Origin of the sequence: Desulfobacula sp. (genome assembly GCF_014237455.1) — a bacterium.
Classification (GTDB): Bacteria; Desulfobacterota; Desulfobacteria; order Desulfobacterales; family Desulfobacteraceae; genus Desulfobacula.
Genome location: NZ_JABZFL010000048.1, coordinates 1 through 51,218, shown reverse-complemented (window position 1 = coordinate 51,218; position 51,218 = coordinate 1). Strand labels below are relative to the sequence as shown.

Here is a 51,218-nt window from a genome sequence, read left to right as displayed (position 1 = left end):
TTATTGTGGTTATTGAGCTCAATAACCACAATAAGGAAAGCCTGACCCCGTACACTGACCCCGTACACATTGTAAAAGAAGCAAAATAAATGGTATAAGTTCATTCTTATGCCATTTATTTTGCTCAAACCCTTTGAATTTAGAGATATAATGCAACGATTCTTAAAATATTACTGGTTATCACTGATTTTTATCTCCTTTCTTTTTACCCTGTTCATTTCAGGCACGAGAAATTGTGCAGCCCATGAAATAAGTTCTGCCTACAGGCTGGGACCCGAAGATGTGGTCGTGATATCCATCCTTGCCGGTGGTGAAGAACAGGTGACAAAGGATATGGTGGTCGGAGCCAATGGCCATGTCAATGTTCCTTTTATTGGAAAAATCAAGGCAGCCGGTCTGACAATGGAAGCGCTGGAAAAAGCCATTATCAGGCCCCTGGAAAAAGATTACTTTGTAGCCCCCCAGGTTCATCTCCATATAAAGGAGTATCAAAGTCTCCAGTTCTTTATTTCAGGTGCTGTGAAAAACCCGGGTAAGTATGCACTGAATTTTATCCCTACCATCATGGATCTGATTGCTAAAGCCGGTGGCGTGATGCCGGAAAGGGGAAACCTTGCCTATATTCTCAGGGGAGTTGCAGACCGGAAAATAACTGACTCTGATATCAAGGAAAGCATTTCCAAAAAAGAACCCATGAAAGTGGACCTGCTGAAACTGCTGGATGAAGGCAATATGTCGGGAAACATTAAACTTAAATCCGGTGATACCGTCTATATCCCTCTGGGTACCAAGTTGAATCAGACCACTACCAAAGTTTATGTTCAGGGCAAAGTCAAAAGTCCGGGCGTGCTTGATTATCAACCCGGCATGACTGCCCTTTCCGCCTGCATCATGGCGGGCGGGTTTGCCAAGTTTTCCGCTGCGAACCGGGCCATCATCATCCGGCAGACGCAGAATGGAACGAAAACAATAAAGCTGAATCTTGACAAAGTCATATCAGGCGATCTGCCTGACCTGCCCCTTAAACCCGGCGACCGTATCCATATCCCTGAATCATGGCTATAGAACAAGGAGAAAGAATGCAAGATTCCCCCATGGAAGATCCGTTTCAGGAAAAAGAGATTCATCTGTCCGAGTACTTCATGGTCCTTTCAAAAAGAAAGACCCTGATCATCCTCGTGTTTATCCTGACCGTTGCTGCAACAATGTTTTACTCATATACAACTGATCCCATATTTCAGTCATCTGCCAAACTTATCATTGACAAGGAAAAGACATCTTCGCCCATCACGGGTGAAAGAACCGACTTTGAGAGCTATCATTCCCAGACCATGACCTTTAATACCAGTATCAAGATGATCAGATCAAAGCCTGTAATCCAGCAGGTCATCACTGCCTTGAAACTGGATGCGGAAAATAATGATCAGGATCTGGAGGTCAGTTTTATAAAAGAACTCATTTCCCAGTTTAAAGCCAATATCAAGCTGCTGTTGAAAATGGATGAAAATGAAGAATTATCCCCGGATGAGCTTGAGAACCGGAAAATGCAGTCACTCATTGCAATGGTCAAAGAAAAAATTGAGGTTGAACAGGTCAGGGATACCCGCCTTCTTGATTTGTCTGTAAAAGACAAAGATCCAGTACTTGCAGCCGATATGGTTAACATGCTGGCAAAAAAATATATGGAGTTTAATCTGGGCAATAAAATGGAGTCTTCCAAACAGACCCTTGAATGGCTCAACAATGAGCTGTATGACTTAAGGAAAAAACTGGAAGATGACGAGAGAAAATTCTTTGAATACAAACAGGTCAACAAGGTGTTTTCCATCACGGGAAAACAGAAGCTTGCCGAGCATAAAATCCAGGAATTCAACAATAAATATCTTGAGACTAGGAACAAGCGGCTTGAACTGGATGCCAAAATCAATGAGATTGATAAAAATATCAAGGGAATTAAAGGCGTGGCCAATGTCCGGTCCCTGATCAACAACAAGATGATTGAAACTATTTATTCTAAAATTGTTGACATTGAAATGGAGCTGACACGGCTTTCAAAAATTTATAAATCAAAACATCCCAAGATTGCCCTTGCAAAAAGTGAACTTGCAAAAAGTGAAAAACAGCTTGCACAGGAAATTTTAAAAGAAACCAAAAATTTAAAATCAGAGCGCAAGGTCCTGTATGCAAAAGAAAAAATCCTTGAACAAAACATTACGGGATTTGAAAAAGATGCCCTGGACGCGTCCACCAAAGAGCTTAAATATACCATCCTCCAGAGAAACGTTAATACCAGTCAGAACCTTTATGATCTGATGGTCTCAAGGGTAAAGGAATCCAATATCCTCCAGACCAGCAACACCTCAAATATAAGGCTGGTGGAACAAGCCCAGGTGTCTGCATCCCCTGTATCCCCCAATAAAAAAAGAAACCTTTTGCTGAGCATTGTCCTGGGACTTTTTTTCGGTGCCGGCCTTGCCTTTTTCTTTGAATATCTTGACCAGACAGTTAGAACCGAAGAAGATATCCATACCCATTTTAATCTTCCCGTTCTATCTGTCATTCCTAAAGCCGACAGATCCACAACCTATGGAGCAGACTATTGATTTTTCGTAAAAATAAAAAAAGAGATTCGGAAAAGGACAAGGAAAATCTGTTAATGAATTTTCCTTCCAGTTCAAGATTTGCAGAATCCTACAGGACACTGAGAACCAATCTGTTTTTCTCTGGAATGGAAAAGGAAATAAAATCCGTGGTCATCACAAGCGCGGTTGAAAAAGAAGGCAAAACAATAACCGCAGTGAACCTTGCCCATACCATTGCCCAGACGGACAGGAAAACCCTGGTCATGGACTGTGATCTTCGCCGTCCCCGTGTGGCCACCTTGTTTTCCGAAACCCGGAAAACGGGTGTCACAGGGCTGGTGACAGAGGTGTTTGGCACGCGTCTTACCAACGGCAGCCTGGACAAATTTTCTATCAGCGACCTTATCCTGCTGACCCGGCTCCAGCAGAGATCCTGCCGCCTGGACATTGAAAATAATACCACTCAAGTGGCTCTCTATTTTGAAAAAGGCCTGATGACAGATATTTACTGGAAAAACCGGCCAGAGTCCAAAAAACTGGTCAATACCCTGATTAAAAACAACCTGTTAACAAAAGAAGAGGCCCATCTTGCCATCGGGCACCAGAAAAAATCTGTACAGAGCCAGGGAACGATCCTTTACACCATGGGCTTTGTCTCTAAAAAAGATATCTCAAAAGCACTTTCCGTTCATACCATTGAAGCTGTCAGGGCGGTGTCTTCCATGAATGACGGTGAGTTTAATTTTTCTTCGTTTTCCCACACAGAAAACAAATCAGCTGGACGGAAGATTAATTTTGAAAAGCTCTACGCCGGGTTTACCTCCTTTGATGACAATTATAAGTACATGAAAAACGCCATTGACTCCGCCGTAATAAAAACAGAAATCCAGAATCTGTATATACTGCCGGCCGGCAAGATACCCCCGAATCCTTCGGAACTGATCGGCTCAAAACGGATGGAATTTCTTGTGCAGTACCTTAAAAAGAACTTTGATTTCATCATCATCGACACCCCGCCTGTCATGCCGGCAACAGATGCCGTCCTCATGGCCCCCAGGACAGACGGCACCGTAATGGTCATGAAATGCGGTCATGCAGAACGAAAAATCATCAAAGATGTGCTGAATCAGTATAAAACAGCCGGCCTGCCCATTATCGGCGCTGTCCTGAACCATGTGGACATGAAAAAAGAAGGATACTACAGGTACTATCATAAATATTATTCTTCCTACTATGGAAAATAAATTTTTAAAACCCCTTAAAATCCTTCTGCTTTGCATTTTATCAACCCTTCTCATTATTTGCTGTTCTCTGTTATGGCCAAGATTTTTGTATCAGAAAGGCATTACCCAGCTTAAGTTAAAAAACTATACCCAGGCCGCAGCGTTTTTAAAAAAAGCCGAACAGGTCATGCCCGAATCAATCAGTGCCTGGTTTGCCAGAGCAGATTTATTCAGGATTTATACAAATTATGGAAAGACATTGTACAACCTCGGGGTTAAAGACTGGAAAGAACAGGGATTATCCATTACAAGCTTTGATATACTGATCAGGGCAAAATTCTATCTTGAGAAAGCCGCAATAATAGAACCTCAACATTATATAAACGCCTACTGGCTGACCCGGACCGAACAGGGACTTGAAAAATCATACGTATGGCTCCATCCTGGGAAAAAGAACCCGTACAATGCAGGCCCTTATTACCAGAAAGCACTCCCCTTAAGACCTTCGGGTATAACCATACGGTATGCATACTTAAAATATCTGCACTACAAAGGCTTTAAAACCAAAATCCCCGAACTTGTCCGGGATATGATGGAAATTCACCCCCCGTCATACTGGCAGCTGAAAAAAGAATCCTTTTACAGCGATGACCTGATACCCCATATCGGTCAGGGTCTTAATTTTGCCCTTGAAAAACAGATTCTCCCGAAGGATGCGTTAAAAGCCTTTTCTGATATTTATGCTGCAAAAAATAATTTTGAAAAAGCCATTTCATATTACCAGGATCTGCTGAACCTCAAACCTTCTTTAAATTCATCCGGCAATTATATCCATATGGGAGGTCTTTATTTAAAAGCCGGACAATATCAAGACGGCTTTAATTTTTTCCAAAAAGGTTTTTTGATATCCAAAAGTTCTCATTCAGCTATCACCCGGATTTACAAATTATTTAAACAAGAAAAACTTTTCATGGAATTTCTCAGGTTTTCCACTTACCTGCAGGAGAATAACCCGGGAAATCCAAATTTTAATATATCCCTTGACATGTCTGTCGCAAAATGCTGGTTAGACATGGGATACCCCCAGCTTGCAAAGGCAAGGCTGATCAAGATAAACGCAGCCAGACCCCATGCCCCGGCCTATTATCATCTGGCACAGATAGCGGCTAAAGAAAAAAACTGGGACCACATGGAAACCGCTATCCAGAAAGCAACCCGCCTGGATCAGGACAACCACAGTTATTACACACTTTTCTCCCGGGCCCTGGTTAACCAGAAAAAATACCTTCATGCCGAAGAAGTCGCCACAAAAGCTATCCAGCATGCCCCCAAAAACAACCCCTGGGTTTTCAATAACCGGGCCAGGATCAGGTGGCGTCTTAAAAAATATGCCCTTGCTGCCGAAGACTGGAAAAAGGCCTTTGCCATAAAACCTGACCGCAGTGACTTCCCCTATAGAATTGCCCTGGCCCATGAGCAGCAGGGCCAGTTCAAAAAAGCCCTGACTTTCATAAAAAAGGCCATTGCCCTGGACCCTGACAACCAGGCATACAAAAATCTCCAAAAAAGACTCGATCAAATATCACGGGGTCTGACCCCCAAAATAAAATAAAATAAATGCCTTTTTACATAATATGCATCCTGATAATCTTTACCCCCCTTGCAAGGGGATCTGTACATCCATGGGCAACAACCATCATCCAGATAGGAATCTTGCTGGCAGGCATCTTCCTGATCATTGAAAACTTTTCAGCAGAAAAAACAAGCCTGCCCAAAACACCAATGACCCGGCCCCTGGCAGCCATCATCATCCTGTGCACAGTATCCTTTATATCCTCCGCCCATAAACCCTTTGCCTTTGAAGGGCTTTTCATGCTTTTGACATACATAACCGCCTACTTCATAACCCTGGCCAGTGTCAGAACCAGAAAACAGCAGCGCATCCTGGTATATGTCATTATTTCAACCGCCGTCCTGATCTCCATTATCGCCATACTCAAACGATTCGGCCTGACCCCCGTTGCCTTCTGGATATACCCTGATGTGGGCGGCATCAGCCACACTTCCAATTCAGCCGCAGGTGTATATGTAAACCGCAATCACATGGCAGGCTTCCTTGAAATGGCAATCCCCCTGTTAATGATACTTTTCATCACCCGGCAGCGACCCCTTGAAACAAAACTCGGCCTTATTTTTCTTGTTATATTCCTTCTTACGACCCAGGCCTTCACCCTGTCCAGGGGCGGATGGATATCCACCATAAATGCCATACTGTTCCTGTCAGCAGTATTATTAGCCCGGAAAAATTATGCCCATACAAAGGCCATTCTGACAATCGGAACGGGCATAATAATTATTTCTCTTTTCATCCTTGCAAGCCTGCCCGTTGTTGAAAGAATAACCACCCTGACCCAGCAGGACCCCACAGACAATATTTCCGGCAGGATGCGGTGCTGGAAAGGCGTCATAAATCAGATAAAAGACAACCCGCTCACTGGAACAGGCCCTGATACCTTTACCACGGCATACTCTGTCTGGCAGATCCCGGGGCATGCCGTCCTGAGACGATATGCACACAATGATTATCTCCATTTTATTGCAGAAACCGGAATCCTGTTCATCCCCGTACTCATATACACCCTGTTCTGTTTTTTCAGATCCGGCTTTCAAAAAATAAAAAGCCGCAGCCGCCAGACAAGAGGTTTTGCCCTTGGAGCCATGGCAGCCGTTTTTGCAATACTTATCCACAGTTTCAGCGATTTCAACCTTAACATCCCGGCAAACGCCTTTGTTTTCACTGTCATCGCAGGAATCATAGGCCGGGACAGGGGCGCACTGAGCCCCCATAATCCCCACGTGCCCCAAAAATGAAACACAAAGAAATCACAGACATTATTCTTAAAAGTTTTTATGAGGTTTATAATGAGCTTGGCGAAGGATTTCTGGAATCTGTCTATGAAAGCGCCTTATCTATGGTCCTGACCGGATATGGCCTGTTATTGAATTTCGGCAAAAACCGTAAATCCGCGGCCAATAACCACAATAAGGAAAGCCTGACCCCTCTCTTCCTTAAATCCTGGCCATGCCCTTGACAGACAATGATACTCCTGGTATTCATATGTTATCATACAAAGGAGGCATACAAAATATGCATACTCAAAAGGTTGCTATCACTATCCCAAAAGAATTAGTAACGATGATCGATGACCTCAGTAAGAAAAAGGGCCTGTCCAGGAGCAGATTTATCTCTATTATACTCAGGGAAAAGCTCATGGCGGAACGAGACCGGCTTATCAAGGATGCCTACGACAATACTTTTTCAGATGAATCAATAAGAAGAGAACAACAGAGCTGCACCAGATGGTTTGAAGGATCAGAATCTGACGAGGGCCAGGAATGGTAATCAGGAAGGGCTCTGTTTATTGGGTGGACTTTTCACCCGCAAAAGGCTCCGAACCGATGGGCAGACGTCCTGGACTCGTGGTTCAAAATGACCTGTTGAACGACAGTAAATTGAACACGGTTATTGTGGTGGCAATCACCTCAACTTTGAAATTTGGTGAACTGCCGGGCAATGTGACCATGCGGAAGGGAGAAGCAAACCTTTCCAAACGATCAGTGGTTAATATGACACAGATAAAAACAGTGGATAAACCAAGCCTTAAAGAAATGATCGGCAGCCTTACAAAAGACAGGCTTGCTGAAGTTTACAAAGGGATGAAACTTGTTATGGATATTTCTTGATCTCCAATTCCAAATAAAAATTAACATTGTGACAGCTCCTGATTTTTTTAATCCGTGCAAATCCGCGGCAAAAAAACCCAATAACCACAATAAGGAAAGCCTGACCCCCAATCCCTATTGACAAATCAAATAATGAGTATTATTGTCAGTATAATTACGCACACAAAAGAGGTATGATTATGCAAATAAAAAATTATTTATCTTCTACGCAGCTTGCAAAAAAGACTGCTGCAACACTCAATACTCTGGAAACCGGAGAAAATGACAAACTGATTATTTTAAAAAACAATTCTCCAAAGGCAATACTTATGTCATTTAACGCATATGAAGCAATGGAAGAAGAGATTGAAGACCTTCGCCTGACATCTCTTGCTCTTTCCAGGATTCAAAATTTTGATCCCGGAGAAACCATTTCCCATAGAGAAATGATGGATAAATATGCAAAATGACCTGGGAAATTATTTATCATAAAGATGTTGATGATGATATGCAAAGCATAGGGCCTGCAGCCGCAAGAAGAATCATGCTGATAATTAATGAGAAGCTCACCAGAGCGCCTGAAAAGTTTGGCGCACCATTATCTCATAACCTTAAAAACTTTCGAAAACTCAGAATTGGTGATTACAGGGTGGTTTATCAGGTTTTCAATAAACGAATCCTTGTCTTTATTCTTGCTGTAAGTCCAAGAAGAGATAAACAGATATATCAAGCTGCTTTAAAACGAATTTGACATTCTTGACCATGGCAATAAAAATCCGTATAAATCCGCGCAAATACAAGGCTAAAATATAAGGCAAAAAAATGAACAACATATTCCCATCCCCATCATCAGTTTCCACCAATGATCGACACCTGCTGAATGGCCACTCCGGTGGTCTGCTATGGTTTACAGGCCTGTCAGGAAGCGGCAAATCGACTCTGGCCCATGCAGTTGAAGAAAAGCTGCACAGCCTTTGTGTGCGCAGCTATGTGCTTGACGGAGACAATATAAGAACCGGCCTGAACAAGGACCTGGGTTTAACTCCTGAAGACAGACAAGAGAATATCCGCCGTATTGCCGAAGTAGCAAAAATTATGGTGGATGCCGGCCTGCTTGTCTTTGCCGCTTTTATTGCCCCGTATAAACAAAGCCGGGAATATGCACGTGAATTAATGACCAACTGGCCTTATTATGAAATCTATGTCAAATGCAGTATTGATGAATGTGCAAAACGTGACCCAAAAGGCCTTTATAAAAAAGCTGCCAAAGGTAAAATCACCAATATGACGGGCATCTCAGCCCCATATGAAGAACCGGAAAATTCTTCTCTTGTTATTGAGACAGATAAACTTGATTTACAGCAAAGTGTGGATGAGGTGATTAGATTTTTACTGAAACATGAGTTGATCAATGCAGACGTTCAGTCTTAAAAGACCCCCGATCTTTATCTTGACAAAAAGAAGATTCTGCACTACATTTGTCAACACAGGTAAAGAAAATTTTCAAAGGAAGGCAGATGAAACCGGCAATCAATATAAGACTCGAAAAAGAGATGTTGAATTCTCTGGACACCTATGCCAGGGAACTGGAAAAGACAAGGACAAGTCTGATTGAACAAGCAATAGACCTTTATTTTGATAAACTGGATGAAATGGTGGCTGACAAAAGAATTGATGCCTTGAAAAAAGGTGAGACCGAAGTTATCCCCCTTGAGTTAGTCTTTGCCAGAGCAGGCATTGATGTATAAAATTGGATTTGAACCTGAAGCAGAAAAAGAATTTTTGGCCTTGCAGGATAAAGATAGAGCCCTGGTTGCAAAAAAAATAATCACGCTGCAAAAAGGACAGTTTCACAAGGACAAACCGCTAAAAGGCAGGCACAAAGGTAAATTTCGCAAAAGAGCAGGAAACTTTCGGATTATCTATCTTAAAGAAGGAAAGTTGTTATTAATCACCATTATCCGGATTGCTCACAGAAAAAAAGTATATTCTTAGAACCGCCTGAAAAAAACCAATAACCACAATAAGGAAAGCCTGACCCCAAAAATCTGACCCCAATTTTTACCCCAATTTTTATTTGACAAACACTGTATAAAAATTTATAATATACCTGAATTTGGCCATATATAACAAAAGAGGTATAAAATGCAAAATGCTACCTTACATATTAAAGTAAAGCCGGAAATCGCCAAAGGCCTGAAACTATTATCAAAGAAAAGAGAAACTTCTGTTGGAGAGCTTATAAGACAAGCTGTTTTTTCATGTTATCAGCTTGAGCTTCTTGGTCTCAATCAAATACAAAAGCAGGCGATTGCAGCATTCCAAGGTGGTTATATCAGCCTTGGAAAGCTGGCGGAAGAAATGGGAATGAATGTATTGGATATACGGATCTGGCTTGAAGAACACAATATTTTACAAAACAATTCCTTTCAGGAAAGTGACATAAAAAATGCCTGAAAAAGGCTGGTATTTTGATACTGTTTCCCTCAGTAATTTTTTATTATCCGAGTCGGATACTCTTTTAAAAATAAGATATCAAAAATGCGCTTTTATTACATGGCAGGTATATGATGAAATATGCACTGGATCTGTTAAATACCCGGCATTGTGCAATATCGAAACATTACTCAGTAATAAAACGTTCATGCTCATTCCTTTACCCGGTCAGGCCAGACAATTTTATTCCAATCTGATTATTCATCTGGGTAAAGGTGAAGCGTCATGCATTGCTGCAGCAGAAGTATTGAAGGGAATCGTTGTAACGGATGATCGTTCAGCAAGACAGCAATGCCAACATTACAATGTACAGTTTACAGGAACCATCGGTATATTAAAGGCTGGTGTGATAGATGGAACAATACCTTTAAATCAGGCTGATATGGTTCTTGACAGAATGATTAAACAAGGATTCTATTCGCCGGTCAGAAGTATATCTGAAATCATATAAGCCAACTTCTTAAAGAGATGTTTTTGACCCCCAAAACCCGGCGCTAAGAGGAAAAAATACCCCAAATTGCAACAATTTTCCCATAATAACAACCACTACCAGGGTCAGACCCGATATTGGATATTGAAATCACATACAAATGCTGCCTGCCCCAGCCAAACTTATCGGTCAGACCCCACTATCCAAAAAGGATTTGCAGAAATTTAAGTTTATGGGTACACTGTTGGTGTCAAGATGATTTTATATGTTAACACTGCTATAGATAGAATCAAACAGGGAGCAATAACGTATGAAAGCAGCCGAATATACAACTAATATATCAGAAAACGGGGTGATTATGAAAAGAAAACATTTTCCCATAATTATTGAACAGGACGTTGATGGTGAGTTTATTGTAACTTGTCCGGTTTTTAAAGGATGTCATAGTTATGGCTCTACCATTGATGAAGCCATTGGCAATATTACTGAAGCCATTGGTTCCTGTATGGAAGATACGATTGTTGATGATTATAATCAATTTGTCGGTGTTAGAGATATAGAAATTGCAGTATGACATCATATCCAGCCATAACCTTTAAAAATTTTATCCAAAAGGTTCAAAAATTAGGTTTTCAGCGAATAAGACAGCAAGGCTCCCATATTCGGTTTGTTCATCCAGACGGTAGAAAGACAACAATTCCTAAAGCAATAAGGGATTCTCTTAAAATAAACTTTGGCGACAAAATTGAAATCATTGTTACAGAAAAAAAAAGAGAAGCCATAATCAGGCCGGTCTCTAAAAAAGTAGATGACCTTTTTCGCAAATTACATAAACCAGGAAGAAAAGTTGTATCTATAGAAACTATGGACGATGCAATCAGAAATCGAATGAAAAATAAATTCAAATGAAAGCTATAGATACAAATATTTTAATTCGATTTTTAAAAACGTTGAATCAGAGAAAAAAACGCTATTTGTGCCACTGCTTGTAATTTTAGAATCCATAAGTGAGCTTTTATTGATGCCCATCTTTAAATTTGGTCAGCATTCAGCAGTGCAGCAGTTGGTTCATTCCGCACAAGGGAATAAATATGATCTTTCTGACCTGTTGATTGCACAGTCGGCAAAAATAAATGGTTGCGAGTCTGTTCTTACGGTTGATAAGAAAGCATCAAAATTCAAATTATTCGAACTTATAAATTAGACGTCAAGCGAATTCTGGAAACAACCTTTAAAAACCCAATTTTTTCCTTAAAAAAGAATAAATAATCATTGACATTTTCCTTAAACTAAGGAAAATAACCATATGAAACAAATTTTAAAAACAATTATAAAAGATTTTCATTTAAAATCGCTGCCCCCGTTTAAACCCCGGCATTTGGTCGTTCCCCTTGATCTGGACAAGATTATCACCATCATTGGTCCGCGCAGGGCCGGAAAAACATGGTATCTTTTTCAACTCATGGCAAGCCTGGAAAAGCTTGATATAAAAAGAGAACAGATATTATATCTTAATTTTGAAGATGAACGTCTTGACCTGGATACTGGTTATGATCAGATCCTTGATGCCTATCTTGAACTTTACCCGGATCAAAAATTGGATGAACTCTATATCTTTTTTGATGAAATACAGGAAATACCGGACTGGGAAAAATATGTCCGTCGCCTGTATGATACTATTAGTAGAAAAATTTTCCTTACGGGCTCAAATGCAAAAATGCTGTCTAAGGAGATTGCCTCCTCTCTGAGGGGTCGAAGCCTTTCTTTTGAAATCATGCCGTTATCGTTTTCAGAATTTTTATCCTTTAAGAGCATTGATTCCAAAGATACCTATTCCACAAAAAATCGGGCAAAAATTCAAAACAGCTTTGAAGAATATCTTACCTGGGGAGGGTATCCAGAGCTGGTTGACATGGAAACCCGTTATAAAGCAAATATTTTGCAGGAATATTTTAATGTCATGCTTTATCGGGATTTAATGGATAGATATGAGATTCGGGATGCATCAATCCTTAAATACCTTATTAAACGTCTCATCAGCTCATTTACAAAAGAATTTTCCATCAACAAACTCTATAATGATTTGAAATCCAGGGGGATCAGGATCGGTAAAGACACAATTTATCGGCTTATGGATAGAATTTTTTCTGTTTACATGGTTACATATGTAGAAAAGTATGATCCTGCAGTGGTAAAAAGAGAGATGAGCAACAAAAAAATTTATCTCTATGATAATGGAATTGCCTCTGCCATCCGGTATGCTTTTTCAGAAGACCGGGGCAAGTTCCTTGAAAATCTAGTTTTTACCGGAATTCGCAGCACAACAGAAGCTGTTTTCTTTTTAAAGAATGGTTATGAATGTGATTTTGTAGTTTTTCCGGAAACTGATAAACCTGTTCTTATCCAGGTTACCCAGACTTTACACCAGGATAATCTTTCCCGGGAGATAAATGGATTGGAAAAAGCCGGAAAAAGAATTAAAAATAGCCGAAGTATATTGATCGCCGGGGATGTAACTGTCTCCTCTGATAGCCTGCCAAAATGGGTTGAGGTTAAAACAGCATATGAATGGTTGTTGGAATACCCGGTGGGGCATTAGTAGAGTCCCCCAGCAAAACCCTTAAAACGCAGTTTTTGACCCCAAAAAGCAGGCTCTAACGAAGCCTGACCCCGTCCTTAAAAAAAAGTTGTCCTTATTAACTTTACAGCTTATAATAAAGATCAATTTAAGTATTAAGCTTTTGAGGAGGCACATCATGGAAGCAATTGAGTTTAAAGCGAAAATCAAAAACGGGTTTATTCGAATTCCTGAAAAATTTAAGCAAAGAACCGGCAGCAATGTAAAGGTCATTATAATAAGTGAACAAAAGGTCAGGCAAACCGATATAATCGATAAGCTGTTGTTAAATCCTATAAAATCAAAGGGTTTTTCACCTTTTTTGAGAGAAGAAATTTATGAACGGTTTTAATTCAGAAGCCGAAATCCAAAATTTGATAGAGTCTCTCTACCGGAAATATACAGTATTTGAGCTGTCACAAGACATACTCTTACAGGCTTCAAAGATACGCATTAATCACAGTTTCTTTTTCTGGGACAGCATCGTGGCAGCCAGCGCTTTGGATTGTGATGCGGAATATTTAATATCTGAAGATATGCAGGATGGTTTTCTTCTTGAAAGCCGTCTTAAAATAATGAACCCATTTGCATAAAAACAAATACTTTACCCCCAATAACCACAATAAGGAAAGCCTGACCCCATTCAAATACACTTTCCACAGGCCATGACGACGGCACAAGCGGCATTGATTTCACCACAGTGGAAGATCGCATAAAAGATATCCTGTCTTTCCAGAACGGAAAAACACAGCGATCCCAAAAAGCCGCTGCAAGCAATATCTACCACTTTTACCAGGCCGCAAGCCTCCACCGGCATTACCTGCTCCGGGAGCTTTTGCCCATAAATGAACTTTCACTCTTGACAATATCTTTTGATTGGTTTAGAAATTCATCCCATGAATGAATGTAAGTAAAGGGTCGGAGCTGGGTAAACCACCCATTAATCCAACACTCTTAAAACCCAGTTTTTGACCCCGGTAATAACCCCGATAATAAACCTGATTTGACTTTATGGTGTGAGATTATTACAATACAGACAGGATAAAAATTAAGAGGTTTTACATGTACATGAAGACAAAGGGCGGGTGTGATTAAAATGGAACATTTTGTATTAAGGCACTTCCCCAGGCCGAGTCAATACATCAATTGGGTGTCATAGAGCAGATGAAAGGTTACCCCTTGTGTTTTAAGGTTCGGTTCGGATCTTACAGGATTGGTCTAAAAATTGAAGGTGATGCTATTATTCTGGAAAAAGCTTTGCACCGTAAAGATATTTACCGCCATTTTCCATAAAAAAAAAGAGTCCATCAGAGTAGATGGGTGAGACCCCGCCATACGAATATAGACTTTATCTTCAGAGTATGATGGGGTATAATGTCATAGTCATAAAAATTTGATGGAGGATAAGATGAAAATTCGCCTTACAGAAGAAATATGGAAAGAGGGTAATATGTATGTCTCGCATTGTCCTGAATTAGACATTGCCTCTTGTGGCGAGGATGTTTATCAGGCAAAGAAAAATCTCATAGAAGCTATACTCATCAACATCGAAGAAACAAAAAAGGCGGGAACATTTGAGCGGTTTATTGAAGATTGCGGATTAGAGGAAATTAATGCTGACATACTGAGTGTGCGCAAAGAGTTGGTGGGATTTACGCCTATTGAAGTGTCTGTCTAAGGCTAATGAAAATTAAACCGACTCATTATCAAGTTCAGGTCAAAATTTTTGAAATGGCTGGATGCTTGTATGTTCGAACAAAAGGCGATCATCTGATTTACCAATACCCTGGCGCTGTTAGACCTGTGATAATACCCAGATATAAAGAAGTACCAATATTCGTTATCAAAAATAATATGCGTGTGATTGAAATGAGCAGAGAGAAATATCTTAAACTACTGGAAAGGGCCTGAGACACTTGATCAAATTCAATACTTTACCCCCAAACAACCACAATAAGCGAAGCCTGACCCCAGGCAAAATCCTTAAAACGCAGTTTTTGCCCCCAAAAAGCAGGCTCTAAGAGGAAAAAATACCCCAAATTGCAACGATTTTCCCATAAAAAAGTTGTCCTTATTAACTTTATAATTTATAATAAAGATCAATTTAAGAACCGAAAGGATTTAATTGTGACCCCCATTATGAGGAAAAAATAGATGATAACAGAAGAAATAAAAAAAAGAGCTTTAAAATTAAATGCAGTTGATAGAGTGCATTTGGCTGAAACTCTATTGGACAGTTTGGATAAAACAGATGAACAAATAGAAAAAATATGGTTACTCGAATCTGAGAAAAGATATAAAGCCTATAAAGAAGGCAGTATAAAGGGGATACCGCTTGAACAACTACGTTCAAGCATCGAAAAATGAATATAATCCTAATCCCGCCTGCTGATAAAGAATTGGATGAGGCAATTGATTATTACAATGACCAATTAGCAGGTTTAGGCGAGCAATTTTACACATCCTTTCTGGATACTGTCGGTTATATTTCCCAAACTCCTGATACTTGGAGAAAAATTGGAGCCAATACGAGAAGAATTAATATTAAAAGATTCCCGTATTTAATACTATATGTGCTTGATGAACAAGATATTCTTATTACATGTATTGCCCATCAACACAGGAATCCAACATATTACATGGAAAGAGCTGATTGATTCTGACCCATATATGACCCTACCTGAAACAGGTGACCTCGATGTTTAAAACCCAGTTTTTGACCCCATAAACCTTGATTATGGCCATAAAGATGGCTATAATGGATAAAAAGATAATATATCAAGGAGGTGATAATAATGCAAAAGCAATTTTCCATAGCTGAAGCAAAAAACAGACTTCCCACCATTGTTCATTATGTCGAAAAAGGGCCATATGTCGAGTTGACCAGACGAGGAAAACCCGTTGCAGTATTGCTGTCGATTCAAGAATATAAACGTCTCAGTCGTAAATTTACAGGTTTTTGGAATGCCCTTTCAGAATTTCGACGAAAAACTCAGGATGAAGGGATTGAGATCTTTGACAAGGATTTCAACGGGCTTCGAGACCTGTCTTCCGGAAGAGAAGTTGAGTTAAGATGATGAAATATCTTATTGATACAAACGTACTTTCAGAGGCTGTGAAAACAGTTCCTGATAAATCGGTCATGAAGATGCTTGAAAGATGCCAGCATGAAATAGTTACTGCCTCTCCGGTTTGGCATGAGCTTCAATTTGGTTGTCAGCGCCTTCCGCGGTCCCGTAAACGTGAAGTTATTGCTTCATTCCTTAATGACATCGTTAAACGCACGATGCTTATTCTTCCTTATGACGACAGAGCAGCAGAGTGGCATGCAGGAGAACGTGCCAGATTATCGTCAAAAGGCTTAACTCCGCCATTTGTTGATGGACAGATTGCGGCAATATCCGTGGTGAATGGTTTGATTCTTGTAACACGGAACATTGACGATTTTAAACAGTTTTTAAGGTTGAAGATTGAAAACTGGCATAATGATGAGCTCAATTCTTAAAACGCTGTTTTTGACCCCAAAAAGTGCAGTCTAAGAACAAAAAAAGAGGTTTTTTAAATTAATTCTACTTTAAAAACAACAACTTGCCAGGGTCAGACCCCGCTGAAAAGGATTGTTATCTGTGCTGACGGCACATGGAACCGGCCGGAAAAGATTCTTAAGCAGGATTTTCCCACAAATGTACTCAAGATGGCAAGGGCGGTAAGCCCTTTTGGAGACGATCAGGTTCCCCAGCAGGTTTTTTATGACTGGGGTGTGGGATCCTATTATGATGCGGTCATCGGCGGTGCCACCGGCAGAGGGGTGCATAAAAATATAATGGACAATTACCGCTATGTTGTGCAAAATTATGCGCCCGGAGACGAGCTGTTTTTGTTTGGTTTCAGCAGAGGGGCTTATACGATCCGGTGTTTGTGCGGGTTGATCAATAACTGCGGTATTATAAAAAAGCCGGATGCAGCATTGATCCAGAAGGCGTTTAATCATTATAAAAGAAACGGGAAGGCATTTGCGCCTGAAGGCGAGAAATCCACAGCATTCAGGCAGCGTCACTCCCATGAGTCGCGTGAGGTGAAATTTGCGGGGGTATGGGATACAGTGGGGGCCATGGGGATTCCGATATCATTCTTAGGGCTGTTTGATGACAAGGATGAGTTTTATGATACAAAAATCGGGAAGAATGTCCGCATTGCAAGGCATGCCATGGCAATCGACGAGCATCGGGAAGATTTTGTGCCCACCATATGGCAGCCCCGGGAGAATATGAATTTAAAGCAGGTCTGGTTTGCCGGGGCCCATGCAGATATCGGGGGCAGCTACAAGCCGGATGCGGATGGCACTGTGCTGTCGGACAACTCTCTGGGGTGGATGATCCGCCAGGCAGAGACAGCCGGGCTTAAAATTGAGCCGTATTTAAAAGCGCTTGTAAAGCCGGCGCCGCTGGCAAAGATCCATATCTCCAGGCGAAGTTTTTACCGGGTCAGGAAAAAATATTACAGGCCCATTGATCACGGCTTCGGGGAAGTTATTCTTCATGAATCCGTTACACAGCGCTGGCATGCGGATAAAACATACCGCCCTGAAAACCTCGCGGCATATGGGAGGCAGACCCCGCTATAAACATGAACATTAAAAAAATCACAGACCAGCTGATCGCCCACGAAGGCCTGAAACTAAAACCCTACAACTGCCCTGCAGGCAAGCTTACCATCGGTGTCGGCAGAAACCTGGAAGACAAAGGCATTACAGAAAAAGAAGCAAAAATGCTGCTTGAAAATGATATCCAGGAGTGCATTGCAGATCTGCAAACAATCTTCCAGGCCTTTGATCTGCTGCCGGAACCCGCACAAATGGTCCTGGTGGATATGCGCTTTAACCTTGGGTATCAAGGATTCAGAAAGTTTAAAAACATGATAAAAGCAGTAAGAGATCAGGATTTTCATACCGCTGCCCGGGAAATGAAAGACTCCCGCTGGTATCATCAGGTTGGTCGAAGAGCGGAGCACCTTATAGAAATGATGCAGGACTCCGCAGATTTAGCAGGCACAGCATCCTGATTCTTAAAATGCTGTTTTTGCCCCCGAAAACAAGGCGCTAAGAGCAAAAAATGAGGTTTTTTTGAAGCGATCCACCTTTAAAGACAACAACTTAACTGGGTCAGACCCCCACGCACCCACGCACCATGCAATTCCATAAAATTTATAATTTGACTGCCTATAGCTAACAATAAACAAATTAATATACGAGGAATAGTTTTGATATGATTAAGAATAAAAAAGTTTTTATTACCGGCGGTGCTGGTTTTATCGCCAATACGATTATTGGAAAATTAATTGAAGAAAATAAAATTATAGCATTCGATAATTTTCATAGAGATACCTTAACAAATAGTATTTATGCTGAACATCCTAATTTGAAAGTTATAAAAGGCGATGTGCTTGATTATGACAATGTTTTGAAGAGTATGAATGGTGCGGATATAGTGATTCATGCTGCGGCCATTGCCGGTATTGACACAGTTGTCCAACACCCCACTAAAACCATGAGAGTCAATATGGTTGGTACTGCAAATGTATTGGAAGCGGCAAAAGCCCATGAAATACCGGACAGGTTTGTGGATTTTTCAACGTCAGAAGTTTTTGGAAATATGGCCTTTAAATCTACCGAAGACTCTGAAACAGTATCTGGTAGTGCGGGGGAGGCAAGGTGGACGTATGCTGTCAGTAAGCTTGCCGGAGAACATCTTACTTCTGCATATTATAAAGAATTCAGTTTGCCTACAGTTTCAGTCAGACCTTTTAATGTATATGGCCCGGGGCAGACAGGTGAAGGTGCAATACAGGTGTTTATAAAACGGGCATTAAAAAATGAAGGAATTCACATATATGGAGATGGCAATCAAATTCGTGCCTGGTGTTATATTGATGACTTTGTTAAGTGTTTATTGAGCTGTATTGAGGACGAAAAAGCAATTGGCGAATCTTTCAATATAGGCAACTCAAGAGCAGTTTTGACTACATATGGCTTAGCGCAAACGGTGTGCCGTGTGCTAAATTCAAAATCTGAAATATTGTTTAAACCTGCCCTGTCCGCTGAAATTGAATTGCGTATTCCTTCTGTTGAAAAAGCTTTCAAAATATTAGGTTTCAAAGCAAAAATAAATATAGACGAGGGGATTTTAAAAACTGCTGAATGGATAGAAGCCAACCTTTTGTAATGGGAAAGATGCAGATGATTAAACTAGCACAACCCAATATATCAGAACGAGCCATTAAAAAAGTAGTTGAAGTTTTGAAATCGGGAAATCTTGTTCAGGGGAAATATGTTGAAGAATTCCAGCAACGATTAGAAAATTATATTGGTGTCAGGAATGCAGTGGTCGTTTCTTCAGGAACTGCCGCACTTCATTTGGCTTTGCTGGCTTTAAACCTAAAAAAGGGAGATGAAGTAATTGTTCCTGCCTTTACTTTTCCAGCCACTGCCAATGTGGTCGAGTTGGTAGGTGCAAAGCCCGTTTTTGTTGATATTAACCTTTCTGACTTTTGTATAGATACAAGTAAAATAGAAGAAGTGATTACAAAAAGAACAAAGGCCATAATGCCTGTTCATGAATTTGGACAGGCTGCAAAGATGGATGATATAGTAAAAATTACAAATCATTATAATTTGAAGATTGTAGAAGATGCTGCGTGTGCCTTGGGGTCAGAGTTTAATAATCAAAAAGTTGGAACTTTTGGAGAATTTGGTTGTTTTAGTTTTCATCCGCGTAAGGCGATCACAACAGGTGAAGGGGGTGTTGTTGTTACTAACGACGACATACTGGCGAAAGAAATTCGAGTCCTTAGAAATCATGGTATTCAAAACATTGATGGCCGAATGGACTTTTCTCATGCGGGATTAAATTATAGAATGACAGATTTTCAAGCTGCATTGGGTTTAACACAGTTACAGGATATTGATCAGGATATTACCGTAAGAATTGACCTTGCAAATCAATATAATATGCTATTGTCTGATATAGAATGGATTGATATACCAAGTTTTTTTGAAGATAGAAAGATGGTATATCAAACCTATCATATTCTTGTTGGTCATAAGCTGAATAGGGATGATTTGTTGCTGCATCTTAAGGAAAACGGAATTCAAGCCAATTATGGTGCTCAAGCACTTAATTGCATTCAATTTTATATGGAAAAATACAACCTAACTGAAAAGAGTTACCCAAAAGCAACTCATGCATATTATAAAGGCGTTGCGTTACCTATAGGCCGTCATGTTTCTTTGGAAGATGTATCATTTATAGTCTCTGAGATAGATAAAATTAGTGTTTTGGAGAGAAATTAGATGATAAAAAAAATAATGTTTCTTGGTAGCAAAAAACTTGGATTGATTTCTGCGAAAGCTTTATATGACTCTGCCCCTGGTATTCTTGCAGGAATAATCACAATAAATGACTTCAAAGACAAAAGAAATATCTTGGATGACTTTCGACAGTTTGCAGAAGATAAAAAAATACCATTCTCTGTTCTCCAAAAGCCAAGCGAATTATCTGTCCTAATTGATCAAAAAAAACCTGACATGATAATCGTTGTCGGTTGGTATTGGATTATTAATAAACAATTGATAAGGAAAGTTCCATTTGGTATCTTAGGGATACATGCTTCACTACTTCCAAAATACAGAGGATTTGCACCATTAGTGTGGGCAACTATTTGTGGAGAAAAAAAAACTGGAATTTCGTTATTCTATTTTGATCCCGGTGTAGATACAGGTGACATTGTTGCGCAAAAAGAATTTGAAATATCAATAAATGATACTATTAAAGAATTATTGTTGAAAACAGAGAAGTCTATTGTTGATATTTTAAGAGAAAATTACCCCAAACTTATAGCTGGTAAGGCGCCTCGCACAAAACAAAATCATGGAAATGCGACATATTGTTCGCAAAGAGAACCTGTGGATGGGAAAATTGACTGGAATCTTAGCAATAAAAAAATATATGATTTTATTAGAGCACAAGCACCACCTTATCCTGGTGCATTTTCTATGATTGATGACAAACAAATTATAATTACCAAATCAAGACTTTTCGCTTATCCTTATGAAGGTATTGCTGGCCTTGTATGTCAAATAACTAATGAAAGCATAGTTGTATGTTGTGGGAAAAATGCTATTGAAATTTTAGAATTTATTGTAGATGGAGAAGTGAAATCAATTAAAGAAAATAATTTTATAAAATTTGGTCAAAGATTTGTATAGTGTAAGCACCCCTGCTTACAAAATAAAAAAGGCGAAAATAAATTGATATGATTTGTATTATTGATTATGGCATAGGAAATCTTTCATCAATAAAAAATATGTTTAAACATATTGGTATTCGGAATGTAATAATCTCCTCTGATAAAGATGAAATTTTAAAATCCAAAAAAATAGTCCTGCCTGGTGTTGGCGCTTTTGATAATGGTATGCATCATTTGCAAAAATATTGTTTAATTGAAGTATTGCACTACAAGGCTTTAACTGAAAAAGTGCCTTTCTTAGGTATTTGTTTAGGAATGCAATTAATGACTAAAGGAAGTGAAGAGGGAGAATTGCCAGGTTTAGGGTGGTTTGATGCCCATACTGTCAAATTTGACAAAATGGATAGATTGAAAGTTCCTCATATGGGGTGGAATCATATCAAGTCGTATGAAAAACAAAATTATTTCCTGAAAAAAGAAAAAAAATATCGGTTTTATTTTGTTCATTCGTATTTTGTTGAATGTGCAGATAGAAATAATGTTATGTTCACAACTAACTATGGTGGGATTGAATTCCATTCTGCAATTAAAAAAGATAATATTATAGGTATGCAATTTCACCCTGAAAAAAGTTTGCATTTTGGAATGGATATTTTAGAAAAATTTGCTGAGTTATAAATAATGTCATTAAAAAGAATTATGCCATGCCTTCTCATCAAAGAGAAAAGGTTAGTAAAAACTGTTAATTTTAAAAACCCCAATTATATTGGGGACCCCATAAATGCAGTCAAAATTTACAATGACAAAGAAGTAGATGAATTAATTGTATTAGATATCAAAGCATCTAAAAGCAATACTGATATTGATTTTAATCTAATTCAGGATTTTGCTGCAGAATGTTTTATGCCTTTGGCTTATGGAGGTGGCATTAGAAAATATGAACATTTTAAAAAAATTTTTAATTTAGGTGTTGAAAAAATTGTAATAAACACTCTACTTTTTGATAATCCTGAAATTGTCAAAAAAGCATGTGAAAATTTTGGAAGTCAAAGTATCGTAGCATCGATTGATGTTATAAAAAATCGTGACGGTAATTATCAGGTTTTTTCTCATTCTGATCGGACAATTTCAAAAAATCTGACTGACTATATTAGTTATGTTTTAAGTTTGAATGTTGGGGAGCTAATCGTAACATCAGTTGATAATGAAGGGACCTGGAAAGGATTTGATTACCAATTATTGAAAAATATAAACTCGATGACTGACATCCCCATTATTGCAAACGGCGGTTGTGGTAAAAATAAAGATTTAACTAAAATATTATATGAAATTGGATTGCAAGCAGCTGCGGTAGGCAGTATGGCAGTTTATCAAAAGAAGGGAATGGGTGTGCTGATACGGTTTCCTAAAAGAAGTGATATTATAAATGATGAATAAGCTTTTTAAGTTTCTCAATAACTATAAAAATGCTGAAATTACAGTTTGCAAAAGGTGTATCTATGATAGTCGTATTCCCAGAATATCATTTGATAACGAAGGAATTTGTGATTATTGCCGACAGTATGATCAAATGATGGAAGAATATCCTATTGGTCAAGAAGGGGAAAAAATAATTGCACAGGAGGTTGAACAGGCAAAAGATGATGGTAGAGGAAAGCCATACGATATTGTAATAGGTGTGAGTGGTGGAGCGGATTCATCATATATGTTGCACTTAGCAAAAAAAAAATATGGTTTGCGGGTTCTTGCTGCTCATTTTGATAATACTTATAATTCAAGGATTGCTGTTGAGAATATTGATGCGGTTTTAGATAAACTGGAAATTGATTTATATACTCATGTGGTGGATAATATACAATTCCAAAGAATATATAAATCTTTTTTTAAAGCTTCAGTACCGGAAATAGACACACCAACAGATTTGGCATTGGCAACAGTTTTATACGATGCTGCAGAAAAATACGGAATAAAGCATATTTGGGAAGGACATTCCTTCAGGACTGAAGGCATTTCCCCTGCAGGCTGGTTTTATATGGATGCAATGTATATAAAAAGAATCCATGAAAAATACGGGGATGGGAACTTGGGGAATTTGCCTGTTCTATGGTTAGACAAATGGATAAAATGGATAACTGAAGATAAAATTAAAAAATTTAGACCGCTGTATTATTTAGATTATAACAAAGAAGAAAATAAAAAAATGTTAGCAGAAAGATATGACTGGCAATGGTATGGCGGACATCACATGGAAAACAGAACAGCGTACTTTGTGAATAATTATTATTTGCCAAATAAATTTGGTATAGATTTGCGGTATTCCGAATTTTCAGCATTAATAAGAGCGGGAATGATGCAAAGAGATGAAGCGCTGAAAAAGATTAAAGAAAAAAAAGTTTTTGATAATGATATATTAGAAGAAATTAAGAAGCGTTGTGAAATTTCTGATTTTGAATGGAATGAAATTATGGAAAAACCGCCAAGTCACTATACCGAACATGAAACCTATAAAAAAACTTTTGAAGAGAGAGAAGCTTTTTTTTATAAGCTTTACCAGGAAGGCTATGTAACTAAAAGTTTTTATTATAAATTTTGTGTTTTAAAGGATTAGACTTAAAGAGATGCACAATAAATTTCATTTTACTTTTGATAATATTAAAGAACAGTATTCAAAAGCGATAGATCATGACTACAAGATAATCACATGCAAAGAATATATTGAGTGTAAAAATCAGGGTATCCCTAAGCTTCTTATAAACAGGGTAGATATCGATTTTTCAGTAAAAAAGGCTGAGAGATTAGGTCTTATTTTTAATGAGTTAGGCATAAAAGCATCTTTTTTCATCAGGCTTCATGCACCGGAATACAATCCATTTTCTTTTGAAAATTACAGAATCATAAAGTTCTTAATTGAGTCAGGTCATGAAATTGGTTATCACTCGGAAATTATTGATCAATCAATCATATGGAACGAAGACCCAGAAAAATGCCTGCTAAGAGATATTGATGTAATTAATAAAATGTTCGGCGTTAAAATATGCGGTGTTGCCAGTCATGGTGGTATGACCGGGTTCAACAATCTTGATTTTTGGAAAGGCAAAAAAGCTTCTGATTTTGGCTTGCTTTACGAAGCATATGATTGGTTCGATAAAACTTTTTATATTTCAGACTCAGAATGGACCAGGTGGAAATGTTATGATAATGGAAAATTAATAGAAAACGATAGAAGAAGCTTAGGGGAGCATGTATTAGATAATCATCGGATTATCTATAGCTTAATTCATTCTGATACATATTACAAAAGACATTTTTATGAATAAAAAAATCTATAACTTAGCCTTCTGGATTAAGTATTTTTAGTTCAACCGGTCAAACAGAAAAATTCTGAATATATAGGAAGTAAAATATGATTGTAATTACAGGTGCATCACGAGGGATAGGTAAATATTTATTTAATCACTTTATAGAAGCAGGTGAAGTGGTTTTAGGAACGTTTAATTCAACATATCCTGAACCCGCAGAAAAAGAATATTTCACCAAAGTTAATATATCGAACTATTCAGATGTTACCAAATGGATTGATATAATTAAGGATAAAATTTCTAAATTAATACTAATTAATTGTGCAGGAAATAATTATAATTCGTTTGCCCACAAAAGTGATATTGATACCTGGTCAAATGTAATTAACGTTAACTTGATAGGCACTTTTAATGTGATTAGGGCTGTTTTACCAATTATGAGGGAACAAGGATACGGTAGAATTATTAATTTTGCATCTATAGTTGCGCAGGTGGGAATTCCTGGAACAAGCGCATATGCAACATCTAAAGCTGGATTATGGGGTTTAGTTAAAAGCATTGCTGTCGAAAATGCAAAAAGAGGGATTACAATAAATAATTTGAATTTAGGCTATTTTGATATTGGGATGATAAAAGAAGTACCCTTAGAATTCCAAGAAAAAATTAAACACAAAATACCTGGTGGGGACTTTGGGGATCCTGTAGATATAATCAAAGCGGTTAGTTTCCTTATAGAAACAGACTATATTAATGGTTCATCAATTGATGTTAATGGAGGGATTTTGTGATTTACGAAGATATCAAAAAGAACCTGATGATAAAAGCGAATGAAATAATTATTGGTAAGAATGTTTCTTTCGGAAGAAATATTCGAATTCAAGTTCACGGTGAATTTAGTATAGGAAGCAATAGTAGGCTTGGAAATAATACTTTGATCGAAGGTAATAATATAACTATTGGAGAACATTTTTTTAATTCTGGTGGTTTAGTAATAGGAGCTGGAGGGCAACAATATCCTAATGCAAATCTTAAAATCGGTGATAGGTGTGTAATTCACGATAATATTATTAATGTGTGCGAGCCAGTAGAAATTGGAAACGATGTGGGATTTTCTGGAAGAGTTGAGATTATTACACATGGATTTTGGTTGTCAGTTCTAGAAGGATTCCCTGCAAGTTTTTCTGGAATAAAAATTGGAAATGGAGTTATATTAGGATTTAATTCAACAATATTGATGGGAGTACAAGTAGCTGATAATATTGTACTTGGCGCTGGTTCATTAGTAACAAAAGATTTATCAAAAAGTTATAGTGTTTACGCTGGATCTCCAGCTAGATTTATTAGAAATATTGTTCCATTATCTATTGATGATAGAATAAACAAGCTTGAAGAAATTATTGAAAAATACAAAGACATTGCCAAATACCATAGAATAAATCCAACAATAAAATTAGACTACCCGAATCTCAAGATAAATGATTTTAATATAAATGTCGAAACATTTGAATATGATGGTATAGAGGATGATGAAACAGATAATTTCAGAGATTATTTTAGGAAATGGGGAATTAGAATATATACAACAAGACCATTTAATACACATTTTGAATTGTAATTATGATTGTAGGGGGGTGGGATGCAAAAGAATAATATTTTTTGGTTTATAATTGATAGTGTTAGAACATATAGATCTGGTGAAGATGATAGAGATAGAATTGATATAATGGATGAATTTGCTAATGATGGTGTAGAATTCACTAATTGTTTTACAAGTGCCCCAAGCTCATTACTTGCTGCGGGAGCAATATATACAAGCCTACCATCAGTATTTATTGCAAGACATTTTAACGATTGGAAGTTTAAGGGAGATAAGCTTAGTACTGTAAAATCATTAGTTGAAAATAATGAATACATATCCTTTCCATTAATTGATTGTCGAGAGGCAAGAGAAAAATATCAGTTTCTTCTACCACCTTTTAAAAAGAAATACCTTCCAAAGAAATATAATCTATCAGATTATGCTTGGCGAAATTCAGAGGTAACTGAGATTTTTGAATATATAATGGATAACAATAAGTTCGATAAACCTGTAGCGTTTACTTTTTGGTACGATTGTAGAAGAGATCCTAAAATTTCAGAATATGTGAAAAGAGCAATCCAGAAAATAAAGGATAAAGGGATGTATGAAGATGCGATTATAATCATGCATTCCGATCATGGGTATCCTGACCCTCGAACAAACTTAAATGAAGGTTTTTTTAAGAATTATGGACACGACATGGTTTTGACTGACGACAACATCAAAACCCCCTTCATAATTAAATATCCGGGTAGTCCATGCAATCTCAAACTCCCTAATGTAATCGGTCATGTAGATATATTGCCAACCATATTTGATGTTCTAAAAATTCCATTTAAAAAAACAAACACACAATTTCAGGGAAAATCGTTATTACCTGTTATAGAAGGTATAGAAAAAAATAATAGAATAAGACGTTCTGATACGAGGCTTTCCATGGATATTGGAAAGATCACTTCATTAAGATCACAAAAATTCAAGTATCTATATTGTTATGATGATGATTCTGAGTTTTTAATTGATATTATAAATGACAAAGATGAGGTTAATAATTTAATCAATTCAAATTTATCTTCTGTTGTAAATGCAATATCTGAATTTAGAAATCTGAGAAAAGAATATGACAATGAATTATTTGATTTTCATTTCGAGGATTTGAGTCAAAATGCAAAAAAAAGTTTTCAAGCAATTTACAGAAAAGATAAAAGTATGAAGGATGGGATGTTAATTGTCTCCAAAGCTCCTGAGAAATTGTTACGAATGCTATACGCGTTTTTAAAGCAAAATGTTAAAACTAATATTGATTTAATATATTTGGGCGCTTCCCAAGAAAAAGAAAAAATTGGTTTCAATCATTGTTATCGTCTTCAGGAATTAACCATTAATAATGTGTGTAACCTTAATCTAAAAAAATATGACGTTGTGTTATATCTTACCGAAAACAGCAAGCGTGTGTTCTTGAAAAAATCTATTTACAAATCAATAAAAAGTATAAAAGCACAAAATTTTTTTATGTTGAATTATAATTTCGAAGTCTTTAATTATTTTTTTTCACGTTGGTTTGGCATAAACATCATTAGGCTTTTTTTTGATTGGGAAGTTAAGGGTTATTTTTATAAACAAGAACCCCTTTATTTTTTTCGAGATATTTTCTTTTTGACTAAATCTATATTAAAAAAAGTCTTTTCAAAAAAAGGGCTTAATGAAGACTTGAATGCATCTAAAGAAATTATGGAATTTAGAAAGTTCCATCTTAAAGGGAATGCTAGCGGTTTAAAAACAATGAATTCTGACCAAATGAATAAGGAATTTGGAAGAATACAAACACGCGAAGAATAGATTTCTTGCAATGCGATGGCAACAAAGGTTCTAATAAATCCCGGTAGTTGAAATAAAGCATTGGAATAGACACCCCCTAGTAGGATCCAAGATGAATAAAACAAATATATGCTTCTTTTTAGGAAGTTTTCAAAGTGGCGGGGCAGAAGATCATGTTCTTCAAACCATGCAGCACATTGATACCAATAAATTCAATTGTTTTCTGTCTGTGCTCAGTGCTTCCGGCCAGCTGAAAGAAAAATTTTATAATTTAGATGTACCTATCTGGGCAGCAAATAACTTTCGTTTTAAGTTTTTATGGAAATTATTTTGGTTCACTCGACTTTTATCCTATGTAAAATTTTTAAGGACAAATACAATAAAAATTGTTCATATCCATTTAGTAGGTGCCTACAAATTTGCACTTATTGGTGCCTTGTTAGCAGGAGTCCCTGTTAGAATAATTACCTGGCATAACATTTATGATCGTTCAGTAATAAAATGGAATTATAAAAAACCAAGATCTGTTTTTAAAAATTTGAAATTTATTTTCACGGTAAAAGTTGCGAGTGTTATTTCCCACAAGGTTATTGCTGTTTCAAATCGGGTGAAGAATCTTAATTCAAATTTTTATAAGATATCCCCGAAAAAAGTTTTTGTTGTTCATAATGGAATAGATGGATCTCGCTTCAATTTACAACCAAAAAAAAGTAGCAAGGATAAATTTTTAATTGGGTCTGTAGGCGGTCTTCAACCTCAGAAAGGCTATATGGTTGCATTAGAAGCAATAAGACAAATTGTATCTATATATCCTCAGGTTGAATACAATATCATTGGTGATGGTGCAGAGAGACATTCTTTAGAAGCCTTTATCAGGCAATACAGCCTTGATGAAAATGTTCATTTGCTGGGCTGGCAAGAAAATATCCCTGATGAATTGGCTAAACTTAATTTGTTTTTAATGACGTCATTTCATGAGGGCTTTTCTATTGCACTTCTGGAGGCAATGGTTTCCAGGTTGCCAATTATCGCAACAGATGTCGGGGGTAATGGTGAAGCTATCGTGCATAAAAAAAGTGGCGTGCTCATTCCGCCAAACAATGTCACGAAAGTAATTGAGTCGATTGATTTACTTATTAATGATACTGATCAAAGAAATGCTTTTGGGAATGCAGCTCAAAAGCGTTTTTTATCTAATTTTACAGTGACGTCAATGGCCGATAAATTGGCAGATATTTATCAAAATGATCTCACTTAAAAAACAGGTTATTTATAACCTTATAGGTAGATTTTCCCAACTTCTTATTGGGGTGATCACCCCTGTAATCCTTGTCAGGCTATTTACCCAAACCGATTATGGCCTTCTTCAGGAAATTTTATTGATAAGTTCAGTTGTCGCTACACTATTGGGTTTTAATATTGCGCATAACCTTTATTATTTCTTTCCTATAGCGAAAACATTTAACGAAAAAAGTATTGTGGTTTCGCACACGTTTTTCTTTATGGCTTATATCTCTGGATTATTTTTTATCATAGCCATTGGCGCAAAACCCTATATAATACAAATAATTGATAATACAACAATAAAAAACGTTTACGAATTACTTATAATGCATATCTGTTTTACACTTCTGTATAGTTCAGTTTCAAATATACTTATTGTTGACGGCAACGCAAAACTGGCTATGTACTATTATGGGCTCAGCCGATTTGTTCGAACGACTTTAATAATTTTTTCAGTTGTCTTGTTTCGGACAATTGATTCTGTGATGGTATCTTTGGTATTGTTTGCTACATTGAATGTTCTTTTTTTCTATTCATATTTATATAAAAAATATCATATTAGTCCGAGTAAATTCGATTTAAAAATATTTAAAAAACAACTTACTTATATATTGCCGTTTGGTTTAAGTGGAATGTTAGGTGCAATTGGCAATCAGGCAGACAAACTGATTTTAGCAGCATTGTTTTCACCTACTCAATTTGCAATTTATCGGATAGGGAATTTTAATCTTCCCTTTCTTTCTACTATTTATGTTTCTGTTGGAAATGTTATTTTACCCCGGTTAAGTGAGTATTCCAAGCAAAAAGATGGCATTCAAAAAGCTTTATTACTCTGGAAAAAATATATTATCAAAAATGCGACTGTTACTTTTCCTGTATTGACATACTTTATTTTTATAGCCGAGCCTTTCATCGTGTTGTTGTTTGGTGAGCCATATAGGGATAGTACCAATGTATTCAGAATTATTTTGCTTTCACTGGTGATACAAATGTTTGGGTACGGTTACTTGCTCCGGGCATTTGACAAAACCAGATATATTGTCCCTGCAGACAGTATAAAATTGTTTCTATCGATTTGTCTAGGGTATATACTAATTGTTCAATATGGTTACATTGGAGCTGCAATTTCATACCTTATAGCTTATTCTAGTAATGGAATTATACAGTTATACTTTACACGGAAACTCCTGAAGATATCGCTTGATAACTTCCTCCCATGGAAGGATTTATTGAAACTGTTGATTGTGTCTGTGTTTTCATTAGTGCCGCTTTTTTTATTAAAAAACTGGTATTACGATATTCATGTTGCAATCTACCTTATTATTACATCTATAGCATATTTTGGACTTATATTTGTAATATTTATTCAACTGAATTACTTGCCCCGTATAAAGGGATTAAAACAATTTTTTAAGGAAATTTAACGTGAGGGGGCATATGGGTACCTTTAACGCCTGCTTTATTAAATACGATGGATTAGAGAACAGTTATGAGTCGATCAATGAAATCAAAAAATAAATGGCAAAATTATATCCACCAAATGCGGAAGAGGGAAATTGATATAATATTTAAGGCTTACCCGGACAAGCATTTTAAATCTGCATTGGAAATGGGTGCCGGAGACGGATTTCAAAGCAAACTGCTGTTTCGATATACAAAACGGTTGATAAGTACTGATTTTGACCCAAATAGGTTAAGGCAACAAGACCAGGATGGTATACAGTATAAAATTTGTGACGCAGAATTGATTGACACCTATTTTAACGGCGAAACATTTGATTTGATTTTTTCAAGCAATTTATTTGAACACCTTCCGAACGTAGATAACGCATTGTTGCGAATAAAAAGCATTACACAACCTGATAGCCTGGTTGTACTTATAATGCCATCGCCGTTTTGGGCGTTATGTCATTTTTTTTTATATTATCCAGTAAAGATCTATGATTTTGGGAAAAAACGTTTTAGAAAAATTGAAAAAAAAAGTAACAAAATTTACAAGGCTAAAGTATTATCCTCATTGAATAGAGGAAACAATTTAAAAGCACTCCCCTTAACAAGACCTGGATTTTTAAATAAAATTAGATGGCCTCAACCCCATGGGGTTTCGAACACCAATTTTGAGGAACTGATTAAGTTCAGAAAAAAATTTTGGTGTGCAAAATTTAAAAGCAATGGATTTAAGATAATTGATATCAAAAAAGGACCGGTTATGTCCGGATATGGTTTTCAACTCGATAGAATCCGTGCAGTTTTAGAGCGGTTGGGATTTGCTGGTGAATATATTTACTATCTTTCGCCCATCATACCTCGAAGTCTAAGTACTGCCACCAAAAAAAAAGTGTAGAATGCAACTTCTAATTTTTAACAAGTACATGTTTCAGCGGTTTGCAATTAGCCTGCTCATGTTCTGGCTGATTGCTTTTGCACTTGTTGGAGCAAATGCCCATACATATGTTGTGGTTGGCTTTTCAGCTATATTAATGCCGTATGTAATTAAAAACAGTGTCATTGTAGTTTCGTTCTTTGTATACTTTTTAGCATTTGGATCGATTGTTGGAACAGAAAATAATTTATTTGGCATCATAGGAGTAAATGAAGTAACGCAGATAGGAATGATTATATTTATATATGAAGGTAAATATAAAAAAAAATGCTCAAGCAAAATAATTGAGACAGTAAAAAAGTTATTATTAGTTTTATTGGTGTATGGAATTATATATACTGCAAAAAGCGTATTAGTGACCCAACCACTAATAATAGGGCTTTCCACTCAACATCATACTGATTTTTATATTTTTAAAACAACTTTTAAACTTTTACTGAATTATATACCTTTAATTTATATTATTAACAGAATCGAGCATATAGATATTTTAAAAGCGGTTAATATGGCTATTTTGCTAAGCGTTATAACCATCGGAATAACTTTGCCATTTAGTGGATTTTTAGATAATTTTGGTTTTTATATGTCTTCCTTGGAAACAGATATGAGTCTTAGTGGTGTGTCTATAGACAGAATCAAAGGTTTTTATGGTGCGGGCGGGGATGTAAATAGTGCGGGGGTATTTTTTGCTATTGCGTTCGGTTATTTTCTTTCTTGGGCTGAAAAAACAAAAACAATAAACAAAATATTATTGACAGGGCTTATTTTGTCTTTTCTGGGAATTTTCTTTTCAGCATCAAGAACAGCAATGCTATCATTGGGTTCGGTTGTAATTTTATTTTTTTGTTTTAATTGGAACATGCTACTTAAACCTAAAAAAGGGAAAATTGTTTTTCTACTATTTACAGTGTTTATGTTCAGCGCTCCTATAATCTTAAATGCTTTAGATAGATTTTGGTTAGATTCTGCATATTCTGCAATTGATCCTAATAGTACTGGCAGGATCGGAAAGTGGTTGATTTATTTTGAATATTTTAAGAGATGTCCTGAAAGTTTTATTTTTGGATATGTTACGCCAATATATAAAGAAATTGCTTATAATTTTTTAAGCCTTGTACCACACAATGTGTTTATTAATATTGCTTATAACGCAGGCTTGTTTCTTCTTTTCCCGTTCATATACTTGTTAGTGAAAATTTGCATATGGGGATGGCACGAACAAAAAAATGTTCGTATTTTGTACGCGGTTGTGCCGTATTTTTTTGCATTGATGTCAGTGAATTCACCAGGGTCGGGAATTTTTTTATGGTTAATGATTCCTGTTTATGCGGCAACGATAAATTCACAGTATCGTGTGTCTTCACAGGCGGCAAAGTATAGACCCAAGACAGTCTTATCGAAATGAAAATCCTGTTTTTTATTGAAAGTCTGCGCTCAGGCGGGAAAGAACGAAGGCTTGTAGAATTATTAAAAGGCCTTTCAAAGCATGAAGATATTTCAATGGAGCTGGTGCTGACAAAAAGGGATATTCATTATACTGATATTTTTAACCTGGATGTAAAAATTCATTATGTTGAAAGGAAATATTTAAAAAAAGATCCAAGTTGTTTTTTTAAATTTTACAGTATAGCGCGTGACTTTAAACCGGATATTATCCATGTATGGGGTAATATTGTTGCGATTTATGCCCTTCCTGCTACAAAGCTGTTAAATGTAAAATTTATTAATGGTTCTATAACCTATGCGTTGCCTGTGAAAAGATTCAGCAAACTGTGGTTTACCTCAAAAATAGCCTTCCCTTTTTCCGATATACTGGTTGCAAATTCTAAAGCCGGCTTACTGGTTCATTGTTTTAAACAGTCTAAAAAACATAGAGTAATCTATAATGGGTATGATTTTAAGAGAAATAATGTAAATCAATCAGATCTCAGAAAAGAGTTGGGCATTCCTAAGAGAACACTACTTGTTGGAATGATAGGCTCTTTCTCCGATGCAAAAGATTATAAAACCTACATAGACGTCGCGGAAAAAATTGTTAAAAAAAATAAGAATGTTTATTTCTTATGTATTGGTGACGGTGTCAATAAGATAGGTATTGAAGATTTAGTTCATAAAAGAAAAATTAAAAATATCCATTTTTTGGGAGTTCGCTCTGATATTGAAAATATCTGTAAAAATCTGGATATTGGAGTTTTGTTAAATAATACTGATGGTCACGCAGAAGGATTGTCAAATGCCATTATGGAAATGATGGCTTCGGGCCTGCCGGTTGTTGCGACAGATGCGGGGGGGACCCCGGAATTAATACAACATGGAGTTGATGGTTTTATGGTAGAACCTTTTGCTGCTGGCCAGATCATTAATCAAATTGAAGCCTTGATTAACAATGAAAAAAGCAGGAAAAGAATTGGTATTAAAGCAGCAGAAAAGATTAAAGAACGATTTGGTATAAAAAAGATGATTGACAGCTATTATTGCTTATATAATGAAGTAGTATTGTGAATGGATCAGCAACGAAACAAAGCCACAAGCTTATAGTGATAAACATGCATGCATACAATTCACTTTTAAAATAGATAAAATAATTATATGTCGAAGAATACAAAGACAATTGTTTTTACAGGTGATTATCATATTTACGGTCCTTATGATAAATTTATTAAAATGTATCCTGATCACCAAGTATTTTGTGATGATATAAAAGATTTGGTTTCTAAAAGTGACTTCAACGTATTTAATCTTGAAGATCCTATAACCAATTCTAATGACGGGTGTATTAAATTCGGACCCTATGGTGTGGGCTCAAAAGAAAGTTTAGTCCCTGTAAAAAAAGTTGGATTCGGCATGGCAACTTTTGCAACTAATCATACTTATGATATGAAAGATGAAGGCATCAAGGATACATTTTTTGCCTGCAAACAATATGGAATAGATGTAACAGGTGCAGGATTAACAAGAGAAGAAGCAAAAAGAGTATATTATAAAAAAGTTGGCAGGCATAATATTGCAATATTGAATTTTTCCCGCTCTGAGTTTAATGCGGTGACTTGCGATCATGGAGGTTCTAATCCTCTTGATGTGGTTCAGAACTCAAGGGATATTATCGCCGCCAAAAAAAATGCAGACTTTGTATTTGTAGCGGTGCATGAAGGTGTGGATGTGTTTCATTTGCCTTACCCGAGGTTGGTGGATCAAATGCGGTTTTATGCTGACATGGGAGCAGACGCAATTATTTTACATCACTCACGCATTATCTCCGGATATGAGATTTATAACAAAGTACCAATTTTTTACGGCCTTGGTAACTTGCTGCATTTGAGTAAGAACCCTGCAGAGCACAAGGGGCTACTTGTCAAATTTTCAATCAATGGAAAGGGTGTACTTGATTTTGAAATAATTCCCATCGAATTGGACCCAAAGAAAGTGTTTGTAAGTGTTTGTAACGGCGATAAAAAAAATAAATTGATCCAGGAAGTTGAGAGGTTGTCTCTGATCATTCAAGATCAGGACAAATTAAACGCTGAATGGCAAAAATTTGTTCTGACCAGGAAAGCGCAATATTTATCAATTATGGCAGGCCATCCAAGGATAATTCCTCGCGTAACAAAAAAAATTGGTTTGAACTCTGTTTATGAAAAAATACTTCTTTTAAACAAAAAAAAATATTTGGCTAAATGGAATATAATGAAATGCCAGGCCCATTATGAAGCCGCAGACTATATATTGGGCGAGATTTTTAAAGAGAGCACAAAATGAAAATTTTAATTTGTGGGGATTATATTGTTTATAATACCCCAAAGGTAAATACTAAAGAAATCTTTGGTGACTTTATAGATGTTATTCAAAATTCAGATATCTCAATCTACAATCAGGAACATCCGGTCAGTAACAGCAATGAAATTTATTCAACAAAAAAATTTAGCACAACTGATGGCTGCGCCCCTGCTGCGCTAAATCCAATTATAGAGGCAGGTTTTAATTATGTTTCTTTATCAAATAATCATATTTTTAATAAGGGGATTTCCGGCCTTAAGGATACGATAACTTTTTTTAAGGAACGTGGTATTGTTTCTTTTGGTGCAGGTAAAAATTTAGAGGAAGCTAAAAAAATATTATATATCGAAAGGGACAATATTAAATTGGCTTTCCTGAATTTTGCTGAGAATGAATACAATACAGCAACTGAAAAGCATGGTGGAACAAATCCCCTTGATATTATCAGTAATGTTAGGCAAATAAAAGAAGCCAGAGAAAAAGCAAATTTTGTTTTTGTGATCATTCATGGCGGTCTTGAATATTGTCATGCCCCGACGCCGAGGATGGTCTCGCAATTTCGTTTTTATGCGGAAAATGGAGCATCGGCAATAATATGTCATCACTCTCATGTTGTCTCTGGATATGAAGTCTATAATGGTTGCCCCATTTTTTATGGAATAGGGAATTTTATTCCGGCCAAACCTGTAAAACAGTTTCTGTCTAATCCTTCAGCCCGTCAATCTTTTCCAGTACAGTTTGAGATTACTGATAAAAAATTGGATTTTACGGGTTACCCTTTAGAATTCAATTTAAAGGAATCTAAACTTGAGTTTTTGCAAGGCGATAAGTTATTTGAATTTCATGAAATGCAAAAACAAGTATCTGATTTGTTTGATAATCCTAACAAAATCAAAGAATATATTGTAAATTATTTTTTGGGTAATTTGGAAAAGAAATCTTATTATTTTAATCTGTTTACAAGGTCTAATTATTTTTTGTTTAAAGTTTTTCGCAAAATAAATTTTTTAAAATTTTATTTGAACTACATGGAATGGAAAATGAGATTAAATGTCAAAAATACAATGAGCTGGAACCTGCATAGGTGCGAGACACATAAGGATGTATTGGATATTATTTATGAGTTTTTTATTGACACTTATGTCAACAAATAATTGATATTATGTATAGTTTGATTTACAAGACAAGGTCTTTTTGGGGATACATAAAAGTAAAATACTTTTATAAAAAACACATTGTTTTTAAAGGTAAGATTAATATTTCAGGAATTCCAAGCCTGATTTTTAAAGAAAATGGACAATTGATTATAGGCAGCAATGTATCGCTGAAATCAAATAAAGACAGCTACCATTTACATATGTACGCCCCTGTCAAGCTTATGGCCGACAGAAAAGATGCTGTCATAGAAATAGGTGACAATACCAGAATAAATGGTGCTTGTATTCATGCCTACAAAAAAATTAGTATCGGGAAAAATTGTTTGATTGCGGCAAACTGTCAGATTTTTGATGGCAACGGCCATGATATATCATTTCCGGATGTGGAAAACAGGATTAATACTGTCGGCAAAGCCAGGAAAATTCTAATTGAAGACAATGTTTGGATTGGTGCCAATTCGATGGTATTTCCCGGTGTCACGATCGGATATGGTTCAGTTATAGGTGCCGGCAGCATAGTGAACAGGGATATCCCTCGCATGTGTCTTGCCGGAGGAAATCCTGTTCAGATAATAAAACAATTTGAGGAAAAACAGCAATGAAGGAAATAATCTGCCTCACAGACTATAAAAACCAGTTCAGCAGCAAATGGAAAGCAACCCCTTATCGTTCCGGTTACCGCAAAGATTATCTGACAGCGCTTTTCAAGGATGCTGGATTTGCCATAAAATTTATCACCATGTGTGACGTTAATTTTCGGGACACCCATTGGAAAGATCAAGTGGTTTTGTACACCTCTTCTGAAGAGTATGGCCTGTATTACAAGAATTTCATCGAAGATATTGTTTATGGGTTAGAGCAGGCCGGGGCTATGTTAATTCCAAGCGCGTCATTTCTAAGGGCAAACAACAATAAAGTTTTTATGGAAATACTTCACCAGACCAAACTGCCTGCTGAATTGCAAACGATTCACTCGCATTTCTTTGGAACACTGGAAGAACTGGAACTGGCCATACAGGCAGGCAAGGTTGCCTGTCCCTGTGTGATAAAAAAAGCAGCCGGCGCCATGAGCCGGGGTGTGTTCCTGGCCAAAGATGAAGACGAGTTGAGAAAGCAGGCCAGAAAAGTCAGCCGCACCCGGCAGGTCAAAGTCTCATTGAAAGAACGGGTCCGGGCACACAAGCATCAAGGATACAAACCGGAATCTGATTTTCAGGGTAAATTTATCATCCAGCCGTTTATTCCCGGGCTCAAAAACGACTGGAAAGTGCTGGTCTATGGTGAGAAATATTTTGTTTTGAGGCGGAATATCAGGGAAAACGATTTTCGGGCCAGCGGGAGCGGATACAATTATACCGGCGGTAGCCAGGCCGGATTTCCAGTGGATATGCTGGATATGATCAGGCAATTTTACTGGAAACTTGATTTGCCGAATCTCTCTGTTGATTTTGCCTTTGACGGCGAGAAAGGATATATTTTCGAATTCCAGGCCATCCACTTTGGCACATCCACTCAGTATAAAAGCAAGGATTATTACGAATATGCAGATAGATCATGGCAGTTGCAGGAAAACACCTATGATCAGGAGCAGATGTATGTTCACAGCATCGTCGAATACCTAAAGAGATAAAATGCTAAAAATTCTTTTTGTTTCAAGTGGCAATTCAAAAAATTTCGATATTGCCCCTTTTATTAAATCACAGGGCGACTCTTTGATAAAAGCAGGAGTTGATGTAATATATTTCCCTCTATATGGGAAAGGTCTTTCAGGTTATCTGAAATCAGCGTACAGGATCCGAAAATTTCTTAAAAAAAACCGGGTTCATATTATTCACACCCATTACACTATATCAGGCTGGTCCGCTGTGCTGGCATTTCCAAAGCAGCCGATAATTTTATCTTTAATGGGCACGGACGCTCAAGGGCAATATAATGGAGCAAATAAGATCAAGTTCAAAAGCAGGTATTTGATTTTATTAACTTATCTGATTCAACCTTTTGTTGATGCTGTAATATGCAAATCAAAACGCATGGAAAACTCTGTATTTTTAAAGAAAAAATCCAGTGTTGTTCCCAACGGGATTATGCTTGATAAAATTAAATATAGTGAAGATGGCTTTAAAGGCAAACTCGGTCTGAATCCTGATAAAAAACATATTTTGTTTCTGGGCAATAAAAAGAGCAAAACAAAAAACTATAAATTGCTTAAAGAAGCAGTGGGTCTGATCAAGTCAGATAATATCTCTGTGGTGGCACCATACCCAATTTCACACGATGAGGTGGTGAAATATTTGAATTCTGTTGATGTTTTAGTTGTTCCTTCGTTAATGGAAGGTTCCCCAAACGTAGTAAAAGAAGCCATGGCCTGCAACTGCCCGGTGGTAGCAACCAATGTGGGCGATGTGGCCTGGCTGTTTGGTGATGAACCCGGATATTATCTGACCGGTTTTGATCCCGCTGATGTGGCAGAAAAAATTGAATTTGTTCTTGATTATGCCAACACAAACGAAAGGACTAAAGGGCGACAGCGTATTATTGCGCTAGGGCTTGATGCTAATACAATTGCAAAGCGATTGATATCCGTATATCAGGCGGTTGTTCAATGACCCTGAAGCCTGGAGTCATTATCATTGAAGGCCATGTGCAGGGACTGTCCAATACCCGTTCCCTGGGTGGGGCAGGGATTTCCGTGGTTGTAGTCGACACTGGCGATTGTGTGGCCAGGCATTCCAGATACTGCCGGGAATTTTACCAGTGCCCCTCTTTTGACAGCGATGACCTTGCGGATTTCTTGCTTGAACTGGCTGTCGTCAAGGGGTTTGAAGGCTGGCTTCTGATGCCTTCAAACGACCATGCCGTGCTGACACTTTCCCGCAACAAAACACGTCTGGAAAAGCATTTCAAGGTCATCACACCAAAGCTTGAAATTATTGAAAATATATATGACAAGTCCAGGCTTTTGGATGTGGCACAAAAGGCCGAGGTACCAATTCCGGGAACTTATTATGCGAATGATGCCGCCCCTGCGGCAGTTCCCTTGTCTTTTCCCGTACTGACCCGCGGGCGGTTCGGGTTGGATTTTTACAGGGCCACAGGCCGCAAAGCGTTTCTGGCTGACAATATTGACGAACTGCGCAGGCAACTTTCCTTTATTGATAAAAACTTTCCCATTCAAAAAACCCTGACCCAGGAACTGATTCCGGACGATGGCACCAATAAAACCATTTCTTTTACAGCCTTTTGTGTAAACGGGAAAATAAAAACATTTTGGATGGGAGAAAAACTTCGCGAACATCCCATTCGTTTTGGAACTGCCACATTTGCCAGAAGCATATATGTAAAAGCCTGTTATACGCAGTCTGTTCCGCTGATCATGGCTTTGGATTACACGGGCGTTTGCGAAGTGGAGTATTTAAAAGATCCAGGGGACGGGCAGTATAAACTCATTGAAATCAACGCCCGGACATGGCTCTGGGTTGGGCTTGCCAAAGCATGCGGGGTGGATTTTGCCAGGATGGCATATGAGTATATGAATGGAATGGATACAGTATATCCAGACGAATATGAAACCGGTGTGTGCTGGATAAACCCTTTAACCGACACTGCCTATGCTGCCAAAGCCATATTCAAAGGACAGTTGAGTCCTTTGGTATACGCAAAATCCCTAAAAAGTAAAAAAGTGAATGCACTTTTTGCTCAAAATGACTGGAAGCCCGGATTTATTTATTGTTTGAGTTTATTAAAATTTCTTAAAAATCGATAACTTTCGGTGTAAAATATGAATATTTTAGTATTAACCGGCCACCCTGCCCAAGTCCATAACTTTAAACTTGTCAAAAACGAACTTGAAAAAAATGGTCATAATGTTTTCTGGATTGCTACCGAAAAAGATATCAGCAGGTATTTGCTGAACCAGTATAATATCAGTTATCTTCCTTTGGAAAAACCCGGCAAAAAAATGTTTTCAAAAATTTATTATTTGATCAAAAATACTTTTATTTGCCTTCAATTTATTAGAAAGGAAAAAATTGACATTATTGTTTCCAGGGTCTCTCCTTATGCTGCATTAGCAGGATTTTTGTTGAGAAAACCCCATTTTGCACTTGCCGATACTGAGTCATCTGGAATCTATGATACTATTTTCACTAAATTGGTGACATCGTTTTTAACCGCTAAATCTTTTCAACGTACCCTGCGCAAGGATCAAATCCGTTTTAATGGCAATATCGAACTTTTTTATCTGCATCCTAACAGATTCCAGCCAGACAAGAATATTGTCCGGCTCCTGGGGATAGAAAATGACGAACCCTATGTTGTTATGCGTTTTGTGAGCTGGGATGCATACCATGATAAAGGACTTTCCGGGTTTATCGATGCAAACAAGATCAAAGCGGTAAAAGCATTTTCAAAATACGCCCGGATTTTCATATCAGCGGAAAAAGACCTGCCCCCAGAACTTGAACCCTATAAAATTCAGATCCCGCCGGAAAAGATGCATGATGTCCTGGCCCATGCAGCTCTTTTTTTTGGAGAAAGCGCGACTATGGCATCAGAAAGTGCTGTACTGGGAACCCCAGGGATATTTCTTGATAAAATCGGAAGGGGTTATACCGATGAAGAAGAGGTATATGGGTTGGTTTTTAATTTTAACAATTCAATGTCTGATCAAGAGAATGCCATTGAAAAAGGCGTAGAGCTTCTGGCCAGAACAGATACAAAAGAAGTAATGAAAAAAAACAGGGAAATATTTCTCAAGGATAAAATCGACGTCACTGCCTTTCTGGTCTGGTTTATTGAAAATTATCCGGACAGCTTTTCAATAATGAAAGAAAACCCTGAATATCAAAATCAATTTAATTGATCAGATTATGAATCCACAAACCATAAAAACCCTGCTTGACTGTGCTGATGCTGCCGAAGATCAAAATTCGACATTCAACCCGCTCGTTCCATTTATTCTAAGATGGATCGCATGGGAGGCCTTGCGGACAAGAATGCTGGCAGTGGCTGCAAGGTACAGGGGTTGTAAAATGGCAGATGCATACCGGGTTATTTGAAAGCGACGGATTTCAACAAACGAGGCTTTTGCTGACTGTCTGGGAAAAATAGCCGGCACCAAATGGAGGGCTGATTTAAAAGGCAATGCCGCCAGGGGATGGAAAACCCTGAAGCGAATAGAACTTATCAGGCATCGCCTTTTTCATGGCTACAAGACTGTTAATCCGGTTCTGATCCGCTCTGCATCACGCTTTCTGTCAAGGGCAGTGCCGAAAAGCGAAATGATTTTCGGGGAGATCAACATTGAGTATGCTGAAGGGGTTTGCAATAAGCTTGGTGATCCTCTAAAGCGCTACCCTTCCACCGGAAAAAAAATACCTATCAAAATGAAAGTAGAAGAACTGCAAAAATTGGTTGATGTAAAACCTGGTGCAACACCAAAAACCAGATTGCCCTCAATCACAGAGGCTCAATTGTGGGATAGTTATTAAGGGTTAAGGTTTAAGGTTTAAGGGTTAGGTGTTATGCGGAATTTTACATTGGGTATCTATAAAAAACTTTTGCAGGTGTTGGTTGCGGGTGGTTGTTCGTTCCAAAGCCTGGAAGGTTTTATCCGTCAACCTGCGGGAAAGGCAGTGATTTTCCGGCATGATGTGGATCGGTTGCCGGGGAACGCCCTTGTCATTGCGGAGATTGAGAAAAAAGTCGGGATAAAAGCAAGTTATTATTTTCGGATTGTAAAGCAGAGCTATAATGAGGATATCATCAGGCAGATAGCTGGGATGGGGCATGAGATTGGATATCACTATGAAGACCTGAGCCTTTGCAAGGGCGATGATGAAGCAGCCATCAGGCATTTTGAAGTAAATCTGGAAAAATTCAGGAAAATTTATCCGGTTAAGACCATCTGCATGCATGGCAGTCCTCTATCCAGGTGGGATAATCGGGATCTGTGGAAAAAATATGATTATCGGGATTTCGGCATTATTGCAGAGCCATATTTTGATATTGATTTCAATGATGTGTTTTACCTGACTGATACTGGCAGACGGTGGGATGGAAGTGATGTGAGTGTCCGGGATAAGGTTGCGGGCAAAGGGCAAAATGCCTTTGATAATTTAAAATTTCAATCAACTATGGATATTATTGAAGCGGCGAAAAATGGTCTGCTGCCTGACAGGGTCATGATCAATACTCATCCCCAGAGATGGGATGACAGGTTTGTGCCCTGGGCAAAGGAGCTGGTGTGGCAGAATGCTAAGAATATTGTTAAAAAGCTTATTGTCTCGTGCAAAGGCGCAAAGGCGTGAAGATTAAAAGTCAAAAAATATTAACCATTTATCTGATGACTCTTTTTTTGATGATGATCATTCCTCTGGGCGGTGTTTCTGCTGGATTGAACAATTTCAGTGTGCTTCAACTGCGGTTGGATTATCTGGTGCATGGTCTTGTGTTTGTGCCCCTGGTGATTCTGTGGCGAATGCGGTTTCCCGGGCATCCTGTCTGGCTGATCCTGGCAGGGGGTATTGCTATAGCCTCTGGTCTGGAAGTGATCCAGTATCTGCTGCCCTACCGGGCCTGGAATATTAATGATCTTGTGGGCAACGGAGCAGGGGTGCTGCTGGGAGGCGGGCTGTTCCGGGCTTTTGGTCTGGTTTTAAAAAAATGTTGAAGATTCTTATTGGAGCAGGACATCCTGAAACTTATACATCTTGGTGGTGAACATACGGTTACGGGTTCATGCCATCTGTTGCAGGCGAATGGTCTTAATATTATGGTGGACTGCGGGCTTGCACAGGGTAATGACGTTATCCTCCCTATGAAGGCATGGCCTGTGGAGCCGGTTGAGATCGATTATCTGTTTCTTACCCATGCGCATATTGATCATATCGGCCGGGTACCGGAGCTGATTGCAAAGGGATTTAAGGGTGAAATTATCACTTCTTACCCTACCAGGGCTATTCTCGCACCCATGCTGGAAGATGCCATGGGGTTTACGGATATGACATCTGGTGCGGCTGCCGGGATGTCTGAGGTGATTGAGGAACTCTCCTGGGGGTTTGAATACAACGAGATTTTTGACCTGAAAAAGGGGATAACTTTTAAATTAGGCAGGGCAGGACACATTCTTGGCTCCTGCTGGATTCAATTTGATATTTCCGAGCATAAGACAGTGGTGTTTTCCGGTGATTTAGGTTCTAAGGATACGCCTGTTTTGTGTGATCCGGATGTGCCCGAGGGGTGTGATCTGTTAATCCTGGAATCTACTTATGGGGACAGGAATCACGAAGGGCGGGCAGACAGGGTCAAGCGGCTGGGGGAAGTACTGGTTCGGGCTGTTGCTGATGGTGGAAAGGTTTTTATTCCGGCGTTTTCCCTGGGACGTACCCAGGAGCTGATATATGAGCTGGACAGGATAAGACAGGGGTCAGGTGTCAAAGTTCCGGTTTTTATTGATTCCCCCCTGGGGCTTGAGATTACAAAGATTTATTCAGGCCTTTCCGAATATTGGGATAAAGAGGCAAAGGAGCTGAAGGCAAAAGGGGATCATCCCATTGATTTTGAGGGGCTTTATGCGGTGGAACATTTTCGTGACCACCGGAAAATACTGGAGATGTCCGGGCCGGCCATCATTCTGGCAGGCAGCGGCATGTGCACGGGCGGGCGGATAATTGAGCATCTGAAGGCGGGGATTGAGGATTCGCGCAATGATATCTTTTTTGTCGGTTACCAGGCAAAGGGCACGGCGGGAAGGGATATCCTCAAGTATTCAAAAAGACCCGGCGGGTATGTGATGCTGGAGGGTGAAAAATTTGATATCAAGGCGAAGGTACATCGGTTGGGCGGGTACTCGGCGCATGCGGATCAGGAAGGGTTGATTGAGTGGGTTAAGGCTATGGGAGAAAAGCCGGGGCGGATTAAGTTGGTTCATGGGACGAAAAGGGCGCAGGAGGTTTTGGAAGATTTAAGGCTATAAGGGGTCAGGCTTGCCTTATTGCACTTATTGCATTTTCATTTAAAAACAATATGTAAATAATTATGCCAAGAAAGCGACGTATCCATTACCCCGGAGTGTGGAGGATGGAGGATGGAAAAAGGCGGTGGGCATGTTGATTATATACAATAGGTTCAATAACTGACTCGTTACAAAAAATTATCTTGATTTTTTGTCATTAAATAATACATAATAAAAGCATCAAATTAGATGTTTTTATTTATGAGGTGATAAAATGACATTTAGCATAACAGAGGATATACGTTCAATCACAGATTTAAAGAGAAATACCAACTCGGTACTTAAACAAATTCATAAAACCAAACGTCCTGTTGTTCTCACAGTTAATGGAAAAGCTGAGGCTGTGCTTTTGGCTGCAGAAGAATATGAAAAGATTGCAAGTGCATTTAGCCTGCTCAAGCTTCTCATACCAGCAGAGGAAGATATCAAAAACGATCGATATAAGGAAGCCCGAGATTTTTTCAAGGAATTTAAACGTGATAAAAAAATATCAGGTCAAGGTAACTCAGCAAGCGCAAGATGATTTAGAACAAATTTATTATTATATTGCAAATGACAGTGTTAATAATGCTACAAATTTTCTGCTTCAATTGGAGGAAAAAATATATTCACTTGAAGCTTTTCCTGATCGCAATCCATTTATACCTGAAAATGAATTCTTTGGCACTGACTACCGTCATTTACTATATAAAAAATATCGAATCGTTTACCGGATTATCGAAAAATCAGTTTATATTTTGTAAAAGTTTGGGGTCAGGCTTGCCTTATTGCACTTATTGCACTTTCATTTAAAAACAATATATAAATAATTATGCCAAGAAAGCGACGTATCCATTACCCCGGAGCGATTTACCACGTAATGCTCAGGGGAAACGCAAAGCAGGATATTTTTCATGGGGATGAGGAATACCGGCATTTTGAATCCATCCTGGCCGAGGGACTGGAGGAGTACTCGCTCACGCTGCATGCGTACTGCTGGATGAAAAACCATGTCCACATGGCATTGCAGGTCAATGAAGCGCCGCTTTCAAAGCTTATGCAGACTCTTTCCCAGAGATATACACAATGGATCAACAAGAAGCATGAACGGGTCGGGCACCTTTTCCAGGGACGTTACAAGGCGATCCTTGTGGACAAGGATGATTACCTGGCGGAGCTGATCCGGTATATCCATCTCAATCCCGTGCGTGCCGGGATCGTGGGCGATCCGGCGGATTATACTTTCAGCAGCCATGCCGCATATGCCGGGCATGTGAAGGCCCCCTCCTGGTTATTTATTGACAGGAGTCTCGGGCAGTTCGGGAAAACCCTGTCAGGGGCCCGGGCCGCTTATTTGTATTTCATGGACAAGGATGCCGGAGAAGAAATCATGGAGCAGCTGCGCCATGGCAGCAAGGAAGGGCGGATACTGGGAAATGCAATTTTCGTCAAAAAGGTGCTCATGCATAACAGGGAAGAGATTCCGATAGAGATCGAGATTGAGCAGGTGGTGGATGCCGGGGCAGGGGTGTACAAGGTCTCGCGGCTGGAAATGACAAGTGCGAGCCGCGCAAGGCTGCTGTCTGAAGCAAGGGCGATGACGGCCGTGGTTGGCATGGACCATTGCCATTATCGGCTGTCCGATTTTGCAGCATACTATAACCGAGGCATTCCATCCTTGTGCCGGCAGGTCAAGGCGGTACGCGCCCGGCTGGCAAAGAACAATGCGATGCAGGAGAAAATGTGGCTGATCAAAAAACAAATAAGTGCAATAAGGCAAGCCTGACCCCATTCGGTTCCTGTGCAGACGGCACATGGAACCATAAAACCTGTTGGAGCAGATAATGCTGCCCAGCAGGTTTTTTACGACTGGGGCGTGGGATCTTACTATGATTCCATGATTGGAGGTGCCACGGGAAGAGGACTGCATAAAAATATAATGGATGGTTACCGTTATATTATTCAAAATTATTCTCAAGGGGATGAGCTGTTTCTGTTCGTAAATAGGGGGTCAGGCTTTCCTTATTGTGGTTATTGGGGGGCAAAGTATAAAGGTGATCAATGGGACCCATGTAGACGTTAATTAAATTTGTATTCCATACTTTTTTATTTCTGATAAAAAACCACTTTCATCGTGCTGCTTTTCTAATATTATAGGTTCAATCCTGTCATCAATCTGTCTTCTGAATTTCCACAATAATGGTCGAATCAAAAAGTAATCACCTTGAAGCACATCAACTACTATGGCAACGTCCATATCACTATCTTGATTTGCGGTGCCTTTTGCGTATGAGCCAAACAATATCAACTCATCAAATTTTAGATGCTTAGACAATAGAATTTTATATTTTTTAAGTTTTTTTATAACTTCTGCTTTATCCAAGAGTGCAACTCCTTTGATTTTTAGAGATATCTTTTGGTTTCCATCATAGCAGTGGCAGTAACAATATCGTATTCTGCCAAATCAATCCAATAGGTAATTTTTTTATCCATTGTTTTTAATGACCTTAAGGTTTTTAATTATATTGAGTATAATAAAAGTTAATGGTTTTCTCAATATGTATTTTTTTGCCGGGTCTTTTTGCCGGGTTCGGGTTTCCTTATTGTGTGACCTTTACCCTGAAGGGCAGAAATCAGGTTATTGTGGTTATTTTTTAATCTTTACGATCTCCTGGCCAACTTGGCAGGTGTGGTTTTTGTGGCAATAAAAATTTTATTTGATCAAAAAAGAAGGTCAAAATATGGCAACTGTTAAAGAGAACAGGATTATATCTTTTGGCAGGATTTTTTTCGTAGATTTTTTCCTGTTGAATGTTTCCTTTTTTATCTGTTATTTTTTTAAAAAAGGGACGCTGGACCTGAGCGGGTCATACGCAAGGCTGCTTTTCATATTTTACCTGTGCTGGTTTGTCACATCCCTTATGGGGAAGAAATTCAAACCTGCTTCTTATGCTGCATATGGCACGTGTCTCTTAACTTTTTTAAGATCGTTTTTTTATTTAACCTATTCGATTACATTTCTGGTGGTTGTTTTCGGGTTTGCCGCTTATTCAAGGATTCATGTTTTTTCTACCTGTTTAATGGTTTTTGTTTTGGACTGCCTGGTCTGGTGCACATATAACAGGATATATAATCCCGGTGCAGTTGAAAAGATCGATTTTAAAAGTATTTCAGGGGCTGTCCGGATGGAAAACAATATTGCCTGGCCCCTGGTATTTATGGATCTGTTTCTGGTTTTCTTTTCTTTTTTTATGGTGAATTATTTAAAAAGAGGCCATTGGGCACTGCATCCGGAATATTCCAAACTGTTTGTGATTTTTCTTGGATTATGGGTTGTGACGTCTGTGATGACCCGTAAATTTTCAATGGACAGATTCCGGAATGTCCATTTTTTTACCTGGCAGTGGATCAAGGCCGGAATTCTGATGCTGGCCGGCATGACGGTTCTTGTTTTCGGTCTGCGGCTTTTTTATTTTTCACGGTTCCAGGGGCTTGGTCCCATTGTGCTGTTGACGGCCCTGGAATTTGTCATGATCAGTTTTTATTATAGGATCAGCCGGGGCAGAAAAGCAACGCCTGATATTGAGTCTGTTGACACGGTTAAAAAAATACTCAGGCAGCATGAAATTCCTTTGGATGTTAATATTAATATCATCCGGCAGAAGCTCATGGAGCCTGCCCGTGGAAAATTTAAAAGACGGCTGTCTTCTTACAGTCCCGAACTTTTTGAATTCATAGACCGACATATTGTTCTTGATGATATGATGAGGATGGAAACTGTTATTGAACGATCCTGTGATCTGATTGATCTGCATCCCGACAGGGGCCAGGCTCGTCTTTTCATGAACCTGTGGAAGATCAACGATATCAGAAGGGTGAATGATTATTTTCTCAGGATGCACCAGATGCTGCTGCCGGGCGGGTATTTTATCGGGTATGCCCATACCATCAACACCCATTATAAATGGATATATAAAAAATTCCCCCGGTATATTGCCGGTTTCATTTATCTTGCAGATTTTTGTTTTAGTCGTGTCATGCCCAAACTTCCGGGGCTGCAGAAAGTTTATTTTGCCCTTACCAAAGGAAAGAACAGGGTTATTTCCAGGGCAGAACTTCTGGGCCGCCTGAGTTTCTGCGGGTTTGAAATTGTTGCAGAAAAAGATATTGATCAAAGAATGGTTGTAATTGCAAGAAAGGTGAAAACCTCATCTTTAGACAAAAGTCCCACCTATGGTCCCCTGGTGCAGCTGAAACGATCCGGTTTCGGGGGGCAGACGATTCGTACGTATAAGTTCCGGACCATGCATCCTTATTCCGAGTATCTTCAGCAATATATCTATGATCTGCAGGGCTTGCAAAAAGGCGGGAAAATCGAGAATGATTTCAGGATGACCACCTGGGGCAAATACATGCGCAAACTGTGGCTGGACGAGCTTCCCATGCTGTATAACTGGATAAAAGGGGATTTAGGCATCGTGGGTGTCCGGCCCTTAAGTTTTCATTATCTGGATCTGTATGACAAGGATCTTCAGGACTTGAGAAAAAAAGTCAAGCCCGGTCTTGTTCCGCCGTTTTATGCGGACCTGCCTGAAACCTTTGACGAGATCTGTGCTTCGGAAAAAAGATACATAAACGCCTTCCTGAAACATCCCTTCAGAACCCAGTGCACCTACTTCTACAAAGCCTTCATCAACATCGCCCTCAAAGGCGCCCGGTCAAATTGACGGGGTCAGGCTTGCTTTGTTGTCGTTGTTTGGGGGTAAAGTATTAAAAAATGGGATTGAATAAAAATATAATGGATGATTACCGCGATAAAATTGACAAAAAGTAACCAATGAATTATTATGTACAAAACAGGTGTACATAAATAAAATTCCAACAGGAGGTAACTATGCAGCAAGTTAATATAACTGAGCTTCGCAACCATCTTCCGCATTATATGAAACAGGTACAAAAAGGGGTTGAATTTCTGGTAACAAGCCATGGAAAAAAAATTGCCCGCCTTGTACCTGAAGGCAGTGCTGCAAAAGAGGCACACAACAGGCTTATGAAATTGAGGGGAACAATGATCAAAGGAGACATTTTAGAACCTGTTGAGGCAGAATGGAATGCAGATGCAGATAATTTGTGATACCCATATTTTGATCTTCTGGCAGGATGATCCAAAGCGCCTGAGCAACACTGCTCAAGCTGCCATTGAAACTGCATTGCATGACAAAACTCTTGCCTGTTCTGATATTTCATTTTGGGAAATTGCCATGCTTATCCATTCCGGCCGATTGCGAAATGATATCTCACCTGTACAGTACATGGCTGATCTCTGTCTGGCTTTATCATTAACTGTTTTGCCGATTACTCCGGAAATAGCATCATTGTCACAAGGAGATTTTTTTCATCATAAAGATCCTGCCGACCGACTAATTGCAGCTACTGCAATTTATCATAATGCTCCTTTAATCACTGCGGACAACAAGCTAAAAAGCTTAGAGCCGCTGACAGTGATATGGTGATTGAAAACCTGGAGTCAGGCTTGCTTTGTTGTCGTTGTTGAAAGCAGGACGCAGATTTTTTGGATTTAAATAAGGGGGGTTTTTTGGTGAAGCGATTTGCATTGATTGGCGGTGCAGGGTATGTGGCGCCGCGGCATATGAGGGCGGTAAAGGATACGGGCAATGAGCTTGTTGCTGTTCTTGATCCCAATGACAGTGTCGGGGTTATTGACAGCTATTTTCCGGAATCTGATTTTTTTACGGAGTTTGAACGCTTTGACCGGCATGTTGATAAGAAGAGAAGAAAAGGGGATGCCATTGATTATGTGAGTATCTGTTCTCCCAATTATCTGCATGATGCCCATATCAGGTTTGCGTTACGAAATGGGGCTGATGCCATTTGTGAAAAGCCGCTGGTGCTCAATCCATGGAATATTGATGGTTTGGAAGAAGTGGAGGCTGATACGGGTTCAAAGGTTTATAATATTCTTCAGCTCCGGCTTCACCCGGCTTTGATAGAATTAAAACAGAAGATTGAGGAAAACCAATCTGATGGCCGATCTGATAAAGGCAAGGCTGGTAAAAAGCATGAGATTGATCTGACCTATATTACTTCCCGGGGGCGCTGGTATTTTATTTCCTGGAAAGGGGATGACTCAAAATCCGGGGGGATTGCAACCAATATCGGGATTCACTTTTTTGATATGCTGATCTGGATTTTCGGTAAGGTTCAGATGAATATTGTGCATCTTTTTGAGCCCAATAAGGCGGCTGGATTTCTTGAGTTGGAAAATGCCAGGGTCAGGTGGTTTTTAAGTGTGGATGAAAAGAGTCTGCCAGGCGATGTGCGGGCTTTGGGTCAGAGGACCTATCGTTCTATTACCGTGGATGGTGAGGAGATTGAGTTCAGCAAGGGATTTACGGATCTGCATACTTTGAGTTACCAGGAGATTGTGGATGGGAATGGGTTTGGGTTGAACGAAGCCCGGGCCAGTGTGGAAACGGCTTATGCTATACGGAATACAAAACCTGCTTTGATGCGGGGGGAGAAGCACCCTTTTGTATAACGGGGTATAACGGGGTCAGGCTTCGCTTATTGTGGTTATTGGGGGGAAAAGTATACC

64 protein-coding genes are annotated in these 51,218 nt (G+C 38.5%); 62 read left to right on the top strand and 2 right to left on the bottom strand.

The features are described from left to right. Positions 1-150: 150 nt before the first annotated feature. The 20 genes from HGJ91_RS07020 to HGJ91_RS06925 all read left to right on the top strand — a co-directional run bounded on the left by HGJ91_RS07020 (position 151) and on the right by HGJ91_RS06925 (position 13,664). Complete coding sequence (locus HGJ91_RS07020; RefSeq protein ID WP_291347000.1) at positions 151-1,065, top strand: polysaccharide biosynthesis/export family protein; 915 nt, start codon at positions 151-153, stop codon at positions 1,063-1,065. Between the two features lie 14 nt (positions 1,066-1,079). After that, complete coding sequence (locus HGJ91_RS07015) at positions 1,080-2,603, top strand: GumC family protein (RefSeq protein WP_291346999.1); 1,524 nt, start codon at positions 1,080-1,082, stop codon at positions 2,601-2,603. Next, positions 2,600-3,826, top strand: coding sequence for a polysaccharide biosynthesis tyrosine autokinase (locus HGJ91_RS07010; protein ID WP_291346998.1), 1,227 nt, complete (start codon positions 2,600-2,602; stop codon positions 3,824-3,826). Before HGJ91_RS07015 ends, HGJ91_RS07010 begins: the two co-directional genes overlap by 4 nt. Before the next feature lie 85 nt (positions 3,827-3,911). After that, the gene (locus HGJ91_RS07005; RefSeq protein ID WP_291346997.1) at positions 3,912-5,417 is read left to right on the top strand and encodes a tetratricopeptide repeat protein; all 1,506 of its coding nucleotides are present in this window, start codon (positions 3,912-3,914) and stop codon (positions 5,415-5,417) included. Between the two features lie 5 nt (positions 5,418-5,422). Next, a complete protein-coding gene (locus tag HGJ91_RS07000) occupies positions 5,423-6,676 on the top strand; it encodes an O-antigen ligase (RefSeq protein WP_291346996.1) in 1,254 nt (417 codons plus the stop codon). After that, entirely contained in the window at positions 6,673-6,897 is a 225-nt protein-coding gene (locus tag HGJ91_RS06995) for a GxxExxY protein (protein ID WP_291346995.1), read from the top strand. Before HGJ91_RS07000 ends, HGJ91_RS06995 begins: the two co-directional genes overlap by 4 nt. A 56-nt stretch (positions 6,898-6,953) precedes the next feature. Then, complete coding sequence (locus HGJ91_RS06990) at positions 6,954-7,208, top strand: ribbon-helix-helix domain-containing protein (protein ID WP_291346994.1); 255 nt, start codon at positions 6,954-6,956, stop codon at positions 7,206-7,208. Further along, positions 7,202-7,549 carry a type II toxin-antitoxin system PemK/MazF family toxin gene (locus HGJ91_RS06985; RefSeq protein WP_291346993.1) on the top strand — a complete coding sequence of 116 codons (348 nt, stop codon included), beginning with the start codon at positions 7,202-7,204 and terminating at the stop codon, positions 7,547-7,549. Before HGJ91_RS06990 ends, HGJ91_RS06985 begins: the two co-directional genes overlap by 7 nt. A 179-nt stretch (positions 7,550-7,728) precedes the next feature. Next, complete coding sequence (locus tag HGJ91_RS06980; protein WP_291346992.1) at positions 7,729-7,998, top strand: type II toxin-antitoxin system Phd/YefM family antitoxin; 270 nt, start codon at positions 7,729-7,731, stop codon at positions 7,996-7,998. Next, positions 7,995-8,279 carry a type II toxin-antitoxin system RelE/ParE family toxin gene (locus tag HGJ91_RS06975; RefSeq protein WP_291346991.1) on the top strand — a complete coding sequence of 95 codons (285 nt, stop codon included), beginning with the start codon at positions 7,995-7,997 and terminating at the stop codon, positions 8,277-8,279. Before HGJ91_RS06980 ends, HGJ91_RS06975 begins: the two co-directional genes overlap by 4 nt. 71 nt (positions 8,280-8,350) lie before the next feature. Then, the gene (gene cysC, locus HGJ91_RS06970; protein WP_291346990.1) at positions 8,351-8,959 is read left to right on the top strand and encodes an adenylyl-sulfate kinase; all 609 of its coding nucleotides are present in this window, start codon (positions 8,351-8,353) and stop codon (positions 8,957-8,959) included. 86 nt (positions 8,960-9,045) lie between these two features. Further along, positions 9,046-9,276: a ribbon-helix-helix protein, CopG family gene (locus tag HGJ91_RS06965; protein ID WP_291346989.1), complete on the top strand. Its 231-nt coding sequence runs from the start codon at positions 9,046-9,048 to the stop codon at positions 9,274-9,276. Then, positions 9,269-9,523, top strand: coding sequence for a type II toxin-antitoxin system RelE/ParE family toxin (locus HGJ91_RS06960; protein ID WP_291346988.1), 255 nt, complete (start codon positions 9,269-9,271; stop codon positions 9,521-9,523). Before HGJ91_RS06965 ends, HGJ91_RS06960 begins: the two co-directional genes overlap by 8 nt. Positions 9,524-9,673: 150 nt before the next feature. Beyond that, entirely contained in the window at positions 9,674-9,985 is a 312-nt protein-coding gene (locus HGJ91_RS06955) for a ribbon-helix-helix protein, CopG family (RefSeq protein WP_291346987.1), read from the top strand. Beyond that, complete coding sequence (locus tag HGJ91_RS06950; RefSeq protein WP_291346986.1) at positions 9,978-10,475, top strand: hypothetical protein; 498 nt, start codon at positions 9,978-9,980, stop codon at positions 10,473-10,475. Before HGJ91_RS06955 ends, HGJ91_RS06950 begins: the two co-directional genes overlap by 8 nt. A gap of 289 nt (positions 10,476-10,764) precedes the next feature. After that, positions 10,765-11,028, top strand: a complete 264-nt coding sequence (locus HGJ91_RS06945; protein WP_291346985.1) for a type II toxin-antitoxin system HicB family antitoxin — start codon at positions 10,765-10,767, stop codon at positions 11,026-11,028. Continuing rightward, entirely contained in the window at positions 11,025-11,363 is a 339-nt protein-coding gene (locus HGJ91_RS06940; protein WP_291346984.1) for a type II toxin-antitoxin system HicA family toxin, read from the top strand. The genes HGJ91_RS06945 and HGJ91_RS06940 overlap by 4 nt, the downstream gene beginning before the upstream one ends. Positions 11,364-11,760: 397 nt before the next feature. Then, complete coding sequence (locus tag HGJ91_RS06935; protein ID WP_291346983.1) at positions 11,761-13,053, top strand: ATP-binding protein; 1,293 nt, start codon at positions 11,761-11,763, stop codon at positions 13,051-13,053. A gap of 157 nt (positions 13,054-13,210) precedes the next feature. Then, complete coding sequence (locus tag HGJ91_RS06930; protein ID WP_291346982.1) at positions 13,211-13,423, top strand: hypothetical protein; 213 nt, start codon at positions 13,211-13,213, stop codon at positions 13,421-13,423. Further along, a complete protein-coding gene (locus HGJ91_RS06925; RefSeq protein WP_291346981.1) occupies positions 13,410-13,664 on the top strand; it encodes a hypothetical protein in 255 nt (84 codons plus the stop codon). Before HGJ91_RS06930 ends, HGJ91_RS06925 begins: the two co-directional genes overlap by 14 nt. A gap of 50 nt (positions 13,665-13,714) precedes the next feature. On the opposite strand, the gene HGJ91_RS06920 is transcribed toward HGJ91_RS06925, so the two are convergent. Beyond that, positions 13,715-13,888, bottom strand: a complete 174-nt coding sequence (locus HGJ91_RS06920) for a hypothetical protein (RefSeq protein WP_291346980.1) — start codon at positions 13,886-13,888, stop codon at positions 13,715-13,717. Positions 13,889-14,479: 591 nt separating this feature from the next. Here HGJ91_RS06920 and HGJ91_RS06915 point away from each other — a divergent pair. The 38 genes from HGJ91_RS06915 (at position 14,480) to HGJ91_RS06735 (ending at position 46,685) form a co-directional block, all read left to right on the top strand. Next, complete coding sequence (locus HGJ91_RS06915; RefSeq protein WP_291346979.1) at positions 14,480-14,749, top strand: type II toxin-antitoxin system HicB family antitoxin; 270 nt, start codon at positions 14,480-14,482, stop codon at positions 14,747-14,749. A 5-nt stretch (positions 14,750-14,754) separates the two neighbouring features. Further along, a complete protein-coding gene (locus HGJ91_RS16510; protein WP_367142581.1) occupies positions 14,755-14,982 on the top strand; it encodes a type II toxin-antitoxin system HicA family toxin in 228 nt (75 codons plus the stop codon). A gap of 243 nt (positions 14,983-15,225) precedes the next feature. After that, a complete protein-coding gene (locus HGJ91_RS06910; RefSeq protein ID WP_291346978.1) occupies positions 15,226-15,438 on the top strand; it encodes an addiction module protein in 213 nt (70 codons plus the stop codon). Then, positions 15,435-15,728, top strand: a complete 294-nt coding sequence (locus HGJ91_RS06905) for a type II toxin-antitoxin system RelE/ParE family toxin (RefSeq protein WP_291346977.1) — start codon at positions 15,435-15,437, stop codon at positions 15,726-15,728. The genes HGJ91_RS06910 and HGJ91_RS06905 overlap by 4 nt, the downstream gene beginning before the upstream one ends. Positions 15,729-15,866: 138 nt before the next feature. Then, complete coding sequence (locus tag HGJ91_RS06900; RefSeq protein WP_291346976.1) at positions 15,867-16,148, top strand: type II toxin-antitoxin system Phd/YefM family antitoxin; 282 nt, start codon at positions 15,867-15,869, stop codon at positions 16,146-16,148. Then, entirely contained in the window at positions 16,145-16,576 is a 432-nt protein-coding gene (locus HGJ91_RS06895; protein WP_291346975.1) for a type II toxin-antitoxin system VapC family toxin, read from the top strand. The genes HGJ91_RS06900 and HGJ91_RS06895 overlap by 4 nt, the downstream gene beginning before the upstream one ends. Positions 16,577-16,633: 57 nt before the next feature. Next, a complete protein-coding gene (locus HGJ91_RS06890; protein ID WP_367142582.1) occupies positions 16,634-17,695 on the top strand; it encodes a DUF2235 domain-containing protein in 1,062 nt (353 codons plus the stop codon). Between the two features lie 2 nt (positions 17,696-17,697). After that, positions 17,698-18,132 carry a glycoside hydrolase family protein gene (locus HGJ91_RS06885; RefSeq protein WP_291346974.1) on the top strand — a complete coding sequence of 145 codons (435 nt, stop codon included), beginning with the start codon at positions 17,698-17,700 and terminating at the stop codon, positions 18,130-18,132. A gap of 203 nt (positions 18,133-18,335) precedes the next feature. Then, positions 18,336-19,292 carry an NAD(P)-dependent oxidoreductase gene (locus HGJ91_RS06880; protein ID WP_291346973.1) on the top strand — a complete coding sequence of 319 codons (957 nt, stop codon included), beginning with the start codon at positions 18,336-18,338 and terminating at the stop codon, positions 19,290-19,292. 14 nt (positions 19,293-19,306) lie between these two features. Next, positions 19,307-20,419 (top strand): DegT/DnrJ/EryC1/StrS aminotransferase family protein, encoded by a 1,113-nt coding sequence (locus HGJ91_RS06875; protein WP_291346972.1) that lies wholly within the window; start codon positions 19,307-19,309, stop codon positions 20,417-20,419. Further along, complete coding sequence (locus HGJ91_RS06870; protein WP_291346971.1) at positions 20,420-21,334, top strand: methionyl-tRNA formyltransferase; 915 nt, start codon at positions 20,420-20,422, stop codon at positions 21,332-21,334. Between the two features lie 47 nt (positions 21,335-21,381). Continuing rightward, positions 21,382-21,993 (top strand): imidazole glycerol phosphate synthase subunit HisH, encoded by a 612-nt coding sequence (hisH, locus tag HGJ91_RS06865; protein ID WP_291346970.1) that lies wholly within the window; start codon positions 21,382-21,384, stop codon positions 21,991-21,993. Positions 21,994-21,996: 3 nt separating this feature from the next. Then, positions 21,997-22,752, top strand: a complete 756-nt coding sequence (locus tag HGJ91_RS06860; RefSeq protein WP_291346969.1) for an AglZ/HisF2 family acetamidino modification protein — start codon at positions 21,997-21,999, stop codon at positions 22,750-22,752. Next, positions 22,742-23,923, top strand: coding sequence for an N-acetyl sugar amidotransferase (locus tag HGJ91_RS06855; protein ID WP_291346968.1), 1,182 nt, complete (start codon positions 22,742-22,744; stop codon positions 23,921-23,923). The genes HGJ91_RS06860 and HGJ91_RS06855 overlap by 11 nt, the downstream gene beginning before the upstream one ends. A 10-nt stretch (positions 23,924-23,933) precedes the next feature. Beyond that, the gene (locus HGJ91_RS06850) at positions 23,934-24,632 is read left to right on the top strand and encodes a hypothetical protein (RefSeq protein ID WP_291346967.1); all 699 of its coding nucleotides are present in this window, start codon (positions 23,934-23,936) and stop codon (positions 24,630-24,632) included. 86 nt (positions 24,633-24,718) lie between these two features. Then, on the top strand, positions 24,719-25,402 hold the full coding sequence (locus HGJ91_RS06845; RefSeq protein WP_291346966.1) for an SDR family NAD(P)-dependent oxidoreductase: 684 nt from the start codon (positions 24,719-24,721) through the stop codon (positions 25,400-25,402). Beyond that, positions 25,399-26,229, top strand: coding sequence for an acyltransferase (locus HGJ91_RS06840; RefSeq protein ID WP_291346965.1), 831 nt, complete (start codon positions 25,399-25,401; stop codon positions 26,227-26,229). The genes HGJ91_RS06845 and HGJ91_RS06840 overlap by 4 nt, the downstream gene beginning before the upstream one ends. 21 nt (positions 26,230-26,250) lie before the next feature. After that, positions 26,251-28,032: a sulfatase/phosphatase domain-containing protein gene (locus HGJ91_RS06835; RefSeq protein WP_291346964.1), complete on the top strand. Its 1,782-nt coding sequence runs from the start codon at positions 26,251-26,253 to the stop codon at positions 28,030-28,032. A 91-nt stretch (positions 28,033-28,123) separates the two neighbouring features. After that, entirely contained in the window at positions 28,124-29,269 is a 1,146-nt protein-coding gene (locus tag HGJ91_RS06830; RefSeq protein WP_291346963.1) for a glycosyltransferase, read from the top strand. Further along, positions 29,256-30,719: a lipopolysaccharide biosynthesis protein gene (locus tag HGJ91_RS06825; RefSeq protein ID WP_291346962.1), complete on the top strand. Its 1,464-nt coding sequence runs from the start codon at positions 29,256-29,258 to the stop codon at positions 30,717-30,719. The genes HGJ91_RS06830 and HGJ91_RS06825 overlap by 14 nt, the downstream gene beginning before the upstream one ends. Positions 30,720-30,796: 77 nt before the next feature. Then, positions 30,797-31,639, top strand: coding sequence for a class I SAM-dependent methyltransferase (locus tag HGJ91_RS06820; RefSeq protein ID WP_291346961.1), 843 nt, complete (start codon positions 30,797-30,799; stop codon positions 31,637-31,639). 1 nt (position 31,640) lies between these two features. Further along, positions 31,641-33,083, top strand: a complete 1,443-nt coding sequence (locus HGJ91_RS06815) for an O-antigen ligase (RefSeq protein WP_291346960.1) — start codon at positions 31,641-31,643, stop codon at positions 33,081-33,083. Next, positions 33,080-34,180, top strand: a complete 1,101-nt coding sequence (locus tag HGJ91_RS06810; protein ID WP_291346959.1) for a glycosyltransferase — start codon at positions 33,080-33,082, stop codon at positions 34,178-34,180. Before HGJ91_RS06815 ends, HGJ91_RS06810 begins: the two co-directional genes overlap by 4 nt. A gap of 87 nt (positions 34,181-34,267) precedes the next feature. Continuing rightward, positions 34,268-35,434, top strand: a complete 1,167-nt coding sequence (locus tag HGJ91_RS06805; RefSeq protein WP_291346958.1) for a CapA family protein — start codon at positions 34,268-34,270, stop codon at positions 35,432-35,434. Next, the gene (locus HGJ91_RS06800; RefSeq protein WP_291346957.1) at positions 35,431-36,606 is read left to right on the top strand and encodes a CapA family protein; all 1,176 of its coding nucleotides are present in this window, start codon (positions 35,431-35,433) and stop codon (positions 36,604-36,606) included. The genes HGJ91_RS06805 and HGJ91_RS06800 overlap by 4 nt, the downstream gene beginning before the upstream one ends. A gap of 8 nt (positions 36,607-36,614) precedes the next feature. Continuing rightward, positions 36,615-37,211, top strand: a complete 597-nt coding sequence (locus HGJ91_RS06795) for an acyltransferase (RefSeq protein WP_291346956.1) — start codon at positions 36,615-36,617, stop codon at positions 37,209-37,211. Further along, complete coding sequence (locus HGJ91_RS06790; RefSeq protein ID WP_291346955.1) at positions 37,208-38,239, top strand: hypothetical protein; 1,032 nt, start codon at positions 37,208-37,210, stop codon at positions 38,237-38,239. The genes HGJ91_RS06795 and HGJ91_RS06790 overlap by 4 nt, the downstream gene beginning before the upstream one ends. Position 38,240: 1 nt before the next feature. Continuing rightward, on the top strand, positions 38,241-39,215 hold the full coding sequence (locus tag HGJ91_RS06785) for a glycosyltransferase family 4 protein (RefSeq protein WP_291346954.1): 975 nt from the start codon (positions 38,241-38,243) through the stop codon (positions 39,213-39,215). After that, positions 39,212-40,372: a hypothetical protein gene (locus HGJ91_RS06780; protein ID WP_291346953.1), complete on the top strand. Its 1,161-nt coding sequence runs from the start codon at positions 39,212-39,214 to the stop codon at positions 40,370-40,372. The genes HGJ91_RS06785 and HGJ91_RS06780 overlap by 4 nt, the downstream gene beginning before the upstream one ends. A 15-nt stretch (positions 40,373-40,387) precedes the next feature. After that, on the top strand, positions 40,388-41,470 hold the full coding sequence (locus HGJ91_RS06775; RefSeq protein ID WP_291346952.1) for a DUF354 domain-containing protein: 1,083 nt from the start codon (positions 40,388-40,390) through the stop codon (positions 41,468-41,470). Between the two features lie 7 nt (positions 41,471-41,477). Then, positions 41,478-41,666: a hypothetical protein gene (locus HGJ91_RS06770; protein ID WP_291346951.1), complete on the top strand. Its 189-nt coding sequence runs from the start codon at positions 41,478-41,480 to the stop codon at positions 41,664-41,666. A gap of 465 nt (positions 41,667-42,131) precedes the next feature. Further along, positions 42,132-42,917 carry a hypothetical protein gene (locus HGJ91_RS06765; protein ID WP_291346950.1) on the top strand — a complete coding sequence of 262 codons (786 nt, stop codon included), beginning with the start codon at positions 42,132-42,134 and terminating at the stop codon, positions 42,915-42,917. Further along, positions 42,914-43,279, top strand: coding sequence for a VanZ family protein (locus HGJ91_RS06760; RefSeq protein WP_291346949.1), 366 nt, complete (start codon positions 42,914-42,916; stop codon positions 43,277-43,279). The genes HGJ91_RS06765 and HGJ91_RS06760 overlap by 4 nt, the downstream gene beginning before the upstream one ends. Positions 43,280-43,288: 9 nt before the next feature. Beyond that, the gene (locus HGJ91_RS06755) at positions 43,289-44,584 is read left to right on the top strand and encodes an MBL fold metallo-hydrolase (protein ID WP_291346948.1); all 1,296 of its coding nucleotides are present in this window, start codon (positions 43,289-43,291) and stop codon (positions 44,582-44,584) included. A 253-nt stretch (positions 44,585-44,837) separates the two neighbouring features. Next, a complete protein-coding gene (locus tag HGJ91_RS06750; protein ID WP_291346947.1) occupies positions 44,838-45,146 on the top strand; it encodes a type II toxin-antitoxin system Phd/YefM family antitoxin in 309 nt (102 codons plus the stop codon). Further along, entirely contained in the window at positions 45,100-45,366 is a 267-nt protein-coding gene (locus tag HGJ91_RS06745) for a type II toxin-antitoxin system RelE/ParE family toxin (RefSeq protein ID WP_291346946.1), read from the top strand. Before HGJ91_RS06750 ends, HGJ91_RS06745 begins: the two co-directional genes overlap by 47 nt. 68 nt (positions 45,367-45,434) lie before the next feature. Further along, complete coding sequence (locus HGJ91_RS06740; protein WP_291346945.1) at positions 45,435-46,388, top strand: transposase; 954 nt, start codon at positions 45,435-45,437, stop codon at positions 46,386-46,388. A gap of 15 nt (positions 46,389-46,403) precedes the next feature. Then, the gene (locus HGJ91_RS06735; RefSeq protein ID WP_291346944.1) at positions 46,404-46,685 is read left to right on the top strand and encodes a DUF2235 domain-containing protein; all 282 of its coding nucleotides are present in this window, start codon (positions 46,404-46,406) and stop codon (positions 46,683-46,685) included. Here the strand turns inward: HGJ91_RS06735 and HGJ91_RS06730 are convergent, their stop codons facing one another. Next, complete coding sequence (locus HGJ91_RS06730; RefSeq protein ID WP_291346943.1) at positions 46,686-46,985, bottom strand: nucleotidyltransferase domain-containing protein; 300 nt, start codon at positions 46,983-46,985, stop codon at positions 46,686-46,688. It lies immediately after the preceding gene. Between the two features lie 358 nt (positions 46,986-47,343). Here HGJ91_RS06730 and HGJ91_RS06725 point away from each other — a divergent pair, with 358 nt between their 5' ends. The 4 genes from HGJ91_RS06725 (at position 47,344) to HGJ91_RS06710 (ending at position 51,161) form a co-directional block, all read left to right on the top strand. Then, positions 47,344-49,329: a sugar transferase gene (locus HGJ91_RS06725; RefSeq protein ID WP_291346942.1), complete on the top strand. Its 1,986-nt coding sequence runs from the start codon at positions 47,344-47,346 to the stop codon at positions 49,327-49,329. Positions 49,330-49,496: 167 nt separating this feature from the next. Next, positions 49,497-49,736, top strand: a complete 240-nt coding sequence (locus tag HGJ91_RS06720) for a type II toxin-antitoxin system Phd/YefM family antitoxin (RefSeq protein ID WP_291346941.1) — start codon at positions 49,497-49,499, stop codon at positions 49,734-49,736. Then, the gene (locus HGJ91_RS06715) at positions 49,714-50,115 is read left to right on the top strand and encodes a type II toxin-antitoxin system VapC family toxin (protein WP_291346940.1); all 402 of its coding nucleotides are present in this window, start codon (positions 49,714-49,716) and stop codon (positions 50,113-50,115) included. Before HGJ91_RS06720 ends, HGJ91_RS06715 begins: the two co-directional genes overlap by 23 nt. 86 nt (positions 50,116-50,201) lie before the next feature. Next, on the top strand, positions 50,202-51,161 hold the full coding sequence (locus HGJ91_RS06710) for a Gfo/Idh/MocA family oxidoreductase (protein ID WP_291347001.1): 960 nt from the start codon (positions 50,202-50,204) through the stop codon (positions 51,159-51,161). Positions 51,162-51,218 lie beyond the last annotated feature (57 nt).

Coding starts and splice junctions, on each gene's coding strand:
- HGJ91_RS07020 (WP_291347000.1), top strand. CDS start 151: ATGCAACGATTCTTAAAATATTACTGGTTATCACTGATTTTTATCTCC.
- HGJ91_RS07015 (WP_291346999.1), top strand. CDS start 1,080: ATGCAAGATTCCCCCATGGAAGATCCGTTTCAGGAAAAAGAGATTCAT.
- HGJ91_RS07000 (WP_291346996.1), top strand. CDS start 5,423: ATGCCTTTTTACATAATATGCATCCTGATAATCTTTACCCCCCTTGCA.
- HGJ91_RS06995 (WP_291346995.1), top strand. CDS start 6,673: ATGAAACACAAAGAAATCACAGACATTATTCTTAAAAGTTTTTATGAG.
- HGJ91_RS06990 (WP_291346994.1), top strand. CDS start 6,954: ATGCATACTCAAAAGGTTGCTATCACTATCCCAAAAGAATTAGTAACG.
- HGJ91_RS06985 (WP_291346993.1), top strand. CDS start 7,202: ATGGTAATCAGGAAGGGCTCTGTTTATTGGGTGGACTTTTCACCCGCA.
- HGJ91_RS06980 (WP_291346992.1), top strand. CDS start 7,729: ATGCAAATAAAAAATTATTTATCTTCTACGCAGCTTGCAAAAAAGACT.
- HGJ91_RS06975 (WP_291346991.1), top strand. CDS start 7,995: ATGACCTGGGAAATTATTTATCATAAAGATGTTGATGATGATATGCAA.
- cysC (WP_291346990.1), top strand. CDS start 8,351: ATGAACAACATATTCCCATCCCCATCATCAGTTTCCACCAATGATCGA.
- HGJ91_RS06965 (WP_291346989.1), top strand. CDS start 9,046: ATGAAACCGGCAATCAATATAAGACTCGAAAAAGAGATGTTGAATTCT.
- HGJ91_RS06960 (WP_291346988.1), top strand. CDS start 9,269: ATGTATAAAATTGGATTTGAACCTGAAGCAGAAAAAGAATTTTTGGCC.
- HGJ91_RS06955 (WP_291346987.1), top strand. CDS start 9,674: ATGCAAAATGCTACCTTACATATTAAAGTAAAGCCGGAAATCGCCAAA.
- HGJ91_RS06950 (WP_291346986.1), top strand. CDS start 9,978: ATGCCTGAAAAAGGCTGGTATTTTGATACTGTTTCCCTCAGTAATTTT.
- HGJ91_RS06945 (WP_291346985.1), top strand. CDS start 10,765: ATGAAAGCAGCCGAATATACAACTAATATATCAGAAAACGGGGTGATT.
- HGJ91_RS06940 (WP_291346984.1), top strand. CDS start 11,025: ATGACATCATATCCAGCCATAACCTTTAAAAATTTTATCCAAAAGGTT.
- HGJ91_RS06935 (WP_291346983.1), top strand. CDS start 11,761: ATGAAACAAATTTTAAAAACAATTATAAAAGATTTTCATTTAAAATCG.
- HGJ91_RS06930 (WP_291346982.1), top strand. CDS start 13,211: ATGGAAGCAATTGAGTTTAAAGCGAAAATCAAAAACGGGTTTATTCGA.
- HGJ91_RS06925 (WP_291346981.1), top strand. CDS start 13,410: ATGAACGGTTTTAATTCAGAAGCCGAAATCCAAAATTTGATAGAGTCT.
- HGJ91_RS06920 (WP_291346980.1), bottom strand. CDS start 13,888: ATGCCGGTGGAGGCTTGCGGCCTGGTAAAAGTGGTAGATATTGCTTGC.
- HGJ91_RS06915 (WP_291346979.1), top strand. CDS start 14,480: ATGAAAATTCGCCTTACAGAAGAAATATGGAAAGAGGGTAATATGTAT.
- HGJ91_RS16510 (WP_367142581.1), top strand. CDS start 14,755: ATGAAAATTAAACCGACTCATTATCAAGTTCAGGTCAAAATTTTTGAA.
- HGJ91_RS06910 (WP_291346978.1), top strand. CDS start 15,226: ATGATAACAGAAGAAATAAAAAAAAGAGCTTTAAAATTAAATGCAGTT.
- HGJ91_RS06905 (WP_291346977.1), top strand. CDS start 15,435: ATGAATATAATCCTAATCCCGCCTGCTGATAAAGAATTGGATGAGGCA.
- HGJ91_RS06900 (WP_291346976.1), top strand. CDS start 15,867: ATGCAAAAGCAATTTTCCATAGCTGAAGCAAAAAACAGACTTCCCACC.
- HGJ91_RS06895 (WP_291346975.1), top strand. CDS start 16,145: ATGATGAAATATCTTATTGATACAAACGTACTTTCAGAGGCTGTGAAA.
- HGJ91_RS06885 (WP_291346974.1), top strand. CDS start 17,698: ATGAACATTAAAAAAATCACAGACCAGCTGATCGCCCACGAAGGCCTG.
- HGJ91_RS06880 (WP_291346973.1), top strand. CDS start 18,336: ATGATTAAGAATAAAAAAGTTTTTATTACCGGCGGTGCTGGTTTTATC.
- HGJ91_RS06875 (WP_291346972.1), top strand. CDS start 19,307: ATGATTAAACTAGCACAACCCAATATATCAGAACGAGCCATTAAAAAA.
- HGJ91_RS06870 (WP_291346971.1), top strand. CDS start 20,420: ATGATAAAAAAAATAATGTTTCTTGGTAGCAAAAAACTTGGATTGATT.
- hisH (WP_291346970.1), top strand. CDS start 21,382: ATGATTTGTATTATTGATTATGGCATAGGAAATCTTTCATCAATAAAA.
- HGJ91_RS06860 (WP_291346969.1), top strand. CDS start 21,997: ATGTCATTAAAAAGAATTATGCCATGCCTTCTCATCAAAGAGAAAAGG.
- HGJ91_RS06855 (WP_291346968.1), top strand. CDS start 22,742: ATGATGAATAAGCTTTTTAAGTTTCTCAATAACTATAAAAATGCTGAA.
- HGJ91_RS06850 (WP_291346967.1), top strand. CDS start 23,934: ATGCACAATAAATTTCATTTTACTTTTGATAATATTAAAGAACAGTAT.
- HGJ91_RS06845 (WP_291346966.1), top strand. CDS start 24,719: ATGATTGTAATTACAGGTGCATCACGAGGGATAGGTAAATATTTATTT.
- HGJ91_RS06835 (WP_291346964.1), top strand. CDS start 26,251: ATGCAAAAGAATAATATTTTTTGGTTTATAATTGATAGTGTTAGAACA.
- HGJ91_RS06830 (WP_291346963.1), top strand. CDS start 28,124: ATGAATAAAACAAATATATGCTTCTTTTTAGGAAGTTTTCAAAGTGGC.
- HGJ91_RS06825 (WP_291346962.1), top strand. CDS start 29,256: ATGATCTCACTTAAAAAACAGGTTATTTATAACCTTATAGGTAGATTT.
- HGJ91_RS06820 (WP_291346961.1), top strand. CDS start 30,797: ATGAAATCAAAAAATAAATGGCAAAATTATATCCACCAAATGCGGAAG.
- HGJ91_RS06815 (WP_291346960.1), top strand. CDS start 31,641: ATGCAACTTCTAATTTTTAACAAGTACATGTTTCAGCGGTTTGCAATT.
- HGJ91_RS06810 (WP_291346959.1), top strand. CDS start 33,080: ATGAAAATCCTGTTTTTTATTGAAAGTCTGCGCTCAGGCGGGAAAGAA.
- HGJ91_RS06805 (WP_291346958.1), top strand. CDS start 34,268: ATGTCGAAGAATACAAAGACAATTGTTTTTACAGGTGATTATCATATT.
- HGJ91_RS06800 (WP_291346957.1), top strand. CDS start 35,431: ATGAAAATTTTAATTTGTGGGGATTATATTGTTTATAATACCCCAAAG.
- HGJ91_RS06795 (WP_291346956.1), top strand. CDS start 36,615: ATGTATAGTTTGATTTACAAGACAAGGTCTTTTTGGGGATACATAAAA.
- HGJ91_RS06790 (WP_291346955.1), top strand. CDS start 37,208: ATGAAGGAAATAATCTGCCTCACAGACTATAAAAACCAGTTCAGCAGC.
- HGJ91_RS06785 (WP_291346954.1), top strand. CDS start 38,241: ATGCTAAAAATTCTTTTTGTTTCAAGTGGCAATTCAAAAAATTTCGAT.
- HGJ91_RS06780 (WP_291346953.1), top strand. CDS start 39,212: ATGACCCTGAAGCCTGGAGTCATTATCATTGAAGGCCATGTGCAGGGA.
- HGJ91_RS06775 (WP_291346952.1), top strand. CDS start 40,388: ATGAATATTTTAGTATTAACCGGCCACCCTGCCCAAGTCCATAACTTT.
- HGJ91_RS06770 (WP_291346951.1), top strand. CDS start 41,478: ATGAATCCACAAACCATAAAAACCCTGCTTGACTGTGCTGATGCTGCC.
- HGJ91_RS06765 (WP_291346950.1), top strand. CDS start 42,132: ATGCGGAATTTTACATTGGGTATCTATAAAAAACTTTTGCAGGTGTTG.
- HGJ91_RS06750 (WP_291346947.1), top strand. CDS start 44,838: ATGACATTTAGCATAACAGAGGATATACGTTCAATCACAGATTTAAAG.
- HGJ91_RS06740 (WP_291346945.1), top strand. CDS start 45,435: ATGCCAAGAAAGCGACGTATCCATTACCCCGGAGCGATTTACCACGTA.
- HGJ91_RS06725 (WP_291346942.1), top strand. CDS start 47,344: ATGGCAACTGTTAAAGAGAACAGGATTATATCTTTTGGCAGGATTTTT.
- HGJ91_RS06720 (WP_291346941.1), top strand. CDS start 49,497: ATGCAGCAAGTTAATATAACTGAGCTTCGCAACCATCTTCCGCATTAT.
- HGJ91_RS06715 (WP_291346940.1), top strand. CDS start 49,714: ATGCAGATGCAGATAATTTGTGATACCCATATTTTGATCTTCTGGCAG.